Source organism: Bowmanella denitrificans (genome assembly GCF_002887595.1).
Taxonomy (GTDB): Bacteria; Pseudomonadota; Gammaproteobacteria; order Enterobacterales; family Alteromonadaceae; genus Bowmanella; species Bowmanella denitrificans.
Genome location: NZ_PEBU01000013.1, coordinates 1 through 57671, shown reverse-complemented (window position 1 = coordinate 57671; position 57671 = coordinate 1). Strand labels below are relative to the sequence as shown.

Genomic DNA, 57671 nt, shown 5'->3' with positions numbered 1-57671 from the left:
GGCATGTGCCGATTCCCCGATTACGATGACATCGCAACCGGCTGATTGTGCAGATAAAATGCCGTTTGGCGAATCTTCAAATGCCAGGCACCTGGCTGGATTGACGCCGAGTTTTTCTGCCGCCAGCAAAAAATGCTGCGGATGCGGCTTGCCCTGTTCAACCTGGTCACCAGTAATCAGCACCTCAGGGACCGGCAAATTGGCCGCATTCAGACGAGCCAAAGCGACTGACCTGTTGCTTGAGGTGGCGATCCCCCATGGCATATTCAGAGCAGACACGCGTTGCAACCATTCGCTGGCACCTGAGATCGGTACAACCCCCGTTGTCACTCTGGCTTCCTCAGCAAACAACCAGCCGTCCTCTTCGTCCGCATCTAAATGCGGCGCTAACTGATCCAGAAAATCCCGTACCCTGGATCCGTGGCACATAGTCAGTACTTGCTCCAAATCTAATTGGTGGCGTTGGCACCAAGTATGGAATACCTCGCGAATGGCGGTTGATGAGTCCAGCAACGTACCGTCCATATCGAAAATGACCGCCTGATAACGATCCAGCTCCAGAGAAAAACTGTCCATCGGCTCTCCTTTAATAAAAAACCGTGAGTTTGCACAGAACTGCCCGTTTCAGACCAAGAAAAAGCAAAAACAGGCAACAACAAGCAAAATATACCCTTGCTCATGCAGGATGTTCAAGTAAAATCGGCAAAAACATGCATAAACAGGAAATATCATGCTATTGGCCGAACGCCAGTCTCTGATCCTTAAAGAACTGAATCATAAGGGCCGGGTTTATGCTGCTGATCTCGCCCAACAATTAGGGGTATCGGAAGATACGGTGCGCCGTGATCTTAATCAGTTGGGAGAGCGACAGATGCTGCGCCGGGTGCATGGCGGTGCTCTGCCCATGCAACTGGATGTGCCGGACTATGCCGATCGGCTGGAAGTTAAACACCCGGCCAAACAAAAGCGTGCCAATGCTGCGCTGGCTTTTATTCAGCCACGCCAGACAATATTGCTGAACTCCGGCGAAACCTGCCTGTATCTGGCAAAAGCGATTCCCAGAGATATGCCGCTGACCGTAGTCAGCGCTTGCCCTCTGATCGCTTGCGAGCTGGTGCACCATGAAAAGGTCGAAGTGATTCTGCTGGGCGGCACCTTTTTTAAACCAGCGCTGCGCTGCGTGGGCACCGCTGCCACAAATACCCTGCGCAAGATGCGCTTTGACAGCTATTTTACCGGTGCCTGTGCACTGCACCCGGAGCGGGGCTTTTCGGCCAAGTATCTGGAGGAAGCGGAAATTATGCGCGTCTCTGTCGAGCAGGCAGACCAAACCATTGTGATGGGCGGGGTAGATCGGTTGGGGTTGATTTCCAACCACCAGGTGGCCAATGTGCGGGAACTGGATGTGCTGATCACCGACCAGGACGCTGATGCTGCTATTGTGCAGGCTTTGCAGGAGCGTAATTTACAGGTTGTGCAGGTGTAATCCTCCTTCGCCTGCCTAAGACATTATCGCCATGGCAGAATAGCCAGCAGGTCATGCATGCTGGCTTGATGCAAGCTATACCTAATCCATAGGAATAAATTTATCTTCTTTATTTTCAATTAATTAAAAATAAACCCGCGATTTTTGTCACATTGATATAGTGTCGTTCGTCATCTTGATTGAGTCCTTTTGGGGCTGTGAATCAACACTTAAACAATACAGGATATACCATGAACAAACAGGACTGGTTGGCAGAGCATTTCAACCGCCATCGCCAACATCTTCAGTCGGTGGCTTACCGGATGCTGGGCTCAAGCAATGAAGCCGAAGACGCGGTGCAGGAAGCCTGGCTCAGGCTTAATCGCAGTGACGCCGAACAGATAAACAATCTGCAGGGTTGGTTAATAACTGTTGTATCACGCATCTGTCTGGACCAGTTACGGGCACGCAAGCCAGAGGCAGACGATGCGGCGCTGGACTTGCCAATCGGCAACCAACAAGGACCGGAAACCGAGCTGCTGATTGCCGACTCACTGGGACCTGCTCTGTTACTGCTACTGGACACCCTCTCTCCCCCTGAGCGTATCGCATTTGTCCTGCATGATCTGTTTGATCTCAGCTTTGCCGATATTGCACCTATTATCGAACGTTCAGAAGCAGCCACCAGGCAACTGGCCAGCCGCGCCCGCCGCCAGGTTCAGGGCGCCAAATCACGCAGACAGGATGATACCCAGCAGCAGCATCTGGTTGCCGCTTTTCTGCAGGCATCCAGACAAGGTGACTTTCAGGCACTGCTGAGTTTGCTGCACCCGGATGCCATTCTGCGTGCGGATGCCACTGCTCTGAAAATCACTAAGGCTAATCAGGCTAAGGGTGCGCCGCAATTTGAAGCAGAGATGTCAGGGGCAACTAAGGTGGCCAATACGCTTAAAGGCAAGGCAATGGGGGCCATGCTTAGCTTGGTGGACGGCATACCAGGGGCAACCTGGGGGGCAAATGGCACAACCATGGTGGCGTTCTGCTTTAGTATCACTGACGGCAAGATCACCAGCATCGATGTGGTAATGGACAGAGTCAGACTGGATAACATGGATATCCGCCTGATTGAAGGCCCGGCAACCGAGCAAGGAGCATAAGTATGAATATTCTGTTATGGATCTTGCAAGTATTGCTGGCGGTACATACTGCCATAGGTGCACTGTGGAAATTCAGCAACCCTGCTCAGGGCATGCCGTCTTTGGCCGCCATTCCAAATGCGGCCTGGCTGGGACTGGGTGTACTTGAACTGCTATGTAGCCTGTGTCTGGTTTTACCGCTTTTATATAAACCTGGCGCCATACTAGCCCCGTTTGCTTCGCTGGTGATCGCCGCAACCATGCTGCTTTTCAGCCTGCTGCATTGGCAATCGGGTGAAGCTAACGCCGGTCCCCTGTATTACTGGCTAACCGTGGCGGTGCTGTGTGTGTTTATCAGCTATGGCCGCTTGGTTCTTGCTCCCGTTAAATAATCAGGTGCTGCCGGGCTCAGACGAGCCCGGGCTTTATGCTTAATAGCCAATTTCTGTGGCCGCCACTGTCAAGGCTGCAGCAATACGACTAAGCTGAAGCCACCAAGAGCAGACGGATAAAGACCATGACTACCAATCTGCAATGCTGGCAATGTGGCGCAGCCCTTAGCGGCTTGCTGCTGCCGTTATCACGCAGAGAAGAATGCTCAACCTGCGGGGCAGATCTGCACTGCTGCAAATGCTGTGAGTTTTTTGATAACAGGCACTGCAACGAACCGCGCGCAGAGCCGCCTAACGATAAAGAAAAGGCCAACTTCTGCGATTATTTCAAACCCACCGACGGTGCCTATCAGGGCGGTTACCGGGATAAACGTGCAGAGGCCAAAGCCAAGCTGGCGGCCTTATTTGGTGATGACAGTCAATCGCCCCCAGAAAATACCGACACCAAACCAGATTCCGAAAAAACCCCGGCTGAGCTTGCCGAAGAAAAACTCAGAAAGTTACTGGGCGATGGTTAAGGCAACATAAAAACCCACTGCACCCTGGCAAAAATGTCGATCGCCTGACATGCCCGTTCGACCAGAGGCTGAAACAACCCAAAAGGAGACGAAGATGAAGTTTATTTGTTTAGGTTATCTGGATGAGTCCATGTGGCAGGACATCAGTGACGATGAAGCCGCGCAGCTAATGGAAAAATGCTTTGCATACGATGATGTATTGCGTCGTGGCGGTCATTTTCTCGGTGGTGAGGCATTGGCCAGTGCCGGTCAGGCCGTTACCCTGCGCAAGCAAAATGGCCGGATTAAAGCAACAGACGGTCCTTATGCTGAAACCAAAGAGGTGCTGGGCGGTATCTTGCTGTTGGAAGCACGGGATATGCAGCATGCCATTGAATTGATGTCTGCGCACCCTGGCGTGGGTGTCGGCCCGTTTGAAATTCGCCCGGCCGACGAGCAAATCAACCGCCTGGTAGCGGAGCGGGATGCCCGTCACGTCAGCGGCTAATCAGATTGCGGCAGTCGCCCTATGCGGGGACTGCCGTTGTATCATTGTGCCATGAGCAAAACTGGGACGGCTTCCCTTTGTTTGTCCCAAAAATGGGACGAATCACAAACCACATCAAATTATTTCTTATATTTCAATGCATTAAACCTTGGCATAGTTCCTGATTGCTTTCTGATTTAGCCCCTTGGTCGCCCAGCATCCGGCGACCTTTAATCACAAACCGGGAAATATCAGATGGATATCGCCATTCAAAAACGCCCTGCCCTGCGTATCCGGCCTTACCTGCTGGGCCTGGGGTTGGTACTTGTAGTGAGTGTGGCTGCCAGATATTGGTGGCTGCTCGGCCAGGCTGATTATGCCGTCGCCGCTGACTCCATCGTTTTCAGTAAAGTGCAGCGCGGGAATTTTCATGTTTCGGTCAGAGGCAGCGGCGTACTGAGCCCGGAACATATACGTTGGCTGTCGGCCAATGTGGACGCCAAAGTGGAACAACTTATCGTCAAAGCGGGCCACCAGGTTAAACAAGGGGACCTGATAGCCATACTCAGCAATCCAAGACTTGAAAGACAACTGGAGGAAGCCAGTTGGGAGCTGACCGCTCTGCAAGCAGATATCAAGGCCGGTCAGGTGGCGCAAGAGTCCGCGGTGTTGGCTCAGCGAGCCAGATTGTTGAACGCAAAACTGGACTATGACAGTAGTTTGCTGAAATACAACGCCGAAACAAAACTGCTTAAACAATCCAGCGGTGCCATCTCCCAACTGACTTATGAGCGTACTAAACTGGAAACCGAGCAGTTCCGTCAGCGCCTGCAAATCAGTGAGCAGGAACTGCTGAAAATGCAGGACAACCTGATTGCCCAGGCTGCCGCCCGTCAGGCCAGATTAGAAAAAGCCCGCAAAGCACACGAACAACTGCAACAACAAGTAGACAGCCTGCAGGTACGGGCCAGTATGGACAGCATTGTGCTGGAAGTGCCGCTGGAACCAGGCAAACGCATTCTGATGGGCGAAAACCTGGCCAAACTGGCCCAGCACAATAGTTTGATTGCCGAGCTACAGGTACCTGAAATTCAGATTAAAGCTGTTACACCAGGCCAGAAGGTCACTATTGATACCCGCAACAGCACCATCCAGGGGCAGGTCATCAGGGTGGATCCTGCCGTAACAGGTGGCAAGGTACAGGTGGATGTGGCGTTGTCTGGCCCGATGCCCGATGACGCCCGCCCGGCGCTGTCGGTGGATGGCGAAATTCATATTAGCAATATCGCCGACACCCTGTTTGTTGACCGACCTTTATACGCCCAAAGTCAGAGTCAGACGACCCTGTACAAACTTAGCCAGGACCGGAACTTCGCCGAGTTAGTGCCGGTTTCCCTTGGCCAGGGCTCAATTAACCAAATCCAGATCCTGGACGGTCTGCAAGCCGGCGACCTGGTCGTCACCTCAGATCCCAGCCGTTTCAGCGGCTATCCCAAGTTTCGTATCAACTAAGCTAGAATAGCACAGCCACTAAGTGAGCGATTATGAACAACCTATTGATAAAAATAGATAATCTTAAGAAAGTGTATTACTCGGAAGAATTGGAAACCCATGCGCTGAGTGATATTTCGCTGAGCATCGCCAAGGGTGACTATGTGTCAATTTCCGGCCCTTCCGGCTGCGGTAAGTCAACCCTGCTATCGGTATTGGGCTTACTGGATACTGCCACAGCCGGTCGCTATGTGCTGGCCGGACATGACGTGTCCAACCTGCCCAATAAAGAGCGCGCCAGGATCCGTAACCAGGAAATTGGCTTTATTTTCCAGTCTTTTAACCTTATCAGCGATCTGGATGTGAAAGAAAATGTGGCCTTGCCCCTGACCTATCGGCGCGATCTGAGTAAGGCCCAGCGCAAACAATGGGTAAAAGACGCGCTGGATAAGGTGGACATGTCTCATCGTGCCAAGCATTATCCGTCGCAATTATCCGGCGGTCAGCAACAACGAGTCGCCGTTGCGCGGGCCATTGCCGGCAAACCTTCTTTATTACTGGCCGACGAACCCACAGGTAACCTGGACTCCAAAAATGCCGAGGCGGTGATGCAGTTATTAGACAAGTTGCATGCCGACGGCGCCACCATCTGTATGGTCACGCACGATCCCCGCTCAGCCAGCCAGGCCAAGCGTCGGCTGGAAGTGCTTGACGGCCGCATTGTCTCTGACAGGCTGCAGCTCAACCCGCAAAGTGAGGACAAGCACCATGTTTATGCTAAGTGATTGCCGCTATGCACTGCGTCTGCTGGCCAAAAGTCCGGGGTTTACCGCACTCACCACCCTGGTAATGGCAGCCGGTATCGGGCTGAGCCTGTACTTATTTTCCTTTATCAACACTATGGTGTTTAAAGACTTGCCGTTTACCGACGGTGACAGCCTGGTACAAATCAGCCAGTCCCGGCATGGCGCGCTGGAAGGTAACCCGCTGAATTACCAAGACTATCAGATGTTGCGAGAAGCCGTTCAGGGTTTGGACGAGATGGGTGCCTATCGCAATGTGACGGTCAATTTGTCAGGACGCGACGGTGCAGTGCGTTACAGCGGAGTCAGAGCCGAGCCGAATATTTTTCAGCTTACCCGCACTCAGCCGCTGATGGGCCGCACCTTCAACCAGGCGGAAAATCTGCCTGGTGCAGAACCTGTGGTAGTGATTGGCTATGACCTTTGGAAAAGCCAGTTTGCCGGGGCCAGCGATATACTGGAACGACAGGTTAAAATCGATGGTGTCAGCCACCGCATCCTGGGCGTGATGCCGCAGGATTACCTGTTCCCGAATGTGGCGGAGCTCTGGTTACCCCTCAATGAATCTCCCGCCGCGGTGTCACGTCAGCAAGCAGGGCGGGTCTACGGACTGGCGCATATTAAATCTGGCTACAGCACCACCGAGGTGAATCAGCAATTGGCCCTGCTGATGGAGCGGCTGGCGCAGCGCTACCCACAGACCAATAGTGGCTTGGGTGCCTATTGCCATAGTATTCCTCTGTCGGTGGCCGAAGACGGCATTGCTGTGGTTTATTCCATGCAGGTGGCGGCCGTACTAATTCTGTTTCTGGCGTCATTCAATGTTGGCAACCTGCTGTTGTCACGCGCCATCGAGCGTGGCAAGGAAACCGCCATTCGCATGGCTTTGGGGGCTCCGCGCGCCAGATTGATTAGCCAGTTACTGTGGGAAAGTATTTTAATCTGCACATTAGGTGGCATTATTGGCCTGTTGCTGCTGGCCTGGGGGCTGGAGGTCACCGAACGGGTAACCGCCAGCTTCAGCTATGGCCGCCAGGTGTTCTGGTTTAAGTTTGGTATCGATGCCTTTACCCTGAAAGTTTTCCTGCTGTTCTTAGTCTCCACCATCTTTATTACTGGATTCCTGCCCGCCTGGAAAAACTCCGGCGGCGATTTCAATCAGGTGCTGCGTGACGGAACCCGTGGGGCGCTCAGCAAGAAAACCGGGCGCCTCAACCGTGTGCTGGTGATCAGCGAAATATTTTTGTCATTGACTATCTTGATTGTTGCTGGCGTGATTGTGGTATCCCGTTACCTTGAAGAAAGGGCAGACTATGGGGTAAAAACCGACAATATTCTGATCGCCAGTGTGCTGTTGCCCTCCAGCCGGTACAGCCAAGCGCAGCAGCAGGTGACGTTATTCAACCAACTGCAATCACAATTACAACAACAAAGCGCCCTGGGGGATGTGATGATTAGCACGGCCTTACCTGGTATGCCGGCACCGGTGACGGCCATTGCGATTGACGGTAAGGAGTACCTGAGCGATCAGCAAACCAGTTTCCCCAGAGCCAATCATATTCTGGTCATGCCGGGCAGCCTGGCAAAGCTTGGGGTTGAGTTGCGCCAGGGCCGCTATTTCAGCGCCCAGGACGAAGGGCAGGATAAAGCCACCGTCATAGTCACCGACAGTTTCGTCACAGCCCACTTTGGTGACCAATCGCCTTTGGGTAAACGCATTCGAGTGGTGGACTATGATGGACAAACACCACATTGGCTGACCATTGTCGGCGTGGTGCGCCATGTCAGTCAGGACAAACCCAGTTCCGCCGATGGCCGTATGCCCAGCGTGTTCAGGCCATACAGCCAATTGCCTCAGGCACAAATGGTGTTGGCAATGCGGTTAAAATCTGATGTACACAGTGCCACCCTGGCCCTGCGTAAAACCCTGCAAAGCCTGGATCCGGAATTACCGGCCTACCGCATTGAAACCTACCAGGCGTTCCTGACCCGCAAAACAGGCCCAATGCGTTTTTTAAGCGGCGTGTTCTTATTGTTTGGCTGCGCCACGGTGTTACTGACCGCCAGCGGCATCTATGGCCTGATGTCTAATACCATACGTCAACGCACCCAGGAAATCGGCGTGAAACGGGCGCTGGGCGCCTGCGAACAGCGCATTGCCAGACAGCTTTTACTTGCCGGTGCTGCACAACTGTTGTGGGGGGGGATCCCTGGCTTAATCGTCGGCTGCGGGTTAGGCTACGGCATGTCACAGGTTATGGCTACGCCACCACAGGCGCTGTTTTTGATTGCCACCCTACTGATTCTGATAATAGGTGCAGTGGTGCTCACTGCCACCTGGCTGCCAACCAGACGAGCCCTTAGTATGGAACCGGCGGTGGCGTTACGTTATGAATAATGGTCGGCTGCCCTGGCAACAAGTTCAAGGCTGCCGACTAGCGGATTGGATAATCCATGTCTGAACACTTATTGATTGCCGACGACGACCCGGGCGTACTCTCCGCCCTGGGTCTGTTAATGAAAGCCGAAGGCTACCAAACCATCATGGCCAGTTCCCCCAAAGAAGTGCTGACCATTTTGGCGCAACGGGATGTGCAGTTGCTGCTGATGGATCTCAATTACAGCAGGGACACCACGTCAGGTGAAGAAGGTCTGGAACTGCTCCAACGCATCCGCCAACAGGACGATTGCCTGCCGATTGTTGTCATGTCGGGTTGGGGCAGCATTGATGTAGCGGTGGCAAGTATGCGACTGGGTGCCAACGACTTTATCCAAAAACCCTGGGAAAATGATCGGCTGATGGCCATAGTGCAGAATCAGTTGAAATTAGCGGGCATTCAGCGGCACAGTCAGAAATTATCCGGTCACAATCAACTGCTGCAAGCCGAACTGAGCGGCGACACGCAAATGGTGGCCGAATCTGATAGCAGTAAAGAATTGATGGCTCTGATCCAGCAGGTGGCCTTTACTGACGCCAGTATCTTGCTGACCGGTGAAAACGGCACAGGGAAAAGCCTGTATGCGCGCTATATCCACGATTTGTCCCATCGCAACCAGACTCCCCTGGTATCGGTGAATATGGGTGCGGTCACAGAAAGTCTGTTTGAAAGTGAAATGTTCGGTCACGTCAAAGGCGCTTTTACTGATGCCAAGGCCGCACGTATCGGCCGATTCGAACTGGCCGACCAGGGCACCTTGTTTCTGGATGAAATCGCCAATACGCCCTATTCTCAGCAAGGCAAATTATTGCGTGTGTTGGAAGACAGTCAGTTTGAAAAGGTTGGTTCCAGTAAAACCCAGCAAGTAAATATTCGCCTGATTTGTGCCACCAACGCTGATTTGGGTGAAGCCGTCAGACTGGGGACTTTTCGCAAAGATTTGTTGTACCGGCTAAATACCGTAGAAATTCAGATCCCACCGCTAAGGCAGCGCAAAGAGGATATTTTGCCCCTGGCGATGGCCTTTCTGGATAAGGTGGCGCGCAAGTACAACCAACCCAGATTGAGTATTGATTCAGCGGCTCAACATACCCTGCAAACCTATGCTTGGCCAGGCAATGTCAGGGAGCTACAACATATGATGGAACGCGCACATATCTTATGCCGTTCCGGTAAAATTGGCCCACAGGATCTTGGTTTGAATAACACCGCCGGGACTGCTGACAATGCCATTGCTGGCAATAACGAAGCAGACTTACGCTCTCTGGAGATCATTGAAGCGGAACTTATCCGCCAGCGCCTGGCATATTTCGATGGCAATGCCATTCGCGCCGCCGAGTCGCTGGGACTGAGCCGCAGTGCATTTTACCGCCGTCTGGAAAAATAGCGCATGCACCGCCCCTTAGCCTTTGAACTGCGACTGGTCAGACTCTGCCTGTTGGCAGCGCTGCCGGTGTTTTTATTGGCCCTGCTGGTAATGGTGCAGGCCAGGATATCCATCTGGTTGATTCTGCTGACGGCGCTGCTCGGCAGTTTGCTGATCGGCTATTGCTGCTATCAGATCTGGCAAAGTTCGCTGTTTCAGTTTCGCAGCCTGTACAACCTGTTGGATGCCATAACCCGCGGGGACTACAGCCTGCGAGCAAGAGTCGGGCACCAGCGGGGCGCCTTTGCCGAATTGGTCTTGGCGATTAATGCCCTGTCGGAACAAATGAGCAGACAGCGGCTGATTTCCGTGGAAAGTCAGTTGCTGGTGCAAACCATTATTGAACAGATTGATGTGGCGATCCTGGCCTTTACCCCAGAGGGCGATATCAGCTTTATCAATCCGGCCGCCAGGGTATTGTTGCAGGTGGACGAAGGCAGCCCAGACCCACAACTGCTGCAACAACTGCAGCCTCTGCATAACCTCAGTGACGGCAGCCATCAGGCCGTGACCTTGCCACTGCGCCAGCGCCAGGGACGTTTTAATGTACACATCCGCGCCTTTCGTGAAGCCGGTAAACCGCACAAATTACTGTTCATCACCGATGTCAGTCATATTCTGCGCCAACAGGAAAACAAAGCCTGGCAGAGCCTGGTCAGGGTCATCAGCCATGAAATCAACAACTCTCTTTCGCCTATTATGTCCATCAGCCAGACTCTGCAACGCCTGGTTGGGCAGCCAACCACAACCGTTGCTGAGCTGCAAACAGATCTGCAACATGGGCTGACACTGATTGGTGAGCGGGCCGCCGGACTGAAAGGTTTTGTCGACGGTTACAAACAGCTGGCACGCCTGCCGACGCCCAACAAACAACCCACATCCTTGCGTGAGCTACTGGACAACTGCATCGCCTTATTTGCCACACAGCCCATCAGATTGCTCAATGCAGACTCACCGCAGGTCCAACTTGACCCGGTGCAAATGCAGCAGGTGCTGATCAACCTGTTAAAGAATGCGCAGGAAGCCATGCAACAAGCAGAACAATCAGGGGAAATCTGTATTCACTGGACATGCTCAGCAGACCGGTTACACCTGCATATTTGTGACAACGGGGTCGGTATCAGCAATACGGACAACCTGTTTGTGCCCTATTACAGCACTAAGCAAGGCGGCTCGGGAATCGGCCTGGTGCTGAGCCGCCAGATTGTCGAAGCTCACGGTGGACAAATATCACTGACCAACCGACCTGAAGGATCGGGTTGCTGCGCCATAATAGAGCTGCCCTTGGCGTAATTGCCGTATGCCATTTTCGGGACGATGCTGGCCCGAATTTGGGAATTTCACCTCTAAGTGCCCTCCCATATCACCCAAAACAATCATAACAGATTGTTGTATATAGTTTTTTTACTTCTGGCACAAGGTTTGTAATAGCAATAGGCGTTTACATTCAGGACCTATTGCAAATGATTTCATTCAGCATCACCTTACATGCGCTGGCTGGCACCAGCGCCATACTGTCAGGCTTCGGGGTATTAGCTTTAGCTAAAGCCACACCGCTACATAAGAAGCTCGGGATTGTGTTTGGGCTGTCCATGTTGGCGCTCGGTCTATCTGGTGCCTGGGTAGCATGGCAACGCAGCATTATGTTATCCCTGTGTAACGGCCTGCTTATCAGCTATTTGGTGGCAACGGCCTGGCTGGCAGTTAAACCGCGCAGCAACTGGCGTCGCAATCTGGAGTTTGTGTTACTGGGCTGCGCCCTGGGGATTGTAGCAATGCTGCTGGGCTTTGCCATTGACGCGCAGCACAGCCTTGACGGCAAAAAAGACGGTTTTGGCTATCAGGCGTATTATTTCTTCGCCCTTGTCAACGTGCTGGCCGCAGGCATGGACGTGAAAATGCTGGTTGGCGGTGGCCTGTCGGCCAAAGCGGGGCTGCTACGACATATTTGGCGCATGTGTTTTGCGCTGTTTATGGCCACAGCCGCATTTTTTCTCGGTCAGGCCAAACTGTTCCCTGAATTTATGCGCCACCTCAGCGTACTGGCGATTCCGGTACTGCTGGTACTGGCAGTGTTGCTTTACTGGCTGTACAGAGTCGGTTTGGGTAAAGCCAGCTTCGACTTCATGAGGCGGGTATGAAACAGTCCAGCAAAGTCCGTTGTGCAGGGTTCCTGGCGATATTTCTGCTTAGTCAGGCAAGGCCGGATATCGCCATACCCGAGATCAAACACAAGCTGCACCGGCATCTGCAGACCCTGTGTGCCAATATCGAGTTGGATGAATTGATCCTACCCCGTCACTTCAGCAGTCATTAGTCATGCCGTTGATTAGGCCCGTCTTACCTGACGGGCCGGTTTTATCCTAAGCTATCCAGCTTATGGCAAATACGTCGCAACGTTAGTTGTTGCCAGCCTGAGCCGCCGTAGCCCTTCACCAAATCGCGGTTGGTCTGCTGCCATTCAGGGGATGTCAGAGCAGGTAGCCCCAACAGCTCCGCATACAACGGCGCGGCCACCACAAACTGGTGACGAAAAGGATACAGACAATGATCTTCAAGCGTATGCAAGGCCTGGCGCGCTTCGCGGTAATCTGCAAACCAATGATTCACCAGTGTGCCGCAAGCGCGCTCATACCAGAGCTGACCAAAATCCACCTTAGCATCACCATGCACTGCCCCGCTTAGTATCTGGTGGGCATGCTGCCAGTCACCAAATCCCAGTTGGCGGGCCAGCAGTAGCTGTACATGCTTTAGCTGCCAGTCTTCGGATGTGCGCTGCACCGTAATCCAACCAGGTGACTGACCACTACGCAGCTGTTTCAGCAATTTCTTGGCGCGAATTTTTACTTCTTCAATGGCCAGTTGCATAACCCGCCTCCTCAGATGTTGACCATAAATGGCGACGGCTGATAAATACCAGGCTTAGCACCAGAGCAACCGACAGCAGTTCGGCACCGGGAAAGGCATACCACATCATATCCAGCCCGGCCCAGCAGGCCAGTAGCACCAACATCGGCATCATAAACAGGTAGGTTTTGGCCAATGACAATACCAGCGCCAGATGCGGTTTACCCAGCGCCTGCAGGGCAGCAATGGCCACCGCGCTGATACCGGCCAAAGGTAGTGCAAGATAAAGCAAACTGGCGATATCCGTGGCCATATGTACCTGCAGCGGATTGTCGCTAAACAACCCGGCAATAGACTGCATGGCCAGCATCAACAGCAATGCCATCAGGCTCAGATAGCCAGATGTTGACAACAGCCCTACCTTAATACTCTGTTTGGCCAGACGTTTGCTGCCAGCTCCGGCGTGATAAGCGGTCAGGGTTTGACAGCTATGCGTCATGGCAATCATCGGCAAACTGATAAAAATGCTGATCCGCCCCAGCAAACCATAGGCCGCCAGCATGGCCTCGCCCTGCTCAGCCGCCAGCCTGGCAATCTGTACGGTACAGGTCAGCATCACCAGAGCCCCGCCTAAATACATCAGCGTCACTGGCAAGCCTTGCAATAAGATGCGCCGGGCCCAGCCGCGATACCAGTAAGGCCGTAATGCCTGACGTAATTCTGGCTTGCTGTTGAGTGCTCTTATCCCATACCACCAGGCCAATCCCTGGGATATTAAGGTTGCCAGCGCCGCGCCTGTGACGCCCCAATTGAGTAAAATAACCAGCAAAATATCCAGTGCAATATTCGCCAGCGCCCCCAGCAGGATAATCAAAAACAAGGTATTACTGCGGCCCAGGCCGCGATGTACATCAGCCACCACGGATAAATTAAACAGCACCACACAGCCCACCCCATTGATCATTAAATAGATCCAGGCATCGGCGTACAAGCTTTGCTCCAACCCCATCGCGGCCAGCAATAGTGGCCCAGCAAACCAGGTAGCCAGGGCCACCATGGCGGCAATTAGCCAGGCCAGAAAGCTGCCGGTACTGACAATTTGCTGGCCGTCTTGCGCACGCCCCGCCCCCAAACTGCGGCTTAGCAGCACTGATGCGCCATTGGCAAATAACGCCGCCAAAGCAACCAAGGCCACCTGCAACGGGAATACGGCCGACACGGCGGCAAAGGCCTGTTCACCGACAAACTGAGCAATAAACAAGGCGTCCACCAGGGTATGCAAACCATTAAGCAACATACCAATGGCCATAGGCACACTGAGTTTTAGAAATACCGACAGGATCGCCGGAGAAGATAGTATGTTTTGCGAAGATGCCGAACCGGCATCAGTTGTGACAGTCACAATTCAATTCTCCTAAGTTTTTATGGCGCTCCGCAAAGCCAACTTAGTTCAAATTGAACTGTTACTAATAATTGCTCAGAGTGATTTCATCTTCTGCGGACAGGCGTCTCTGCCACCTGAGGCGCATATAATAGGCCCCAGAATCCTGTTGTCAACCACGAAAACGTTCCAGTCGTGCGGCCCAATTGCCACTGTCCTGCGCGGCGCAATCCTCTTCGTTGTCCATGCGCACATTGCGGCGAATACCTTTGGGGCGAATACCGGCTTTCAGCAAACGGGTCTGAATTTCCTTACGCATTCTGGCATCCAGGCTATCGCTTAGCACTTGCTGCATCTGCGCTTTGCTCAAAAATACGCAGGTGACCACCAGGCTGTCGGGAAAGCGATTATGACTGACCGTATGGGTCAGCCAGTCAAAGCCCATATCCCAGCGTTTGAATTCCTCGCACGCCATAGTCAGGGCCTTAATCAGATTATTTTCCAGTTTGGTGGTGGTTTTGTTCATTGGCTGGGCTCACTGCTGTCGGGTAGCAACTGATTTTACCCTGAATGACCCAAAACTGAATAACTTGCTGACTGTTGGACGTTTATTTCCAGGGGCATGCGAACATCAGGATAACAGCCATTTGTACATAATATAGCTGTCCACATAACCAAGCTGGCCATGCTCATAAGCCCTGGGGATAATGCCAATAATCTCAAAGCCTAACGTCTGCCAAAGATTAATAGCGACCTTGTTAGTGGAAACCACACTATTAAACTGCATGGCTTTATAACCAAGCTCAAGCGCGATTTGCTGTGAATGTTCGCACATCTTACGGGCCACGCCCTTGCCCCTGGCCTCGGGCGCGACCATATAACCACAGTTACTGATATGACGACTGGGCCCCATAGCATTTGGCCTCAGGTAGTATGTGCCCAATACCTCACCCTCATCCACATAGGCGTAGGCCCTTTGTGGTGACAAGCACCAAAGCTGATAAGCCTGCTCCTGGGTCATATCAGGGTCAAAAGCATAGGTTTCACGGGCCTGAATAATATCGGCAAAGGTCGGCCAGAAAACTCCAAACTCTGCTTTGGTGATTGGTTTGATCATTACCTGCTTCTTATATTTTGGCCATGAATAAAACTTCAACAATATTGCCTGACTCACCGACTGAGCAAAAGTCCAGGCTTCGGATTATTGACGCGGTGCAAGCAAAAGGCCAATACCAGCGGACCCCAGCAGGCTGGCGCATAGCCGGTTAAACAAACGCCTCATACTGGGGCGGGAAAACCAGTGACGCAGGGATTGGCCAAAAAACGCATAAATGGCTATCGCGACCCACTCCAAAACCAGAAACAACGCCCCCAGAACCAGAAACTGACTTTCAACCGCCCTGCCCGAATCAATAAACTGGGGAAGAAAGGCGGTGAAAATCAATATCGCCTTAGGATTGCCGGCAGCCAGCAAAAACTCCTGCCTGGCCAGTTGCATCAGACTTTTGCCTTGCACCATGGTCTGATCAGAATTGACTGGCTCAGCTCGCCACAGCTGAAACGCCATCCATATCAGGTAAAGTCCACCGAGTATTTTTATGAAAAAAAACAAGGTTTCAGAAGCGTACAGCACGGTAGCAAGACCACTGGCGGCCAGTGCAATCATCCCCATAAACGCCACAAGACGCCCCACTCCCGCATAACAAGCAACCCTGATGCCATATTGCTTGGCATTGGCCATGGAAAGCAGGTTATTTGGGCCGGGGGCCATATTCAGTGCAAAGCACGCGGGTAAAAATAGCAGCAGGGTCATATAGGTCACGACCGAATATTCCTTATTACTGTGGTTGTCTGATTTCTAATGGCGATTGTGTAGTATGCCTGAGCAATTCTGGAAAAAAAGCCGTAAAACAGGCTTCAAACGCCGGGTAATAACGCTCAATCTCTTCCACACTGCCAAAAAATTCATTGGCGAAACGGATACGTCCGGCAATTCGGTCCAGCGCCAGCCCCACGCCTGCCAGGCTGGTATAATGGGCAAGCCAGTGTTGTTCAATCATGCTACCCACCACCCGCTGCATACGCAGCGGCATATGCTCTAAACGCTCTGCCAGGCGCTGGTAACTGGCCTGACAAAATACCTCGAATGGCTGGTTGGAATAATGCGACCAATGCCGAATCAGAAAATGATCAAACAGCACATCCAGGGCGATGCCAGCAAAACGCCTGCGTCTGGCACTGAACAGGGCTTTACAGGCTCTGACTTCGGAATGGCTATCAGTAAATCGGTCCACCTTTCGGTGATTAGCCAGCCCCGCCAATACAGGCGGCGAAAACTGTGAGGTATCCACACCCCGGCAAAAATCCCCGAGCAGATTGCCCATCTGTGAATCGGCGGTCGGTTGGGCCAGAAATAAATGCGCTAGGTAATTCATACTGCCAAGTGTAAAAGGATAGCCAACTGACGTCTATTTCTGCAGGTTTGCATATAACGATGGCCAACAACTGATGAGCCCAACAGCGATGTTCAACAGAACTATGTGCTGTCACTCAAGCTTTCCACCTGACTGGCGCAAATCCCCGGCAGTTGCGCGCCTGTGCTCTTGACATAGCAGGCGCCGACGAAGACTATCCGTTACTTTGTATCAAGTCCCATAACGAGAATAATCACAATGAAAAAGTCCCTTTTGGCCCTGGCTCTGGCCAGTAGCGCCGTGTTCGCTAATGAAGGCATGTGGATGCCCAAGCAGTTGCCAGAAATCGCCCCGCAACTGAAAGCGGCCGGTCTGGAACTGGACCCGGCTAGCCTGACTAAACTAACCGAATTCCCCATGGCCGCGGTGGTCAGTCTGGGCGGCTGTTCTGCGTCATTTGTGTCCCCGCAGGGGCTGGTTGCCACTAATCACCACTGTGCTTATGGCAGCATCGCCCACAATGCCACCGCAGAAAACGACATCCTCACCAATGGCTTTTTAGCCAGGAGCATGGATGAAGAATTGCAGGCTCGCCCCGGCAGCCGCATTTTTGTGACCAAAGCCGTGCAAGAAGTTACCGACAAAGTTATCGATGCCAGCACCGCCAAACTGAGCGGTAAAAAGCGTGTGGATGCCATTGAAGCCAACCAGAAAGCCCTGGTGGCAGAATGTGAGAAAGACGAAGGGCACCGCTGCACGGTGTCAGCATTCTACGGCAGCCTTGAGTACTACATGATCAAGCAGCTTGAAATCAAGGACGTGCGTCTGGTGCATGCGCCACCTTCCGGGGTGGGCAAATTCGGTGGCGACACCGACAACTGGATGTGGCCCCGTCATACCGGTGACTACAGCTTCTACCGTGCCTATGTCAGCCCCGAAGGTAAGTCGGCCGATTTCAGTCAGGACAATGTGCCTTATCAGCCAGATTTTCACCTGACCATTGCCAAACAAGGCGTTAAGGAAGGTGATTTTGTTATGGCTCTGGGTTACCCCGGTCGAACCAACCGCCATCGTTTACCCAGCGAAGTGGCTGAAACCTTCGAATGGAGCTACCCCACTGTCGTGCAGGATTACCGTGATGCGCTGGATATCATCGCCCGTGAAACCGCAGACAACAAAGATGCCGAGCTGAAATATGCCAGCCGTGTCGCCGGTTTGAATAACTATATGAAAAACCGCCAGGGCATGTTGGACAGTTTCGCCGACAGTGACCTGCTGGCTCGCAAGCAGGCAGAGCATGCCGAACTAACCGCCTGGGTAAACAGCAGCCGCGACAATAAGAAAGCCTATGCCAAAGACCTGGCAGCGATTGAAAAGCTGCTGGCCGAGCGCCACAGTAATGACAGAAAGGAACATCTGCTGGATGCCGCCGCGCCACGTTTGTTGGGTACTGCCCGTGCCTTGTATCGTCTGGCTCAGGAAAACACTAAACCCGACAACGAGCGTAAAGCCGGTTTCCAGGAACGCGATCTGCCTAAGTTCAAATCTTATGTGGCCGCGATGGAACGTAACTTTGACGTGAGCGTGGAAAAAGCGCTGGATCTGCATGATCTGAAAAAGTATGCCGCCCAGCCGAAAAAACTGCGCGACAGCCATTTCGACAAAGCGCTGGGCGTTAAGGATAACATGAGCGAAGCACAGCTTCAGGCGCTGATTGATAGCTGGTACGCCAACACCAGCCTGACCAGTCTGGAAAGCCGCGAGGCCCTGCTAACTGCCACACCTGAGCAATTCGCCCAGTCTGATGATGTGTTTGTTAAAGCCGCGGTGGCCCTGTACAAACAGGACCGCAAACGTGAAGCCGATGAAGAAGAACTGGCAGGTAAGATTCAGCAGGCCTATGCCAGCTATATGCGCGCCAAAATTGCCTTTATGCACAGCCAGGGCAAAGCCGTCTACCCTGATGCCAACAGTACCCTGCGTGTTACCTTCGGTAACGTCAAAGGTCGTGCACATGGTACCGAAGATGGTAACGCCTGGGCGCCTTTCACCACTTTGCGCGGTATCACGCAAAAAGCCACCGGCGAAGGCGAATTTAATGCACCACAGAAGCAGTTGGATGCCATCAATGCCAAGCAATACGGTGCGTATAAGGTGGATAGTCTGAATTCTGTGCCGGTTAATTACCTGGCCACTTTGGATATCACTGGTGGTAACTCTGGCTCTGCGGTACTGAACAGTAAAGCCGAGCTGGTTGGTCTGGCCTTTGACGGCACTTTGGATTCCATTATCTCTGACTGGGATTTCAATCCGGCCAACACCCGCTCCATCCAGGTCGATCACCGCTTTATGCTGTGGCAAATGGAACTGGACGGTGCCGACAACCTGCTAAAAGAAATGGGCGTTAAATAACAACAAGGGGAGCTCAAGCTCCCCTTTTGCTGAATATGTAACCACAGAGGCACAGAGAACATGGACGATTTAAAAATATCAACTGATAGGAATTCCTCAATCCTCAAATGCTAAGCTGCAGTTATAACCTCTGTGTTCTCTGTGTCTCTGTGGTTGATTAATATCTCTCAAAGTCAAGACCGAGTAAGAAGCTATCAGCCGTGGCGCATCAGCCAGGCATAGGCAGTGGTAAAGGCAGCTTCCTGGAATTGCTTCAGACCGGTTTCGGCAAAGTCCACCGACACAGGATTATGCTTCAGTGATTCTTTCATGTCGGTACTGCTGAATACCACCACATCCACACCATCAATCAACTCAATGGCCGCTTCCAGCTTAAATCCAATAGCCCCACCGGCAAACTTGCCCTTCAGTGGGCGCTGGCGAATAATCACTTTCTCCACCTTATAATCCTGCAGCAGTTTGGCAAAAGTTGCCTGAAACTGGCGCAGCCCCTCGGCACTGTTGTCACTCAACGCCAATTTACGTGCACGGCAATCCGGGATCTGAAACAAACCACTTTTTAACGACAACAGACTGATATTGGCTTCATTACTTTTCAGCTCTACGCCACAAACTCTCATGCTTCACTCCCGAATTCGGCAAAAGCGCGATTATAGCCTAATACCGGTATGCAACGCCTGTTTATATCTTTACCAATAAATGGAATACCCTTAAGCCTGTGACTGGGGGTCGCTCAGCGCAGCAGAATTTGCCATAGTAGCGGCACCTGGTATTCAAAGAGCCTGACATTATGTTAAGAAAAGCGCTGGCCCTGACGTTAGCCGCCATGCTAAGCCACCCGGCAGCTGCCGGCTTAAACGCAACCGAAGCCAAACTAGTTGCCCATATAGACCAAACCAATCAACAGGCGCTGGGACTGCTGGAACAGGTGGTCAACATTAACAGCGGCACCATGAACTTTGCCGGGGTTAAACAAGTAGCACATGTGCTTATTCCAGAATTTGAAAAGCTCGGCATGCAGGCGCGTTTTGAAGACGGTGCCAGCTTTAACCGGGCCGGTCATCTGATTGCCGAGCTGCACGGTGGTAACGGTCCAAAAATGCTGCTGATTGGCCATCTGGATACGGTATTCGAACCCGACAGTCCCTTTCAACGCTTTGAAAAACTCGATGACAATCGCGCCAGAGGACCGGGCATTGCCGATATGAAAGGTGGCAATATTATTATTCTGCAAGCGCTCAAGGCACTTAAAGCCGCTGGCGAGCTGGCCAATATGAACATTCTGGTGGTCATGACTGGCGATGAGGAACTGAGTGGCAGACCACTTGCCCTGTCAAAGCAAGCACTGGTGGATGGTGCCCAATGGGCAGATATTGCGCTTGGGTTTGAAAATGGTGATGGCAACCCTAAAACCGCCAACATCTCGCGTCGTGGCTCGGTGGACTGGCAACTGACCGTAAAAGGCATCCCCTCTCACTCTTCGCAGATTTTTCAGGATCGCATCGGCGCAGGTGCTATTTATGAAACCGCACGTATCCTTAACAGTTTTTATGAAGAGCTGCGTAGTGAACCCTTGCTGACCTTTAACCCTGGCAGAATCATGGGTGGTACCACAGTCAATCATGACCCACTCAGCAACAGCGGCAGCACTTTTGGTAAGAACAACGTCGTCGCAGAACATACCATTGTCACAGGGGATATTCGGGCTGTGTCATTGGAGCAGCTACAGCGGGTGCAGGAAAAAATGCGGGCAATAGTCGCCCGCAGCCTGCCCCAGACCAGTGGAGATATCGTGTTCGGCGAAGGTTACCCGCCCATGGGGCCAAGTGATGGCAATCGTAAACTGCTCAGCCTTTACAGTCAGGTTAGTGTCGATCTGGGGCTAGGCATGGTAGAGGCGGTAAACCCTTTGAATGCTGGCGCAGCCGATGTGTCTTTTACTGCCGCCTTTGTGGATATGGCCATCGACGGGCTGGGTATGAGCGGCACGGCCGGTCACACCGTGGAAGAAACGGGCCGGCTGGATTCACTGCCCAAACAAGCCAAACGCGCCGCCCTGCTGATGTACCGTTTAAAATATCAGTAGCGGGGCTATGAAGCGGGCCTGTATAAAAATCCTGGCCCGCCCTATCCATCTATTTTGCGGTTAACCACTGTGCCGGCTGAAGTGCTCGGCCGGTCAGACGAATCTCGGCAATATCACCAAAAAATGGATTGGCGTAGTCGCCGTCGCTGCTGCTTGCGCCGATCAACCACTGCCCGCCAGGCATCAACAAAGCGCCGGGCTGTTCAATCTCGGCGGTACGCATCACTCTGGCACCATTCACATACAGGGTGTTGTATTTGCCGTCGTTCACCACTGCCACGTGATACCAGTGCTGTTTGTTCAGTGACCAGGACCAGTTTGAGCGCGATGCCTGATTAGCCGATAACGACAGCCACTGCAGTTCCATCAGGCTGGATACTGCCAGTAGCATAGGTGGATCGCTTCCCTGACAGTCCAGTTGGTGAAAGGTACAAACCTGACTGTGACTGGCTTGCTGGGCAAAAATCGCCGACCAGCTGTGTTTATCGGCGTGCCAATCCTGCGGGAAACGCACGATGGCTTCCAGCGTAAATTCTGCGATGTTGCCAGACAAACCATTCAGTGCAGATCTAGCCTGTAAAAACACGCCTTTGTCCTGCCTTTGCGCCCCATCCCCTTTAAAGCGCAGTGCCCCACCAGCATGGCCAAAAGGCGGCTTTTCGGCGCTTTGCTCAATCCAGTCAGCCTGCTCTGATTTAGCGGTATTTAACCGCGCCAGCGCCATATGCTGACCACGGCCGGACAAATCAGCAAACAGCATATCGCCGTTTGCAGCGGTTAGCTGATGCTCCTCGTCAAAGATCCAATAGCCCAATGTAGCGTCGATATTGCCCGGAAAACGGCCAAGGCTGGACAGGTTAAAGTCATGCAGGCGCGCATCCAGATCCATGGCAATGCTGAATTCCCAGCGGCTTAGTTCGTCATGTTCCTGCCGCTCGGCAACAGTGATACTTTCTACCCAGGGCGAGAAAGAGCGGAAATTCAGCGCCTGATTGGCAAAGTCAAACTGCACCAGTTGCAGCATGCCGTTGCCTCCCCAGAAATGGGACTGGTAATCCACCAGCAGCATAATCACATCGCGGCCATAGGCATTTTTGCTGCGCTTGACCGCTTCACCATGATGATGGCCGTTAAAGGTCATAAAAATCTGATCGTTGTTGTTAATCAGTTTGTCCCACAGATAGGCCCCATGCTCAGTAAAAAAGGCCTCGCCGTCGGCATCCACATTCAGTAACTGGTGCGTGGTCAGGATCACCGGTACATCCGGGTGCTCATCCAACACCTGCTGAGCCCAGCGCAGTGTCAGCTCGGACACCCGCCAGTCCAGGGCCAACACCATAAAACGCTGGTGGTTGGCTTCAAACAGGTGGTAGCGGTTAAAACCGGAGCTGTCATAACCGGCTAAGGTTGCATCAGTTGTCGCCAGACGCTGGGGAGAAAAATACTGAATAAAGGGTTCCTGGCCAGGATTACGCTGCACATCCTGATTGTCATTTATACCGCCCTGCACATAAGCCAGCACATCATGATTACCAGCCAGCACCGAATAGGGCGTGTCGGGATTTTGCTCCAGAATCGCCAGGGCCTGGCGGGCTGCCAGCCATTCACTGTCGTGATGGGGCAAATCAACCACATCGCCCAGATGCATGGTGAAACGAATATTCTGCCTGGCATAATTCTGCGCAATCCAGCTTGTCTGGGCGCGGAATCGCTCGGGTGAATAGCGGCTGTATTTCTGGGTATCCGGGATCACCGCCAGGGTGAAGGATTGGCTATTGGCCGCGACTTCGGCTTTTTTGCTGCTGGTTAAACCGGACTGGCAGGCGGTCAGCCAGCTCAAGCAAATAAGGCTGACCAGACTCAGTAGCCAGCGGGAGTGGATGGGTGTCATTTTAAATCCTGTATGGGCAGGGCAAACAAAAACAGCCCCAGCTCAAACAAGCAGGGGCTGGCGGTTAAACAGGCTTAGAAGCTGTAGTTCAAACCAACATAGAAGCGCCGTCCGGCATAGCTGGAATGATATAAGCGGGCCTTGCTGTCATCCCCCAGGTAGCTTTTGGACTCAGACTCGGTCAGGTTGATCACCGCCGCCTGCAGGCTGATGGCATCACTTAGGTTGTAAGAAGCATTCAAATCAATCTGATCATAAGCGTCCTGTATTTCATCCAGGCCGTTGACCTTACCCAGCACCACATCGCCACGTTTGTTGTAGGAAGCCCGCACGCTGAACAAGTCACTTTCATAGAAGGCTGAAAAGTTGTACTGATATTCAGCACTGCCTACCAGGACCGACTGACCAATCTTCTCGCCGTTAAAACTAACATCCGCCTGATTGGTATCGTTGTAGGTGTAGTTGCCGTACAAACCAAAGCCGCTGGCAAAATTATGCTGGAAGAACAGCTCCACCCCTTTTGACTTGGCATCGGAACCATTGGCCCAGGTGCTGTATGGACTGATGCTGATATTGCCGGCTTCCACTACCCCTGGCTCACCGTCAAAATAACGGGAATAAGTGATTTGCATGGGCACAATAAAGTTATCAATGTCTTTATGGAACAGCGCCATCCCCACGGCAGAACCTTCGCCATAGTAGTATTCCACCGACATATCTAATTGTACGGATTCGAACGAGTCCAGATTCTTGTTACCGCCACGCCCTTCAAAGCCTTCGCGTTCGCCGAATTCGGCACGGTCGTCGGCCCATTCCTGACTGGTATATGCCAGGGCTTCTTCGCGCCCAAGTTCAAAGTAGTCCGGTCTGGCAATGGTTTTAGCCGCAGCAAAACGTACCACCAAATCATCAGTGGCATCCCAGACCAGATTCATGCTGGGTAGCAGATGGGTTTCGGTGTTTTCCACACTGACAGGTTTGATCACCTCGTATTCGCGCTCGTCTTCCGGGATCTCTTCGCCGGTGGCATCGTCGTAATAATCCAGAAAGTACTCGTTGATTTCGTTGGATAAGGTGGTGCGCTGGGTACGCACATAACGCAGCCCTAAATTACCGCGCAGGCTGTTATGCTCAAAATCCGCCTGTACATAGGCTGCGCTGATCTGCTCTGCTACGCTGTAATCATAAATTTTCTTTTCCCAGTAGTAGTCCTGGTAGTGGCTGCTGACAATATCCCGGTACCTGTCCCAGTTAATGGTCGGCATCAGGTTAATGTTAAAGCCGCCAATAATGTTGTCTTCGGGTTTGTCATTAATCACATCTTTGAAGTCTGGTACGCCTGGGCCATCCGGATCGTTGTCGTAGGTATCGCCCTCCTGCAGTTTGGCCGCTTGCTCAGCACTTAGCCCCGGCGTCCACCACAGGGTATCACCGGTAAAACGTTCCAGCTCGGTGTCCCGGTATTTCAACCCGCTGCGCAAACGGTTGACTGGCCCCCACTGCACGTCAAAATCCAGGTCGAGCTGCGCATAGCTTTCCTCCAGAATACTCTGCTCCCAGCCTGAATTAATGGAGCCACGGTCCGGTGTGCCGCCCAGACCATTTTTAATATTGGTCAGGGTATCCGGGTCCAGGTACATGCTCACAGTGCCGTCAGCCAGCGACCAACCGGCGGTTTGCGAGGCATTGTTGTAGTTATATAAGGTATCGCCATTGGCGTCGGTCAACACATTGCCATTGGCATCCCTGCGAGCTTCTGACCTGTGGCTCTTATAAGCCACTTTCCAGTCTTCGGTGGGGCCACCTTCGGCTTTGGTATTCCCCGCCACGAAGCGCGCAGAGAAACTATCGCCCAGGTAGTTAACATTCACATCATAGGTATCTGAGGTATTTTCAATACGCTGGTAGGTGCCGCGATACCAGGGAAATTCCAGCGCGACTTCATTGCCACCTGCTGTGGCAGAAAAATCAGCGCCGGTAATAATGGAATCGGTGTCGTCCACTGTCATGCCCAGCAAGCGGTCAGGGCGGTAATGCCATTCCGGCATATCCACATAGGACATGGTGCGATTCTGCCCTAACGTGAAGCCGAAGTAGTTTACCCCGACTTCGATTCTGTCGGTGGGGCGCCACTGTGTGCTTACCTGAATACCTTCACGTTCGCGGTCTTCTTTGGCCACGCCTGTACGAATGCCACGTGGCAACCAGTAGCCCTCGTACTGACGACCACTGGCATCGGTTACGGTGTCCCAGTAATAGGCATCATTGACCGACTTGCCATTAGCATCCACGGCTTGAGCCGTACCATTGTCCCTGTCCGCAGGATCGGCGGTATACATGGAATAGTACATATCACCACTTAAGGTGCGATTGGTTCTGTCCTGCCTGGTATAACCGGCCAGAATACCAAAGGTTTCAGCGGTGTTTTTCCAGGAATAAAGGCCGGCAAACTGCGGCTCGTATTTTTCCGTGACATCGGCATAAGTGGTTTCGAGGTTGATAATCCCGGCGTTGGCGTCCATTTCCAGTGGCTTGCGGGAATGCAGAATCACCGAACCACCCACACCACCTTCGTCCAGGCGCGCTTCAGGGGTCTTAAACACTTCAACCCGGCCAATCATGGCGGATGGCAATAACTTGTAATCAAAAGAGCGGGACGGTTTGCCCGGAGAAGAAGCAATAAAATTACCATTGAGCTGGGTCAGGGTCAGGTCGGAGTCAAGACCGCGAATACTGACCGATTCCCCTTCACCGCCATTGCGCTGAATGATGACGCCGGGCACGCGCTGTAGCGAGTCGGCAATATTTTTATCCGGGAATTTACCTATGTCTTCAGCCGTAATGGCTTCGACCACGGCACTGGCCATACGCTTTACCGCCAGACTTTCGGCCATACTGGCTCGAATGCCCCGCACTTCCACCACTTCCATGCCATTTTCTACCGACTGATAGGCGCTATCTTGCTGAGCCACAGCTTGCGAACAGGCCGTTGCCACCGACAGACACAACAGAGACTTCACGAAATGGCACTGCAGACCACTGGCGGTCTGGCGTTGTTTTGTTTGATACATACAAGCTTCCTACTGGTTTAGAGAATGTGTGAGTTTCTAAAAGCGCGCCTAACGCCTGGTGAAACGTCCTTATCCGATTTATGGGTAGTTATTCGATGTCTGGCCGCACTGGACCGGGTAGAATACGGTCTGCGTAGTCGGTAAACACACCGTCTACCCCAACGATGTCAAACAGCAGTTGCTGCAGGACGGAAAACGGCATGCCCTGCGGAGTATCGTTGTAATTCAGGGTATAAGGGTGGATCTGCAACCCGGCTTGTTTCAGCCACTTTGCAAAATCGCTGGGCTGGCGGTTATCCAGGTGATAAAGCTGCCTGTGCCAGGGGCCGACACCGTCAACAACTTGCGCCATTGCCGCCACCCCGGCTTTACTTTGCAAATAGGCAAAGTCGCTTTCGGCGTCGGCCCATTCCACGGCACCGATAAGTTGCACTAACTGCGTCTTCAAACCTAACTGGCGCAAGCGTTTCACTTCTGCAAAATCAAAACATTGCACTATTACTTTGGCACTGGCCTGGTTAAGTTGATGGCGTTCTAGTGCGGCCAGGAACAAGCGGCTAATGTCTTTGCCTTGCTGGCGATGCAAAGCAGGCTTTTTGATTTCAGGATACAAACCCACTTGCATGTCCCTGGCCCGGTTCAGATAACGAATCAGGCGTATCTGCTCATCGAAACTGCTGATTCTGGCATGCAGAGGTGCCAGCGCAGCGGTATTACCGTCCATTCGCTTTAGCAGATGCGGGCGGGGCGTTAATGACAGGGATTGCAATTCATCCAGGGTAAAATCCAGCGCATAATAATGTCCATCGGCACGCACCCGCTCGGGAAAACGCCGGGCGATATCGGTGGTGTGCTCCAGATAAGGGTCGTGCAGCACCACAAGTTGATCGTCACGGGTAACAAACAGGTCCTGCTCGATATAATCCACGCCCATGCCATGGGCCAGGATCACGCCTTCCAGACTGTGCTCGGGTAAGTATCCCGACACCCCGCGATGGGCAATCACCAAAGGCTCAGCCTGCAACGGGCTGACGGCAATCAGTGCCAACAAGATGAAAAGACCCGCTATACGGCGGACGAAAACGCCACCCCACACCGGTTGTTGATATCTGCCTGTCCCGCTATTTTTCATCACCGCCTCCTGCACTCCCTAAGTGGACCAACATTGTCACTGGCCATTCGCACACGCAATTGGTACGTTCCAAAAACAATTAGAGAGTAAGCCCGGCGCATGACGATTTAATTAAAGAAATATTAAATTGGTACGTACCAGGGAATATTTTATTTTTAATTGAGATTAAAAATACGCCATGCTAAGAATAATGATTCCCAGGTGAATAAGATGATGAACACGAGCGAGAAGCAATGAGTGATATGGCCAGATATGCCTATGCGACAATCAGAGAAACCATTGCTGAGCAGATCCAAACCGGGCAGCTGACAGAAGGTCAACAGCTTGCTTCAGAAAGGGAACTGTGTGATCTGTACCAGATAGCCCGCTCCACGCTACGACAGGCCTTGTCACAACTTGAAAACATGGGGGTAATTTACCGGCGCAACCGACTGGGCTGGTTCGTCTGTCCACGCAAATTGCGTTACGACCCGATGCGACATGTGTCTTTTCTGCACTACACGGTTGCCCAGGGGTTTGAACCAAGCACCAGGGTGCTGTCCCAAAACAAAGGCAAGGCCGATGCCCGAATTAGCCAAGTCATGGCACTGGATGGTCGTAGCACCGTAACCGAATTGACCCGATTGCGCTCAGTGGACGGGCGCCCGGTTGTGGTAGAAAGGATATTCTTCAATAACCGCCACTTTATCGGCCTGGAAAAGCAGGATCTGTCCCTGTCTATCAATGCCATGCTGAAGAATCAATATGGCCACAGCCAGTTAACCTTTGCGATTCAGATTGAATCCTGCTGCCTGTTTAATCCCCATGCTGCCTACTTAGGGGTAAACGACGGCGCATTGGGGCTTAGGGTGCTGCGCACCATTTACAGTGAAAAAGGTGAGATCATCGAATTTGACGAGGAATTGTGGCGACACGATGCGCTGATGGTAGAAAACCAAACCCACATCAGCCTGACATCCCAGGACAGATAAACAACAACCTTGCTGTGCCGCTTCATTCAGCGCTGCCAGCGGTGTACCGTCCAGCCCTTGGCGCTGGCGATATCCAGCAATACGGGATTAGGGTTGACCACCTGTGGCTGGCAACTTAGTTGCAGCAGTGGTACATCATTGATGGAGTCTGAATAGACAGTGTGCAAATGCTGGCTGGCCGCTTCGAGCTGCTGTGCCTTGAACCATTGTCTGAGCCGGATGACCTTGCCTTCTCCCAGGCTGTAAGGCAGCAACGCCTTGCCACTAAAACGCCCCTCCAGCAGCTCCAACTCAATACCAATGCAGTGCTCAACCTGCAAATAATCGCAGATCGCTTTAACCAGAATGGCCGGACTGGCCGAAATCACCAAAGTATGGTCCCCTTGTTGCAAATGCACTTGCAACCTGGCGAGGGCCTGCTTGAAAAACCTCGGCTCAATCACCTCACTAACAAAGCGTGCCAGCATAGGGGCCAACTGGCAGGGACTGGCTCCCAATAAAGGCCTGGCCCAGTGCTGCATATAAAGTTGCATATCCAGAGCACCGCGATAGTAGTCATCCATCATTGCACTGCAATTCAGCAAAGCCGTCTGCGCACCAGGCCAGTTCTGCTCACACAGAAATTCCAACCATAGCTGAGCACTGTCTCCCTCAAGCAGGGTGTCATCTAAATCAAAAACCGTCACCTTTGTCATTCGCATGTCATGTCACTTTGCTATCAATCTTCAGCAAGCACCAAACTGGTACATACCAGAGTGTAAACATATGCATATTACAACAATGAGTAAGTCCAAAGGAATTTTGCGCCAATGGCTCTCGAAACAGCCATCCTGGCTGTTTTGCGCCTATGCGATTATGGCCGCTTTTTCCACTTATGCCTGTATGTATGCATTTAGAAAACCTGTCAGTGTTGCTCTGTTTGCAGATGCCAGTTACTGGGGGGTATCCCTTAAGGTGCTGTATCTGTCGTCACAAATGTTGGGGTATGCACTATCCAAAGTGGTGGGCATTAAATTTATTGCCGAACTTAAACAACAGGGCCGCGCAGCAGGCATCTGCAAACTAATCGGCCTGGCCGCCCTGGCTTTATTGGGCTTTGCTCTGGTGCCTCCACCTTACAATATTCCCTTTATGTTTTTAAACGGCCTGCCGCTTGGCATGGTATGGGGGTTTGTATTCAGTTATCTGGAAGGGCGGCGGGTCACAGAAGTACTGGCCGCCGGTCTTTGCACCAGTTTTATCGTGGCGTCTGGGGTGGTGAAATCGGTGGGCAGTTATCTGATGTTGCATATGGCCATCAGTGAGCACTGGATGCCCCTGGCGACTGCCCTCCTGTTTGTGCCGTTACTGGTGTCGTCGGTATGGTTGCTGGATCAATTACCATCGCCCAATCAGGATGATATTGCCGCACGGCGGGCGCGGGTACCAATGGACAAAGCCGCCAGACTGGATTACTTGCAACACTATGGCTGGGGGTTAGCCATGCTGACCCTGGCCTATGTATTGTTGAGTCTGTTTCGCGATCTGAGAGACAACTTTGTTGCCGATATTTGGGCTGATGTAGGTATCAGCGGTTCGCCGCTGATTTATACCCTCACCGAAGTACCAGTGGCTTTGATGATTTTGTCGGTTATTGCCATGATGATGCTGATAAAGAGCAACCACCGGGCTTTGGCCGTCAACCATCTGTGCATTGGCTTTGGCTGCTTGATAACGGCAGCAGCTTCCTGGCTTTACTGGCAGCATCTGATCTCCCCCGTGATCTGGATGGTATCCATAGGCATGGGGTTATATCTGGCTTATGTGCCCTTTAACAGTGTGCTGTTCGAACGTTTGCTGGCCTGTACTGACAAACCTGGCAACGCAGGTTTTCTCATTTACATCGCCGATGCCTGTGGTTATGTTGGCAGTGTTGCGTTGATGCTAAGCGCCAGTTGGTTATCCGCCGATATAAACTGGGTAGGGCTGATTAAAAATGCCGGATTCTGGGTCGGCATCATTGGCATGCTCACCACCTGGCTGTCGTGGCGCTATTTTTCTACCAGACTAACGCCAACAACGCGTTCTGACTCCGCTTACTTGTCAGCACCTGCCACCAACTCCTCAACCAGTTAGCTTTACAGATGCTGTCAGTTATATTTACACGTGAAGTGTCTTCCGATTAGACTAAAACACCTAAGGTATTGAATAAAAAGAAAATGGTAGATTGGCGCAAATATTGCCTGAGCAGCCATGCCGATACATCCCCGTACCATGGAGTAGTTAATGATCAGGAATATCTTAAAAACTTGTGTAGTCGCCATCAGCTTAGGTATTTGTAGTATTGCCAATGCCAGCTTAATCACTATTACCTTTGATATTACCAACTATAACGATGAACTGGGTACCTTCAGCGGTATTGACAGTAATTCGGATCAGCTTTTGCAGTGGAGCGAGCTGAGCAGCTTTTATTGGACCAGCCAGCATTACGGTCACAAAGTCACCTTAGCGGATTTAACCCTGTTTGGTGATTTTGATTTGCAAAACAATAAGTGGCTGGCTAATGCCAAGATGCCACAGGTTTCGACTGCCGATGCTTATTTCGCCTGGAACAACAATGGTAATGCTGTTAGAACATCCTGGGCCAGTATGCGTATTGTCTCAACCAATGGAAATCAAACCAGTATTCCGGAGCCTTCCAGCCTGGTTATTCTGGGCCTGGGCTTACTAGCCTTGTCTTCGCGCAAATATCTGCGCCGTTAATGGCAAAAGGCTGAGGTGCTTGCCTCAGCCTTTACCCAAATCACTCAGCCGGTTTTCGCTGATATTGAAAGACTCCACCACCCTGTTTTAATACGAATCCGCTAAACTGCGGTTCGTCAGTTGCGTCAAACGACATACGTATACCGGCCTGTTCAAAAACAAACTCCCGTTCATTGACAGCCGTCAGTGGAAAGGCGCCCTGGCCACTGGCCTGGGCAAACAACTGCTTGTCTTGCACAAACACCTTAATCTCCAGCGGCAACTGACTGGACACGTAATTGCCAACAAAGCGCTGTAAATCCATATCTTTAGTGTCTATGGCGGTAGCAAACTCGGGGGGACGGACCGGCATATCAAAACAGGCGCTGAGCATCGCAATCAGCACATCATTAAAAGAATAATTCACCCCATTGGACAACGCCGTAATGGCCAACCCCTTTTCCGGCAAATAAGCTGACATCGATACAAAGCCGTCTATGCCGCCGCTATGGCCAAGCAACTGATATTGATTAAATGGTATGGGGGAAAGCGCAAAACCATAGTCTGGCTGCATTTTTTGCATCTTTTTAAGGGAGTCAGCTGACACAAGCTTAGCGCTGAACAATGCCTGAAAAAATTGATTCAACTCGCTGGCCGTAGACACCAGAGCGCCAGCCCCGAATGGCACACTCATATCGGTCTCTGTGGCACGCTGCCAGTCCCCCTGCCATTGATAGGACAATGCCTGATTTTGCTCTGGCGTAATCTTGCCACCATAGCCGGTGCGCTTTAGCGCCAGCGGCTCAACAATCTGCTTGTTGAGCACCTCTGCATAGGATTTACCACTGGCTTTTTCAATAATCAGGCTCAGCAGGTAATAGTTGGTATTGGAATAATCCTGTTTTTCATCCGGATCGAAATTGGGGGGCAAGGCCAGAAATCTGTCCAACATCTGCTGGTGACTCTGGGGGCTTTGCATATACTGGCTGTAATCCTGGGCGTCAGTAAAATTGAACAGCCCCGAACGATGGGTCAGCAACTGTTGGATGGTGATCTTGTCACTGTTTGGGAAGTCCGGGAAATATTGGCCAAGGGTCCAGTCCAATTGTAATTTCCCCTGCTCCACCAATTGCATCACCATTACCGCCGTAAAGGTTTTACTAATTGAACCGATGCGCAGTTGGGTATCGGCATTCAGCGTCTGCTGGCTTTCCAGTGCCGCATAGCCCTGCTGATTGGTGTAAATGGGTTTACCTTTTTCGCTGAGCGCCACACTTAACATCATTCTATTGTGCTGCCCCAGCGTGGCCAGATAGTTATCCAGTTGCTGTTTACTTCGAGCGGATAGATCCGCCATCACCGGCAGGCTGAAGCTCAATGCTGCAAGTAATCCAATTATTTTCAAGCGCATGGTCAATTCCCTTAGTATTGCAATAAGATATCTTTCATACATACAGCTGACCAGCCAGAAATTGTTCAAATTTTGTATCACCGCATGTTGAAAACCCGCTTAACGACAAAAAGCCGCTATTGGCCACACAGATTGAGTAATGTTGTTAAAAACCGGTAAAGTTTGAGTATTCAGGCAACAAAGCCCCAGGACCAAAATGAAACGTATCTTAGCCATTCTGGCTTCTCTCACTTTTGCCAGTAGTCTGGCTGCTAAACCCGTCTATGAAAAACAGGAGCCGCCGCGTCGGCTCAACGCATTACAAAGTGCAAAAGCCGAGGCTAACTACCAGAAATACTGCTCGCTGTGCCACGGTGCTGACCGACAAGGCTATGCCAATGACCATGCGCCTTCATTGCGCAGCAAGAGCTTATTTGAATCCGGGGTGCCGCATGCGATTTTGCGCCCTTTGTCATATGGGCGCGAAGGTACGGCCATGGCAGGTTATCTGGACGAAGTGGGCGGCCCCATGGATCTGGATGAAGTCTGGGATCTCACCTACTGGCTGTTCTGGCAATCCGGCGCCGAGCGGGTCAGGTTAAGTGAAAACCCGGTTGCAGGGGATATCAGCAAAGGTGAAGCGGTGTTTAAACAGCATTGTACCAGTTGCCATGGCGAGCAAGGCGAAGGAGTCAACGCCCCGGCGCTGGCTAATCCGTCGGCACTGGCACACAACAAGGATGAGTTTATTCGCTACGCCATTGTCAATGGTCGTGATGGTACGCCGATGAAGTCCTTTTACGGCATTTTGTCCGACCGGGATATTGATAATGTCACCGCGTTTTTGCGTAGCAAAGCCCGTCATCAGAGTCAGAACAGCGTGCCGCTGCGCGCATTGCCGACGCCGGATCAATATATAGTGAATCCACAAGGTGCTGACCCACAATTTACCCTGACAGACGACATGTATGTGTCGTCTGCTGATTTACACCAGGCGCTGCAAGACAAAAAACGCATGATTCTGCTGGATACCCGGGTGCCATCGGTCTGGCAGCGTGCCCATATTGAAGGGGCCATCCCTTTCCCTTATTACAGCGATCTGGATGACAAACTGGCCGGCCTGCCCAAAGATGTGCAAATTGTCGGTTACTGCTCCTGCCCCAGAGCCGCCACCGAGCATGTGATCCGGCAATTGCGCGACAAAGGCTACAGCAAAACCGCCGTCCTCTGGGAAGGCATTTTTGGCTGGATGAATCTGGGCTACCCGGTGACCCGGGCAGATGGCATTATTGATGAGGCGGATGCTGCAACGCATTAAGCGTCGCAGCATTGTGAATTAATTAGCCAGTTCCACCAATGCTGCCGTGTACATTCTAAGGTTCAGTACAAATTGCTCCCGGGTGATAAATTCATGTTCTGAATGCCCGGTGTACTCCTTACCGGGCATGGCGGGGCCGAAGCCCACCGCATTGGGGAACAATCTGGAGTTGCTGGCGCCGCCGATGGACACCGGTTGGGCATCCTCTATACCCGAATAATGCGAGAATACCCCCAGTAATTTTTCTACATGCGGCGCATCAGTCAGAACAAAAGGATCGTCAATTCGGTAGTGGCGACCTTCCAACCGGACAGCACTGCGCTTCTGCCAGCTATCCAGAGCCGAATCGATTTCCTGTTCCAGTTGCTGAGCACTTTTGCCTTTTGGGCGGCGGATATTGATGCTCAGTTGTATGCCCTTATCCACTTGTTTCAGTACGGTAGGCGATACCGTCATAGGCCCCATAAAGTCGTCGGCATAGGCAATACTGCCAAACTGCTGGCCATACAGGCCAGTACCTAATTGGTCATTGATAAAATTCACCAGCGAACCTGCCGCATTGGAAGGCCAGTGCTGTGATGACAAGGCATCGGCCAGATGAGCAATAGCATTGACCCCATTTTCCGGTTTGGATGAGTGGGCAGACTTGCCCAAGGCAGTCACAATCAAGTTGTTATCACGCCAATCATAGTCGTACTGCATGCCCTGCTGGGCAGCTGTCTTTTGCTTTATACCTTCCAACAAGGCTTTGGATGCGTTCGCAATCACCGCTTTAGCATCTTCAGGGATCTGGCTGGCAAAAAAGCCACCTTCAAAGTGCTTAATATAGGGCTGTGTGGTATTCAAAGCCCGGTTGGGGAATGTCATGCTGAGAATGCCAAAACCTTTTTCTGCTGTTACCACCGGATATTGTGTATCGATAGTGATATTCAGCTCAGGCAGTGTATGGGTTTTAATAAATTCCTGTAGTGGTCCCCAGTCTGATTCCTCGGCCATATAGACATAAAGTTCAATCCGTTTGCGCAGGGAAATCTGCTTGTCCTTAATGGCTTTCATGGCAAATAGAGCCGTAGAGATTGGCCCTTTATCGTCTTCGGTTCCCCGACCAAGCAATTTACCCGGCTCACTGGTCATATCCAGTTCAAACGGGGATTTCGCCCACTTATCAGGATTGACTGGCTGTACATCACCGTGGGTGATCAAGCCAATTTTTTCCGGGCCTTGCCCCAATCCAATCACCACCACATAGCCATAATCCTGATAATCCAGGCCCAATGCAGCCGCCTGGCCGATCAGATCCTGTTTAAACGCCCTGTGTACAGGATTATCGGGTGAGGGTATACCCTCCACTGCTACGGTATTATGCCTGACCAGACTGGCAAGGCTGTCTATCATGGCTTGTTCATAGGTTTGCACCGCATATTCGGCGGCAGATTGTGCCAATTCGCCCGGTGTCTTAGCCAACAACACAGGGGAAAACAACAAGGCACTTAAGGCAACAGCTTTCAACATAAGTCACTCCTGATTAGGGAGCGAGAATCTAGCAACAGGCGGTTTACAAAACCAACGCTTAAATCTTAAGTGTCAGGTAAGCAATACTTATGCTGTCAGCTTGACATCACTTTGCGATAGGCAAATAGAGCGTGTTGACCTTTTGAGTATGATTTTGCAGCAGTTTGTGGGCCATTTATACAAGGCAGAGCGAACGTGGTGTAGTGATTCTACATGAGTGAGTAATAACGCCGTAGAAAGGGCCCACTAGGCCTGCAGCCCGGCGTTGTGATTAGAAGGGACTGGATATGAACAAAATCTATACCCAGAAGGTCAACAGGCTCTAACGCCCCGGGCAAAGCCAGGGCGTTTCAGATCAGCAGCGACAGTCCTTAGAACTTATAAGACATGCCCACAATAAAGTTGCGGCCACTGGTGGTGTACGACTGGGTGCGATTATCCTGGAACTGACGAATACGCTCATCGGTAAGGTTGTTGCCTTCTACCGTCAACTGCAACGCCTCAGACAGGTTATAAAAGGCTTTGAAATCCAGGAAACTGGTGTCGTCATAGCCTTCCACCACGTTCTGGCTTTCACCTTCACCGGCAATAAAATCGTCCCGGTAAGCATGGGACAAGCGCACGCCCCAGATATCCGTCTCGTAATACACCGTGATGTTATAAGCCAATTCCGATAAACCCGGTGGCGTGACCTCAAAGGCCTGACCTTCGTTAAACAGGGTGGTTTCACCATCGGCCAGGGTCAGGTTGGCGGCAAAACCAAGGTTTTGCCAGGCACCGGGCAAAAAGGTCATATCCGCCTGCAAGGCCAGCTCCACACCATGGACAGTGGCGCCATCGCCGTTAATCGGCTGATTCACAGTGAACTCGGTTTGCGCATTCACCCTGGGATCAAATTCCAAAAACGCCAAGGGATAACCGGTTTGTGCATAGGGCATGGTCACCGACTGCTCGACGATAAAGGAGTCCATATCCTTATAAAAAACGCCCAGCGCAAAACGCAGATCCTCGCTGTAGTATTCCAGCGAGCTGTCGAACGAGTCGGCCACAAAGCGCTGTAAATTAGGGTTACCAGCGGCAATACGCGTATCGGCTACCCCTACCTGACCGGCTGCACGCAATTGATTCAAAGCCGGGCGGGAAATATTGCGGTTGGCACCAAAGCGCAGCACCCACTCATCGCTCAGGTCCATGGCGATATTCAGGCTGGGCAGAAAGTCGTCATAGGATTTGTTGAACGTCACATACTCTAATCCCTCACCGGTATTCACTTCTCCACTTGAGGTTTGGTCCGTTTCGTACCAGCGCACACCGATATTACCGCGTACATCCATACCGGCTAACTCGCGGAAGAAGTTGTACTTGGCATAAACCGCCAAAGTGTCTTCGGCCAGTTGATATACCGTACCGGGGCGGTTAAAAGAGGCGTCCAGGTCACGGGAAATGCGTCCGGTTGCTTCCACCCGCTCAAAGGTCGCCTGGTTATTGGCAATGGCATAAGGGCGCAGAATAGGGATTTCGGTTAGCTGAAATACCGCCTCGGGCGCGGTAGGATCGTTTTCCCAGTCCACCCGGTTACGCCGTTCATAGCCAGAAGACTGGTACTGTTTAAACTGCAAACCGAAGTCCAGTGACTCGCTGTTGTCAAACGCCCAGCTCCAGTCGGTTTGCGCTATGTCATAGCCATTTTCAATACGATCTTCACGCACGTCGGTGCGCATTAATGACCACTGGCTGGCATCGGTAATATCAAAGTCATAGGTATTTTGCCCGTGAGCAGCGTTACGCCAGTCAACCGAGAAGGCATGACCTTCAGCCTCGGCAAACACTTTGTCGTGAATGGGCTGGTCGAAATCCGAATCAGACGTACCCAGTAATAAGGTCGCCCGCAGATGGTCGGTCAGGTCGAACTCGCCCAGCAAAGACAGCTGATAGAAAGCGGTCTCCCCATAACTGACCTTAGACTCGGTGCGCAAATCCAGGTTTTCAAACGAGGCATACATCAAATCATCACCGACAATAGCGCCATCAACCAGCAGCTGGCCCGCATTCACATCGCCGGTAAAGGCATTCGTACCCGCGGTGGAGAGCTGGTTCTCAATGCGGTCATTTGACAATTTGCCATACAGGCCATCCAGTGACCATTTGGTTGTTGCTGATGGTTGCCATTGCAGGGACGCGGTAATGCCTAAACGTTCCCGGTCGTTATGCCAGGAGGCAATATTATTGGCCCTGGGCACAAATACCCGGTCAGCGCCGCTGGCATTGATTAAGCGCTCGGCGACCGCATTATCCACTGAGGAGGCGACGTTGTCGGCGCCAAAATTGGCCTGACGCCAGGACCAGACATGGTAGCCCTTTTCGATGGTTTCCACCTGGGAATAGGCCACCGACACTAACGCACCGAAGTCGCCCCAGGTATTGGACAGCAGACCCGCAAAACGGGGGCCGGTGCTGCTATTTAAGTCATTGTAAATGGCTTTGGTCGACACCGCACCGCGAAACCCCGCATAGTCAAAAGGACGGGCGGTATGCAGGTCAACCGTGCCGGCCAGTCCCCCTTCGTCCAGGCTGGCATCATAGGACTTATGCACATCGATGCGGTTAAACAGTTCCGAGGCAAACACACTGAAATCAAAGTCGCGGGTGCGCGATGCGCTACCGCGCTGGTCAATGCCTGAGTCTGTGGTAAACAGCGCTTCCAGGCCATTAACCCGGGTACGGGTAAAGTTAGGACCAAGACCCCGTAAGGAAATTTGACGGCCTTCACCCGAGTCGCGGGAAATGATGACACCGGAGATGCGCTGCAGCGATTCGGCCAGGTTTAAATCGGGGAAATTGGCGATATCCTCAGCCAGAATCGTTTCGGTAACAGTGTCGGCCTGCTGTTTCATGGCCGCACTCTCTTTAAGGCTGGAGCGATAGCCTTTTACGACAATCTGTTCAATCGCGTTAGCACCAGCTGGGGCCTGCTCAGCCATAACCTGTGCCGACAGGGTTAAAGCACTGGCCACACCAATGGCAACTTTGTGAATACGGATACGGGAGTTCATAGCGGGTTCCTCAAAATAACGGCTCTTGTGGTAAATGGCGCTGTTATGCGGCCTTGTTGATGCATCAGCCACAAGACAAACGACCCTTACCCGCTTTTCAGTAAAAGGCGTATCTTCATAAAAGTTTCATAAATTAAAGATCTGCTGACACCCCACCAACACGGCCCGGCGACCTTTACAGGCTGAGGCTTATCCCGAACTGGAAGGTGCGCCCCGATTGGGTGTGCACTAAAGGCCGATTGGCCACAGGGGACGCAAACAGGTCGATGGGTTCATTGGTGAGATTTAAGGCTTCAAAGCTCAGCTTGAGTCGCTCGGTGAGGCGATAAAAGGCCGCCGCATCGACAAATTGCGTGGCATTTACGCCGCTAAACATATTGATATTGTCGGGTTGGGTAAAATAGCGATCTCTGTAGGTGGTGGACAGCCTGATACCGCCAATCGCGTTTTCCAGATACAAGGTCAGGTTATAAGTATGGCGGGACAGCGCCAGCAGCGGCGCTCGCACTTGTTGGCCATTGATTTGGTAATGCGTGTCTCCGCTGGCGTAGGTGTAATTGGCCAGCAAACCAAAACCCGGCGTCCACTCATAACGGCTGGACAACTCCGCCCCTTGAATAAAGCCGCCCTGGCCATTCACTGGCTGAGATAAAGCAAAAAGCTGACCTTGACGGTCTTCAGTGAGCAGGCTGTCAGGCAGGTTTAACTCGTCAAAGCTCACCAGACGAGTCTGACTGACGATGTAGGAGTCTAAATCCTTGTAATACAGCACCAGACCAAGGAAGTTCTGCTCAGCAAAATAATATTCGGCACCCAGATCCCAGGATGTGGCAATAAACGGCGTCAGATTGGGGTTACCATTATCGACCCGATTATCGGCAATGCTGACATCGGTGGTGGCACGCAGGTCGCTCAACCCCGGACGGGACAGGTTGCGTCCGGCTGCCAACCTTAAGGTCAGGCTGTCATTCAAATCCCAGGCAAGGTTGAAGGCTGGCAACCACTGGTGATAGTGATTGCTGAACGAAACCGGGGTAAAGCTTCCTCCCTGCGTCTGAGCCAGCGCTTCGCCGCGGCTTAGCACCTGGCTATCCAGATACCGCAGGCCCAGATTGCCGCGCAGATCCCGGTAGCTAAAATCCAGTTGTGCAAACAGCGCGGTGTTTTGCTCTTGCACGTCAAAGGCAGTTCCCGGCCGATTGGATGCCTCGTCCAACTCACGGGAAAATGCGCCGCCCGACACCCGCCCAATCAGTCCCTCAGACAGCAGCAGGTCAAAGCTTTGTCCGACATCGGCCACCTGATACCGGGGGTGTTGCGGATGAGCCAGAGTACTGGCCACGAACGGCAATGCCAGAGCGTTCAGGCCCCTCACATCATCCCTGCGCTCAAAGCCTTCAGAGAGAAAATCCTTATATTGCAGGCCCAGTTGTAAACTTAGTTGCTGATTCAAGCGCAATTGGCCGTTCAGTTCGCCGGTATAAAAGCGATTTCTGATCTCGTCCTCACGTACATCGGCACGATGCAACTGCCAAATGTCCGCACGGCGCAAATCCTCGCCGTAGCGATTCACCGGCAAGCGACGATCCTCACCATAGTCAAAGCTGAAAGGCTGATGTGGCGCTTGCAGGAAAATCTTGTCATGCACCGGACTGCTAAATTGTGACTCAGAGAGACTGCCCAGCCAGGACCACTGCCAACGTTCATTGGCTTGATAGTGACTTTTTAAGGTGGCATTGATAAAGCGGGTCTGAACCACAGAATATTTTGCTTCGCTGCGAATATCGGCCTGCGCAAAGGCAGCAAATCGCACGGTATTATGGGCATCAGATTGCAGCGCCAGCAGGCCTTGCGGATCCTGGTTGGCCAGATTGTATTCCTTATCAACGCTTTGCAGTTGCGCGAACAACAGATCAGCATCCACTGACCAAAGCGGTGTGACACGCCACTGCCAGGCACTGGTTAATCCCAGTCGCTGCTGTACCCGGTTGGCCAGCGTGTACGAAGCCACGGTGGGGCCAACCAAATCAGCGGGCTGCTGGCTTGGCGTGTTGGCAGGAATTGAGGCATCCAATTTATGGGAAAAGGTCCGCCATCCCCAATCGCGATGGCCGGTCTCACTGCTGTCCGTTTCGCTGTATGCCACAGCCAGCAACGCACCGAGGTTGGCATATTGGCGGGAAAAAAGCGCAGAAAGACGCGGTGAATAGGCTTGAGAAAGGTCGTTATAGGCACCTTTAACTGAAAAGGTTGCCTGCTCCTGTTCATAATCAAAAGGTTTGGGCGTCACCAGGTCGATGGTACCGGCTATGCCACCTTCATCCTGACTGGCGGCATAGGTTTTATCCACCTGGATCAAGCGAAACAACTCAGCGGCAAAAATATTAAAATCGAAATTACGTGTGCGCCCGGCCGAGCCCCTGTGATCAAACACCGAGTTAAAGGTGGCCAGCGATTCCACCCCATTGACCTGCACCCGCACAAAGTTAGGGCCTAAACCACGCAGTCCTAATTGGCGGGTTTCACCGTTATCGCGCTCAGCCACCATACCGGGTAAGCGCTGCAAGGCATCGCCTAAATTCAGCTCAGGGAAATCACTGATATCTTCGGCAAACACCGCATCGCTGACCAGCGCGCTGGCCCTCTTTTTTGCCTGGGATGCGCTAAGACTATCGCGATAACCACGTACCACCAGGGTTTCCAGCACTTTTGTGGCGCTTTGTGTCGTTTGCATGGCCGGGGCCTGAACTTTATCCGGCCGCGCAGCCTCAGCAACCAGCAAGATCATCTTGTCCTGCAATAGCCCTTTAACTCCGCTGCCGGTCAACAGCAAGCTCAAGGCCTCATTCAGCGAGTACTCGCCGTTAAGCGGTGTGGACTGAATATCGGGCAGAATGTCGCTGGATGCCAGTAAGGAATAATCGGATTGTTCGGCCAGTTGGCGCAGGGCGTCGCCCAAAGGTAAGGCAGGGATCGTCAGCGCATAACTTATGGCCGTTTGAGTGGCTGATGTTTTGGCCGGGCAAAGCAGCGTCCCTAACAACAGCCCTATGGCTACACTGCCTCTTATCACCGCTTATCCACGCTCCACTTGCCAACACAGGCATGCACGCTACCGCGAAAATATGACAGAAATAAAAACCTTCGATATTTTTACCTTAGCGACTCAGCATTATGCGCTGCTCGCTACGCGACGCCTTAAGTTGATGGGTAACTGCCAAGCCCTGAATCAGCCCCTCAGCATCACTAATGGCAAAGCTTGCGGTAACCGGCAGCGCACCCAGCCTGGCATCGGCCAGTAAGATAGGTACCTGACGATAACGGTTGATATCGGCCAGCACCTCTCGAAGGGGCGCATGGGCAAAAATCAGCCGGCCTTCGCGCCACTTTAGTTCTTGTTCTATATCAAAGGGCTGCACCGCAGAAAATTGCCCCTGGGTATCAAAACTGACTCGTTCACCCTCGCGCAATGAGGTCAGCATGTTGCTGTTATGGGTACGGGCCACCACGTCCACCAGACCCTCGTCCACCGAGATGCGAATCGCTTCGGCTTTTCTGACCTCAAAGGCGGTCCCTACAGCCCACACCTGTAGGTTATCCACCGACACCACAAAAGGCCTGGCTCGATCTTTAGCTACGGCAAAATGGGCCGCGCCTTCTAACAACTTGATACTGCGTTTTTCGTCACTAAGCTGCACCGATACCGATGAGCGCCCGCTTAAGGTCACAACAGAACCGTCCAGCAGCCGCACCTGGCTATTGCCCTGATAATCGGAAGCATAGTATTGAATGTCAGCACCATGGCCACGCCACAGCCAGCCCAACAAAACAGCCAAGGCCAGAATGGAAAACGCCCCCGCCGATAAACCATATGGCATCCCCCAGCAGGAAAAAGCTTGTTTGGCCCGTTGCCACCAACCTTGCCGGGCGATATCTGTTACCGCTTGCCCCTGAGCTTCGGCACAAAACACCAATTCATCCGTTATACCCGTGTTTTGCCAAAGTCTGGCCGCCCGCTCAAAAGCCTGCTGATGGCTGGCGTGCTGACCCAGCCAGGCCTTGAGAGCCAGCTCATCGTCCCGGCTAAATTGACCTGATTGCAGTTGTACCACCCACTCTAATGCCTGGATGTCGGCCTGACTGTCCCGGGTAGGAAATTGCTTATCTGCCATGCTGAGCTCCGTTGGTGTGAACATCCTGCTGGCTGGCCTGATGCAAAATGGCCAGGGCTGCCACCAATTGCCTGGATACATCCGCTATGCTGCAATCCAGGGCTTGTGCAATCTGCGCGTAAGTTTCACCTTTGATCCGACTGCGCACTAATATCTGCCGCTGCTTTTCCGATAACAACCGCATTGCCTTGCCTACCGCACCAAGCTCGTCGCGCCTGGCCCAAATGTTCTCAGGGCCTAGTTCATCCAGCCCCTCATCATCAGTAGACATCTGTTCGGCCATAAATTGATTGATACGCTTGACCCGGCCGATCGCATTCAACGTATGGTTGACTGCCATTTTATACAGATAGGCCTTGGGGTTTTCGATCAGCGCGCTGTGCGCTTCTGTGCCGGCCTCTAAACTTTCACCAAATTTAGTAAACACATCCTGTACCACATCTTCCGGCTCCGGCGGGCCAGAACCGTAATTGCGTTGCAGATACTTACGAATATTGCCGGCATGTTCCCGATACAAGCTGTGCAGATAGGTATTGCCCCTGCTTTTGCTTGAGCTTTGCCTGGCGGGAAGGGAATAGTCCCCAATGGGATCAACTTTCGACGATAACGACATACTTCGAACTTGCTACCTTGCGTTTAGTACAAGACAAATAACCCCGGCCGGTTTTTCACAAAAGTCGCAAAATCTTTAAAAAACTTCAGATTCAGCGCAAACCAGCGCTGTGATCACGCCTATTGAGCGCTGACATAGTCGGTGCTGAGTATGAATTTTTTATGAAATGCGGCCCGGCGCTGGAAAAAGTGGCGCCCTGGTTTGTTTTGGCAATGTGCCTGCGCTGTAAGTCATTCCAGGCAGGTAGGTGCTGGCCAGCGAGATTGGGCCGGGCCAGAGCTCACTTATATAAACTCTTAACCCCAAAAAGGATAACGCCATGCGAACCCGATTAACTCAAATTGCCGCGCTGTTACTACTCAGCAGCGGCCCGGTTTTGGCCACCAGCGATGCTTATGTTCAGCCCCGTCTTAACACCAACATCGCTGATGCACTGAACACCCTGGGCCAAAGCTGCCAGAACTTCACGCTGGACACCGAAAGCGATCATGCCTTTGAAATCAGTGACCACCATCAATCTATGACCCTGAGCCACCGCTTCAGCAATGGCAGTGCACTGGCTTTTGTCAGCCATTCGGAAACCGGCAATGGTGATTATGGGCAAATCATGGCGTTTCGCGTGTCGGCCAGCCAGTTCACAAATGGCTCAGATCTGATTGGCAAAGACCAGACGCTGCCCATGACGGAAAAACTGTTTATCACCGAACAGCATCCATCCGGCATCGCCTGGTTACCGGCGCCACAACAAAGCGGCCGTGACAGGGGTTATCTGATTATCGCCTCAGAAAATGAAAACAAGGTACGCATTCGTCAATTCAGCCAGGAAGGCGATGAGGGCGAAATTGCTACACTAGCAAACCATCCGCTAGGCCAGATCACCGATGTGTGGCTGGCGCAGGAAGGGGGTAACAACTGGCTGATCCTACACAATATGAACGCCGGTACCGGTGCTGCTTACAAAGCTAATACTGCCGATTTGTTCCAATACGGTACCAGTGCCGAGGGCGAGCTGGACATCAACGCCTTTACGCTGGTCAATCAATATCAATCGCCTGCCAACACAGGTTGCGGCAAAAGTGTTGGCCAGAACGCCCAATTGGTTAAAGACAGCACCAATAACTGGTATGTGGTGCATACCTACACCGGGGAGAATATCTGTGGCGCCAATTCCGGCAACAATATTGTGAAGGCGTATCGCGCCTACTTTAACGCCGATGGCACCTTTAGCCTGGCCACTAGCACCACACCTTATGCACAAACCACGGTGGGCAGCTCAAGCCTGCCCGATGGTCGCGGTGCCGATGGTGCTGCCGGATTCAGGGTCAGTGAAGATGGCAGATTGGTCGCTTATTACGGCGGCCAATACGCCTATATGTCCTGGTTTGACTGGAAGACTGCAGTAAAGGAATGCCGCTCCGCCGCTCGTTAAATCGTCATCTTTAGTGTGATACAAAGGCCTAAACTCAGGCGGCAGGGACGCTGCCAGGATGAGGCCCAATAACCTGCCAACAACATTGCTATTTAGGATAGCAAATGTATAAACAAGCCTTTTATCCCGGCCTGCTGGCTCTGCTTGCCAAGGCCGCCCTGATGATCAGCTCGCCTGCATGGGCCGATACCCCAGCCTTTACCCTGGCGGTGATCGCCGATTGCCAATATGCCGACAAAGGCAATAAAGGCGAGCGCCTGTATCGCAGTTGCCCTGACAAACTGCAACAGGCAGTGCAGGACATTAACCGCCAGCAGACCAAAGGCACTCTGCATCTGGGGGATTTTATCGACCAGGACTTTGACAGCTATGCGCGGCTTAAAGCGATCACAGCAAACAGCAAGATGCCTTTCTACCATGTGCTGGGCAATCATGAATTTGATGTGGCAGAGCAATACAAAGGACTGATCACTCAAACCCTGGATATGCCAGACCGCTACTACCAATTTGATATTGGCCAATGGCGCTTTATCACCCTGGACGGCAATGATGTCAGTCACCACGGCTGGCCATCAGACAGTGCCAGACATCAGCAAAACCTGGCACTGATAGCTAAGCAGTATGCTCTGGGGGCCACCTGGAACGGTGCCATAGGTGAAGACCAGCTAAACTGGCTGGATGGGCAATTGCAACAGGCCACCGACGAGCAGAAGAAGGTGGTGTTGTTATGCCATTTCCCCTTGTATCCCGCCGACCCGCATCAGCTTTGGAATCATCAACAAGTGATGGCAGTGATCAGCCGCTACCCGGTGGTAAAGACCTGGTTTAACGGTCATAACCATAAAGGCGATTACGGGCGACACAATGGCATCCATTTTGTTACTTTCCACGCCATGCTGGATACCCCACAAACCGCCTATAGTCTGGTGGAATTCACCGATAACGCCATCCATATCAAAGGCAAAGGCCGTCAACCCGACCTGCAACTCAGGCTGGATTAAACGAAATCCCACAAGTAGTTGGAAAGTACCAGCCTATGGCCTTAACTCGACAATATCCTGTTGCACATCGCTAAGCTCAGCAATCAGCAAGCGACTGCCCTGGCTGTCATCCACATACAACGAGGTGGTGGTCAGGGGAGAACGGCTCAGTTCCTGTAAGGTCGACATGGGGTAACGTACCAACTGGTTGGTCTTATCCACCGCCAGAATCTGACCATGATGCCAGACAAAGCGTTTTTTAATTTGACTTAACACTTGCCTGGGCTCTTCTGCATCATCGCGGCCATGCAACCACAGCTGGCCATTGTTGTACAAGCTGAGCAACCGGCCGCTATCGTCAAGTTGCGCCCAGCTACTATCTGGCACATGCCATTGCTGCCAGTGCTGTTTATGTGGATCCCAGGCAACAATGCGCTGTTGCCATGCAACCTGTGTGGAAAACAAGATTTCGCCCTGCTCACTCCACTGATAAAGCTGCATAGCCGCAAAAGGTGCGGGCAGCACGTCGACACCGCCGCTGAGATCCAGCAACAGCAGGCGGTCGGTATGATTAACCAATAACTGTTGGCCAGACGGAGACCAGGTCAGACCGGCAATCGAACCTTGCGTAAACTGGCTAAGCTGCCAGACGCGCCGCTCGTCCATCAGCCATACCTGTTGCTGACCCGAGCGGTTGGAGACAAAGGCGATCAGTTCGCCCTTAGGCTGAAAGCGGGCATCTGTGTCGGCGAAAGTGGAATCCCACTTTTCAGGAAAGGTGCGCATCTGCTCACCTGCAGCCGACAGATTATGCAGATAAAAGCCCCAGTCCCGCATACCATAAGCTGCCAGTAATGTGTTCTGATGCGGCGCATACACCAATGAATAGATAGCCTTGGCAGCCAGGGGGCCAATTGTGGTTATACGGCCACTGAAGCTCACTTCAAACTGATGCTGGCTGTTATACACCAATAACTTCGGCTGACTGGGATGAAAACTCAATTCGAGCAGCTCAAACTGCGATAAGGGCAGCGGAAAGTGTAGTACCACTGATGACAGCACCTCACCGCTGCTATTAAGCAAGGTGAGCTGGTCTTTACCATCAGCCGTTTTTCCCAGTAACGCCAGGGTATCTAATCCAGTCGAATAGGCCAGGTTGTATAACCGCTGGTCTGTTGGTGCATACAAGGGCTGCGCAAGATTATCGCGTACATGGTAGGTAATCAGTTGCCATTGCCCATTATGTGGTTTTTTCAGCAAGGCAATCTTACCGTTATTCATCCATTGCGGCCCGTATAGCCTACCGTCATCACAACTTATGCGGGTTTGCGCATTCTGGTTACCGGCCAGCGCCGCAGTGATATCCAGGGTTTTCAATTCCCAGCACTCGGGTACATCAGGTTTGCCACAGATACTTTTACCCACAAAAGCCAGCCGGTCGCCGCCAGGGGCAAAGCTATGTTGCTGAAAAAAGCCCGCTTCGTGAGTTAAGCGTGTTTCCAACTGACTGTGTAAGTCTTTGCTCCACAAATGGTTGTCACATTGCCCCAAAAAGCGGTGAAACACCATGTAGCGGCCATCAGGCGAATAGCTGGCGAAGCTTTCCTTGCCGCTGGAGGTCGTCAGGTAGTGCAGTTTATTGTAGGACTGCACGTTATCGGCGCTGAGGTAAAAACCGGCCATGATCAAGCTCAGCAAGACGACAGCCGCTACCACCATATGAGGTATAGATAAACCCTGGCGGTTGCCAGAAGAAACATCAGAACCAAGATCGGTGCCGGGCAGCTCGGCCCTGACTTCCAGGCTATAACCTTGTTTAGCATGGGTTTTAATGATGCGTTGCTCACGACTGTTATCGCCCAATGCTTTGCGCAGTTGGGCGATACAGCGCTGCAAAGTATTGGCTGTCACAACAGTGCCGGGCCAAACCCGCTGCAGCAAGGCCTCTACCGTTACAACCTGGCCCTGTGCGTCAATCAGCGCGGCCAAGACCGCCATGGCCTTGGGCTGCATGGTTTGCCTCTGCCCGGCCAGGATAATCTGATTGCGGGTCAGATCAATTTGGGCCTGCCCGAGAAGAAATTGTTTGCTCATAAATCGTTATTGTTATGGTCCTGCACCTTTGAATAGTAACACAGGCACAGGCCATAACAGCCGCAGATTAATGCGCAGCGCTGCCAGACAAATAAATTTAACTTGTTGAATAATAAAGGCATCAGTGAAAAATCAGGGATAAATCACGGGGCACCCATGGCAATCGCCCGAGCCTATTTTAGGGTGGCATGGATTCATAACCCGAAATAAGGTGTGCGAAAAGATGTACAAGCTTTGCCCTTTGTTTGCCCTGCTGTGGGCAGTGTTGTTTTCCTGCTGGACCCATGCCAATACCATGCTGCAGGACAAGATCAGCCTGACTATCGAGTCCAGTCACTTAAAGCGCAGTATGCGCGCCGATATTTATCTGCCGCTAGACTATCATCTGGATGCTGATTTTATCCGCTATCCGGTTATCTATACCCTGGATACCTGGACCCTGGCCGATCTGGTCGTAGGCGTCACCCGCCATCTGGGCACCACAGCGGCCATGCCTAAATCCATTGTCGTGGCAGTGCATAGCGATGACGGTATTTCGATTTCCCCGCAACTTTATAAAAGTCAAAGCGGTTTGCCTGGCGCAGCGGATGACAAAACCTTCTGGGGGCAGGATGCAGACGCGTTTCACGCCTATCTGGCACAGGAATTATTGCCACAGGTAGACCAACAGGTGCGCAGTAATGACTTTCGCTTGCTGATAGGCATGTCGCCCACCGCCGCGTTTGCAGCGCATAGCCTGATTAAAGATCCCAACTTGTTTGACGGCCACTTCCTGTTTGCGGCAGCGAGCGTGGTTGGCATGGGCTATCACCCCAACAGCAGTTTGATTGACAGCCTGTTCGAGCAACTGGTCAAGCGTCCGGCGCACAAGGGCTATCTGTACGTTGCTTCTGCTACCACAGATGCAACGGAAGCTCCTACTCAGCCCGACACTTTAAAAACGCTTAGCACCCGGCTGGCGCCATTTCCCGCTTACCAAGTGCGCGCCGAACAAATTACTAATTTCGGGCACTACCCTATGGTCGCTCAAGCGTTACTGTCGGCCCTGGATTTGGTTTTTCCCCGCCAGGATTTTGATATTGGCCTGAACTTTAATGCATTTCGCGAAAACAGCGAGGCAGGAAGCATGCTGAAGCAAATAGACAACTACTATGCCTACTTAAGCGAATTGGTTAGCTTCAGGGTTTGGCCGAATGCCGATATTCCCCGCAACAGCGATAGTTTGCGGGCGGCAGCCATGATGCTGCGCCGGGCTGGGCGATACGATGAAGCCCTGGCACTGGGTAAGCGCTGGGTGCAATTGCAGCCCAGCTCAGCCAAAGCCCTGGCCGCTCTGGCACAGACCTACCAGGCCGCCGGGCAACCGAACCAGGCTAAACCTTTGCTGACCAAAGCCATTTCGCTGGCAATCAGCAGCAACGACCCGTTACTTACCCATTATCAACAAATGGCCAAGCAGTTAGGTATGGTCAGCGAAGCCCATAACGCCGATGTGGCATCTCCCCCCAAATAACAACCATGTATGAGGAACTGAATATGAATAAGCATGATCAGCTTAAACACTGCAAGGGGCGCACAATCTGGGTACTGAAGTTCAATATAGAAGGCTTAATTCAACATATGCGGCGCTACCTGGATTAGTGCCTGCAACAAACAGCACGATATACGGCAACTCCCTTTGATAAAACAGGAAAACCTATGCGTTACTTTCTCTTGCTACTGACATTATTGGTAAGCCAAGCAACTTATGCAGAGCCTGCCGGCCAACCGGGTTTAAGCCCACAACAGCAGCATATACTCAAGCTGACCCAAGACGTTCTGAACGCTCAGCGTACCGCCTACAGCAATCTATCTTCTTTGGCAGCTATTGATGCCCTGTTTGCCTTGTACACGGATGACTATATTTATCAGCACGAAGGTTACGGAGGCATCTATTCCAGGCAGACCCTTTACAACAACTCGGTCAGCTTCTTTAAGCAAGGCCGTTATCAGGACGATGAACCCGACAGTTATAGGCTGATCCACATTATCCCGGGTAAACAGGCAGCGGCGGTGCAACGTGCCTATCATAGTGACAGCGGCACAGAGCTACGCCTGACCCTGTTCGCATTTAAGGGTGACAAGGTCAGTCGTATTGTTGAGTATTGGTAAAACAGGCATTTCAGTTCCAGTCTGTACATCAAACCCTGTATATCAGCCTGACGCCCCTTAATGCCCATCCACCATAAAAGGAATATTGGCGGTGGCGACTTTCCCTGTGGCATTTTCCACATAGGCAAACAAGCGATAGGGGCCAGGCGTTTGCGGGGCCGCGAATGCCATCTGGCCTGGCTGTTCAGTTGGGGTGACGGTCAGTACCACTGCTTGCGGCCGGGCTTCCGGATCACCACCGGCTTTAATATCGGTACTTTCGGGTAGTACTTCCCAGCGAATAGATGCACTATCTTCACTGCCGGGCTGATAAGTCAGCTGCACGTTAACCGCTTGCCCGGCTTTTACATGCACACTTTGTCCGGCAGTTTGGCCGTTTAAGCTAAAGCCACTAATGGAAGGGGCACGACTAAGTGGCCATTGCCCTGTCCATAAGTAGGTCAGACTATCCACCACTTCATTGGCTTTGCCCGCCTCGGTAAATACCCCATACCAGGTGGGCGTGGTTTCCTGTTTCTGCCCCCATAAAAAGGCGTAAGAACCCAGTGCCCGTTCAGGCGCGGCAGCAATACCCTGCTGGTAGCGATGTCGATACACCTGGGCTTTTTCGGTGCTGCTTTGCTCTATGGGCACCCCCCAATCGGTTTTCGGCACTTCCCAGTGACCAGTCGGGCCCCATTCGGTGACCACATAGGCGCCTTGGTAACCAATGCTATCTAAATGTGCGGGCAGATTTTCCAGCCCACCATAGATATTAATACTGAGGTAATCGATACTGGGGACCCGCTGGGCGATCAGCTCAGCTTTGCTTTTGTCTATACCGGCAGTGACGGTCGTCACCAAATGATTAGGATCCAATTCCTGGATCATGGCGGCGATGTCTTCTACCGCATACCATACATTGGTATTGGTATAGAACAGGTCAACTTCATTGCCGATACCCCAGGCCAGCAGTGCCGGATGGTCTTTATATTTCAGTACCAGTTGACGCACCCGCTCTTTTTGCTCAGCAACCGCCTGTTGGTCATTGTAATCAAAGCCATGGCGCTCTTTGCCCAGGCGCAGGCCCAGCATCACGGTCAAACCATTTTGCTGGGCGCTGTTTAGTACCGCTTCAGCATTGTCGGTACTCCAGGTACGCACCGAATTACCGCCACTTTGTGCCAGCAAAGCCGGGCTATGACTGCCCCCTGCCCCTTTAATAAAATAAGGTTCACCGCCACGCAATATACGCCACTGGCCATCTTGTTGAACCAGTTCGGCCGGGACGGCTTTCATCTTAGCCGGTGCCGAACCGGTACTGACCTGTTGTTGCCGGCTGTCACAAGCCAACAGACAGGTTAATAGCAACAGGGTAGTTCCCATACGGGCAGTGAATGTAACAGGCATATGCTGCGGGTCCCCAGATCAAATGATAGCGCTTACATACTCTAAGTTTTCATTTGTTGTTCTGGCAAGACTTAATTATCGGTTTGTGTCTAGCTACCTTTCAGGGCTGTATAGTCACTCTTTGCAGATTTTTGAGTACCTTCCCTTCAAACTCCTTTAGATACAGCTCCCAGACAAGGTCGTTATCGGTGTCCAGGGTCACAAACCAGTGCTGTCGGTTATGTTCGGCGCGGGCCAGGTTTTTACCTTTGCCAGCCAGCCCTTTTTGCTGATGACCTACAGCAAGCTTGAGGGTTTGGCTGTCGGCCAGGTACAGCAGATCATGCCGCTTTGCTGTGATAAAAGGCGCGGCCTGAAACCAGGTACCAAATTGCAAGCCTTGCATATCTAGCGCAAATTCCGTTGTCTGGGTGGCACTGTCAGTCTGTTTGAATTGTCCATCATCGGTTTGCAGATACATGTGGATCTGCATGTCCAACCCACCACCACTGATAACCGAAAAGAGACTGCCCATCCCCAGTTCAGTGGCCAATGTATAAGCTTCGGCTTTACCATCGCCGCTAAAATCTGCAAAGCCGACGTCCACCAGCTCACCGGTGACTTTGATACGCCCTTGTGCTGTTGCACGAAAAGACAATAGAGCGTTTTCGTTATGCTGCCCCGGGTAAACCAACAGATGCTGTGATGTATCCTTATCAATATTGGTTTGATACAAGATCAAATCAGGTACGCTGTCGCCGTTTATGTCGGTCAGAGCGGCAAATCGCAACCGCTCTTCTTGCTGTTGAACATAATCAGCCACGCTGGCAATACTATGCAGCGTAAAGGTGCTATCAGCATTTGCCGGTGTGGTTTCCATCAACAGAGCCCACACTTTGTCGGCATAAACAAACAACAAATCACGCCGGCCATCACCCTTTGTATCAGCCTGCACAAAGGCATAAGGCAGCGACAAACTGACCGACGGGCTTTCAAAGCTCAGCGCCGTAAAGTGACTGTGCCGGGGTAACGCCACAGACTGTAAATGAAAGCCGCCATTGCCTTGCTGAATGGCCAATACCAGGCCCTGGGCATCAGGCAGCAACATATCACTCAAACCGTCATGGTTAAGGTCAAACACAAAATCGATATGTTGCATGGCTGCCAGTGCGTCCTGCATTTGCCGTCCCTGGTACAGGTGATTAAGTTGAATCAGACGTTGCGGCAGCAAAGACGCGGCATTTGTCAGCACATCAATGCCCTGCTCCGTGACAAACACAGGTAAGGTTCGCCCGGCGATATTGGCCATCGCCATGGCGTGTATGCCATGTGTTTTAACATTCAGGCTGCCCAGCGCAGCATAGCCCTCCTTGGTTTGGCGCATCAGCACCAATTCATCTTGCTGGGGCACCAATAGCATCGGGTTATCGCCTGTTTGCGACCAGATTTGCGGCCGGGCGGCCGCCAGCAGGTCTGCCTGAGCACCAAAGTTTGCGATGGCCGTAACCAGGGCGATTGAGCGAAATAATCTCATGTTTATCTCCTACTGCTGTGTCAGCAACTGGCGCACGGATTGCTGTAACTGGCGCCTGGCCATCAGGATCCCACCGGTGGCAATGCCCAGCGCCATAGAAATGGCTTCCAGGGTCAGCCGCCAGCCATTGGCCTGATAAGGCAGGCCCAGTTCATGGGTATAAAATGCCTGCATACACAAATACACACTGGCCATGGCAGCAAACGTCGGTAGCAAGGTGATCACTGCCCATTCGTACACCACAACGCGAACTTGTTCGCCCTTGCCCAGACCAAAACTCAGCAGCAGGGCATTGCGCACTTTGTCTTGCTCCAGATGAACCTGAATGGCGGCGGCCATCAGCAGATTACTTAACAAGGCAATAAACAGGCTGAGCCCCAGCACCATGCCCAGCAATACATTCAGGTAAAAACGGGTCTGACCAAGCAGCGACTCCACCGCAATCAGCCGCATACCAGGATGGGATTGCCATAGCTGGCCAAGCTCAGCCAACGCCTGCTCTGGCAGGTCAACATCCCCCATATACCAGACCTTGCTGCCAGCAATAGGGGCCTGTGCCTGGCCCACAAACCAGAAGGTCACCGGACTGCCACCACGCACATAGCTATGCACTGCCACAACCTGCAACTGAATCTGGCGGCTGTCCAATTGCATGCTGAGGATGTCACCCAGATTGAGCTGTAAGTCTTCAAAAACCTCGGCTTCCACTGTTACCGGCCAGTATTCGCTTTGTAGCTGTGCTGTATCAGGCCAGGTGCCCTGCTCAATACGATTATTAGTGGCTAATTGAGTTCGCCAGTGCAGCCTGATGGGTCTGGCCATTCGTGCCAGAGTTTCACTGGGTTGCAAACCTGAGTCTGCTAAGGCAGCGTTATTGATATGGGTAAGTTGGGCGTACTGAAAAGCAAAAAAGGGATTCAGACTACCGTTGTGCAGACCGACAAAGGCTTCCAGCGCCTGTTTTTGCCTGTCATCCACCTGGCTGACAATCACATTGCCCTGCTCCCGGAAACTAAGCTGTTCAAGCACATCAGTAACATCCTGACTGATACGGACACAGAGCAATAACAAGGTTAAGCTCAGGCCCAGTGCAATAATTTGTGCGCCTTTGACCACAATACGTTTTTGCATCAGGTACAAAGTAAAGCCGAATAACGTCGCCCGGCTCGTCAGCCCCCATCGTCCCATACTCAACACCGCCCAGGTCAGCAACATTAGAAACCCCAGACACAGGGCCAATGTGCCCAGTATCATGGTTGTCAGCGTCCAGTTGTCTGAATACCACCAGACCAGTGCGGCCACCGCACACAATGGCAATCCCCAACTAATCATGCTTAAACCGGTCGGTCTGTGTGCTTGTCTGAGCAAAGTACTGATGGGGGTTGTTATGACGTTTAACCAGGCGCCCAGACTCAGGCAGACAAAGATCGCAGCTCCCAGCAACACTGCGTTTAATACCCCGTTGATCTGCCAGTCAAGACTGATAGCAATATCAAACTGCGCCAGCACAATAACCGTCAACTCGGCGCTTAAAATGGCCAAAAGCAACGCCGGTAACAGGCTGATGAACAACATGTACAGACTGCCGCACAGCGCCACCAGCCAGGTATCGCTGCGTGGCATACCGTTAGCCACACATAAGGTGGTGAAATGTGTGATTGGCAATAAGGTACTTTGATGGCTCAGTGCCAGGGTAATAGCAGCAATCACCACCAGCAACACCGTGATCAGGCCCATAAATTTTTCTACCCGTTGCCAGGCACTGGCCAGCGGATGGTTACCCAGTGCTTTGCTGGTCAGGGTTAAATCACTGTGCGGGGCCAGGATGGGTTGAATAGTTTGCAGTTGCGACTCAGTGTGTGCCAGCAGATAGCGATAGGTTTTCACTTCTAACACTTGCTCAGTAGCCACAACATTCAGGCTGTGCTGATGCACCATCGCTCGCATGTCGGTGGAATGCCCTTCCAGCAGCCGGTCTGGCTCGCCGATCAGTAATGCGGAAAAACGCAGTCTGGCCTGCCCCAGAATCAGCACATCCCCGAGTTGAATGGATAAAGCTGCAGCCACACGTGGTTCCAGCCAGATGTGCCCTGGCGCCGGTCCATGTGCTGTGGGCAAGGCCACTAAAGAGGCACTTTGACTGATATGTACTTGTCCCTGCAGTGGGTAGTGGTCATCCACCGCCTTAAGTTGCACAAACTCAGCATTAACCTGTCCACTGCCGTGCTCCGTCTGGTGTGTGAGGGTAAGTCGATAAACCCGTGTTTCGCTGAGTTGCTCAACCCTGGCTTTTAACTGATTCAAGGCATCATCTGGTAGCGGGCGATAGCCCTGCACTACTGAGTCAGCGCCCAGTAACTGCTGTAAATTCTGCTGCAGAAAATGCTGCGCACCGCTGCCCAGCAAAGTGATAAAACTCAAGTAGAAAAACAGCAGGGACAAGGTCAGCAGTTGGATCAAATTGGTGCGCTGCTTAGTCTGTAACCACAAGTAGCGCAGGGTCAGCGCTATAACGGCGCACTTTGTTGGCAAAGCCGGGGGGACTATTGACATAGGCTTAACCTGCCATGCTGAAGGTGGTACACCGCATCCAACTGCCGCGCCAATGCCTGATTGTGCGTAATCAACATTAAACTGGTATTGGCTGCCCGGCAGCAGGTCAGCATCAAACGGCTTACGTCCGTGGCGGTTTGCTCATCCAGATTACCTGTGGGTTCATCGGCAAACACAATGCCTGGCTCGGTGACAAAGGCGCGGGCAATGGCGACCCGCTGCTGCTCACCGCCACTGAGCTTACTGACAGCAAAGCCATGGCGCTTATTCAACCCTACCTTATCCAGCCAGTCAGCAGCCCTGGCCAGGGCGTGACGATCACCACGTAATTTCAGCGGTAACGCCACGTTGTTGATGGCATCCAGTTCGGGCAGCAAATGAAACTGCTGAAAAACAAAACCGCTATGTCGCGACAGCTGTGACAGCGGCAAAGGCTGACCATTTAAGCTAAGCTCAAGCTGCCCGTGCTGAACCGGCTCCAGGCCGGCCAGCAAGCTCAGCAAGGTGGTTTTGCCACTGCCCGACGCCCCTACTATCGCCACTTGCTGCCCTTCAGGCACCTGCAAGTCCAGCTTGTCCAGCAAGCTAAGGGGCTGATTCTTTGACACGGCAATTTGATGGGTTAAGTCACGCAGTACCAGTCCGACCGTCATAATGCATTCCATCTGTAAAAGCATGGCAGTCAGGCTAGCGACAGGTTTGTGAAACCTATGTGAAAGTATTCCGCTTGTACTATGGCAAAAACCGGGGACAGAACAGCAAGCTTTACAAAAACTTAATGCCCTGTTTAAAACGCAGTCTGGCGGCCAGGTAGGGGGAAGTGAACGTCACACACAACACCAGCGTCCACAGATTACCGTCTTTAAAAGTATAAGGTTCACTCAGTCGTGCCCAGCTATGGCCCTGAATCACCGCGCCCAATATAAATTCAAAGGCTAAGGTCAGCACCAGCCACAATGCACCAATCCGCCAGTAATGGCTGGTCGCTAACCTGCCAAACCAGGGCAGCGCCAGATAGGTCATAGCAAAAATACACAGGCATAGCAGCAGGCCACTCATGATAAAAGCCGCGGTTTTCACCAGCACAATCAACAGCACCGATTCACGCAATATGCCGTTGGCAATGGCCAGCAACAGAATCATCAGCCAGATCAGTAAAGCTTTACCAAAGAGCGCCATATTCAAGATAGATTCCCCGGTCTGAGCCTGCCAATACAGCGAACTGCAATAAGTGCCATTGATGCCATTGATGCCATTGATGCCATTGATGCCATTGATGCCATTGATGCCATTGATGCCATTGATGCCAGAGTTTAGCAGCAACTCTTTGACACTTACCCTTTAAATTAAAATTTTCGTGTCAAAAAACTGACAATTTTAAAAAAAATGTATTAGTCAACCTATTAGAGAAGGTTTTATTAATGTTGGAATAAGGCTTGCAAAAGGATTGCTTGGTACATTCAACCCATTAATTAAAGGACCTATGTAATGAAAAAATACGTTGTTGCAATTTTACTGAGTTCTCTGCTTGCCACTGGATTTGCGAATGCTAGCACTATTGGCAAAAGCACGGACACTGCGAGTCAGCAATTTTGGAAACCTGGCTCTGTTAGAGTATAAGATTAGGTGGGGATTTTCCCCACCAATTCATCTAAAGGCGGACTTAAAAAAGGAAATCAGGTTGCTTCCAATCTTTTTTGATTGCCAAGGTTAATTCGACAAAATAAATCAAGCCTACAATCTGATACAGAACTGTATAGATGATTAGTGAATAGGCGTGCCCTCTCGCTTCTTCGGTATCAGCAATTGAGCCAGAATTAGGTATACCCATTAGAATGGTATACCCAACCATATATATAAAATAGATCACTTCAAGAGCAACATACCACTTCACGACTTTATTCATGCGAAATTCAAAGTGAGTAGGCATTGTAGACTTTATCAAAAAGCTGGCAATACTTGGCGCAATATGTTGCAGCTTCCAAGCCAACCAACGTCTCAGGATCTGCCTTTTTTTAAAAAGTTGGGCACAAATCAGCATCGAAAAAACGCCGACAGGAATCTTGAAATACAATCCTAGTTGAAGTTCGCTTACTAAAACATGTAGACCAAAAAACATTACATTGAACAAGCAAACCATCAGGCCATAGTCTATGACTGTTGCTCGGTTGCACACACCACGAAAATAGAAGCTAGCCCATAGCAACGAGAAAATCAGCAAATTAAAGAATACTATTTGCTCTAGGAGAAAGACATCAATCTCCTCTTTCATAATACTGGAAAGAAACTGCAGTAACAGGTCATCGTCCTGCAAGCCGAACAAGAAAACGGTTGCAGTAACGACAAAGACAATATGGTACAACCCCCAGGGCAAGAGCATGAATGCTCATTTTTCGAGCACTTCGCCCATACCGGCCACTAACACCCTCTCTAAATAGTCTGT

General features: G+C 52.0%; 47 protein-coding genes (1 of these 47 running past the window's edge). 22 read left to right on the top strand and 25 right to left on the bottom strand.

The features are described from left to right. Positions 1-576 carry the 5' portion of an HAD family hydrolase gene (locus CSR04_RS20265; protein WP_102798163.1) on the bottom strand. The gene continues 69 nt to the left of window position 1, outside the view, so 576 of the gene's 645 nt are visible here — the first part of the coding sequence; it begins with the start codon at positions 574-576; its stop codon lies beyond the left edge, outside the window. Between the two features lie 154 nt (positions 577-730). Between CSR04_RS20265 and CSR04_RS20260 the strand changes: the two genes are divergently transcribed. The 12 genes from CSR04_RS20260 to CSR04_RS20205 all read left to right on the top strand — a co-directional run bounded on the left by CSR04_RS20260 (position 731) and on the right by CSR04_RS20205 (position 12452). Beyond that, a complete protein-coding gene (locus CSR04_RS20260; RefSeq protein WP_102798162.1) occupies positions 731-1486 on the top strand; it encodes a DeoR/GlpR family DNA-binding transcription regulator in 756 nt (251 codons plus the stop codon). Between the two features lie 230 nt (positions 1487-1716). After that, positions 1717-2622, top strand: a complete 906-nt coding sequence (locus CSR04_RS20255) for a sigma-70 family RNA polymerase sigma factor (RefSeq protein ID WP_102798161.1) — start codon at positions 1717-1719, stop codon at positions 2620-2622. Positions 2623-2624: 2 nt separating this feature from the next. Continuing rightward, positions 2625-2993, top strand: coding sequence for a DoxX family protein (locus tag CSR04_RS20250; protein ID WP_102798160.1), 369 nt, complete (start codon positions 2625-2627; stop codon positions 2991-2993). A gap of 125 nt (positions 2994-3118) precedes the next feature. Continuing rightward, the gene (locus CSR04_RS20245; protein WP_172449442.1) at positions 3119-3511 is read left to right on the top strand and encodes a hypothetical protein; all 393 of its coding nucleotides are present in this window, start codon (positions 3119-3121) and stop codon (positions 3509-3511) included. Between the two features lie 94 nt (positions 3512-3605). Then, the gene (locus CSR04_RS20240; RefSeq protein ID WP_102798159.1) at positions 3606-3998 is read left to right on the top strand and encodes a YciI family protein; all 393 of its coding nucleotides are present in this window, start codon (positions 3606-3608) and stop codon (positions 3996-3998) included. Between the two features lie 234 nt (positions 3999-4232). After that, positions 4233-5489 (top strand): efflux RND transporter periplasmic adaptor subunit, encoded by a 1257-nt coding sequence (locus tag CSR04_RS20235; protein WP_102798158.1) that lies wholly within the window; start codon positions 4233-4235, stop codon positions 5487-5489. 32 nt (positions 5490-5521) lie between these two features. Further along, a complete protein-coding gene (locus tag CSR04_RS20230; protein WP_102798157.1) occupies positions 5522-6253 on the top strand; it encodes an ABC transporter ATP-binding protein in 732 nt (243 codons plus the stop codon). Further along, complete coding sequence (locus CSR04_RS20225; protein WP_102798156.1) at positions 6237-8669, top strand: ABC transporter permease; 2433 nt, start codon at positions 6237-6239, stop codon at positions 8667-8669. Before CSR04_RS20230 ends, CSR04_RS20225 begins: the two co-directional genes overlap by 17 nt. Positions 8670-8725: 56 nt before the next feature. Next, positions 8726-10096, top strand: coding sequence for a sigma-54-dependent transcriptional regulator (locus tag CSR04_RS20220; protein WP_102798155.1), 1371 nt, complete (start codon positions 8726-8728; stop codon positions 10094-10096). A gap of 3 nt (positions 10097-10099) precedes the next feature. Continuing rightward, complete coding sequence (locus tag CSR04_RS20215; protein WP_102798154.1) at positions 10100-11428, top strand: sensor histidine kinase; 1329 nt, start codon at positions 10100-10102, stop codon at positions 11426-11428. Positions 11429-11598: 170 nt separating this feature from the next. After that, positions 11599-12276: a hypothetical protein gene (locus tag CSR04_RS20210; RefSeq protein WP_102798153.1), complete on the top strand. Its 678-nt coding sequence runs from the start codon at positions 11599-11601 to the stop codon at positions 12274-12276. After that, positions 12273-12452, top strand: a complete 180-nt coding sequence (locus CSR04_RS20205) for a hypothetical protein (protein WP_102798152.1) — start codon at positions 12273-12275, stop codon at positions 12450-12452. Before CSR04_RS20210 ends, CSR04_RS20205 begins: the two co-directional genes overlap by 4 nt. 41 nt (positions 12453-12493) lie before the next feature. Here CSR04_RS20205 and CSR04_RS20200 read toward each other — a convergent pair whose 3' ends face one another. From CSR04_RS20200 to CSR04_RS20175, 6 genes are all read right to left on the bottom strand, one after another. Further along, a complete protein-coding gene (locus CSR04_RS20200) occupies positions 12494-13003 on the bottom strand; it encodes a hypothetical protein (protein WP_102798151.1) in 510 nt (169 codons plus the stop codon). Further along, positions 12987-14384, bottom strand: coding sequence for an MATE family efflux transporter (locus tag CSR04_RS20195; protein WP_146027214.1), 1398 nt, complete (start codon positions 14382-14384; stop codon positions 12987-12989). Before CSR04_RS20195 ends, CSR04_RS20200 begins: the two co-directional genes overlap by 17 nt. A gap of 151 nt (positions 14385-14535) precedes the next feature. Then, a complete protein-coding gene (locus CSR04_RS20190; RefSeq protein WP_102798149.1) occupies positions 14536-14889 on the bottom strand; it encodes a Fis family transcriptional regulator in 354 nt (117 codons plus the stop codon). A gap of 105 nt (positions 14890-14994) precedes the next feature. After that, complete coding sequence (locus tag CSR04_RS20185) at positions 14995-15480, bottom strand: GNAT family N-acetyltransferase (RefSeq protein WP_102798236.1); 486 nt, start codon at positions 15478-15480, stop codon at positions 14995-14997. 84 nt (positions 15481-15564) lie between these two features. Continuing rightward, positions 15565-16176: a LysE family translocator gene (locus CSR04_RS20180; RefSeq protein WP_245921793.1), complete on the bottom strand. Its 612-nt coding sequence runs from the start codon at positions 16174-16176 to the stop codon at positions 15565-15567. Between the two features lie 25 nt (positions 16177-16201). Next, on the bottom strand, positions 16202-16798 hold the full coding sequence (locus tag CSR04_RS20175; RefSeq protein ID WP_102798147.1) for an acyl carrier protein phosphodiesterase: 597 nt from the start codon (positions 16796-16798) through the stop codon (positions 16202-16204). Between the two features lie 237 nt (positions 16799-17035). On the opposite strand from CSR04_RS20175, the gene CSR04_RS20170 reads away from it, so the two are divergent. Further along, positions 17036-19189: a S46 family peptidase gene (locus CSR04_RS20170; RefSeq protein WP_102798146.1), complete on the top strand. Its 2154-nt coding sequence runs from the start codon at positions 17036-17038 to the stop codon at positions 19187-19189. Positions 19190-19383: 194 nt separating this feature from the next. Here CSR04_RS20170 and CSR04_RS20165 read toward each other — a convergent pair whose 3' ends face one another. Beyond that, on the bottom strand, positions 19384-19809 hold the full coding sequence (locus CSR04_RS20165; RefSeq protein ID WP_102798145.1) for a DUF3010 family protein: 426 nt from the start codon (positions 19807-19809) through the stop codon (positions 19384-19386). Positions 19810-19979: 170 nt separating this feature from the next. Here CSR04_RS20165 and CSR04_RS20160 point away from each other — a divergent pair, with 170 nt between their 5' ends. Beyond that, entirely contained in the window at positions 19980-21275 is a 1296-nt protein-coding gene (locus CSR04_RS20160; protein WP_102798144.1) for a M20/M25/M40 family metallo-hydrolase, read from the top strand. A gap of 49 nt (positions 21276-21324) precedes the next feature. Here CSR04_RS20160 and CSR04_RS20155 read toward each other — a convergent pair whose 3' ends face one another. The 3 genes from CSR04_RS20155 to glpQ all read right to left on the bottom strand — a co-directional run bounded on the left by CSR04_RS20155 (position 21325) and on the right by glpQ (position 27369). Then, positions 21325-23166 carry a LamG-like jellyroll fold domain-containing protein gene (locus CSR04_RS20155; protein WP_102798143.1) on the bottom strand — a complete coding sequence of 614 codons (1842 nt, stop codon included), beginning with the start codon at positions 23164-23166 and terminating at the stop codon, positions 21325-21327. A gap of 74 nt (positions 23167-23240) precedes the next feature. After that, positions 23241-26237 (bottom strand): TonB-dependent receptor, encoded by a 2997-nt coding sequence (locus CSR04_RS20150; RefSeq protein ID WP_102798142.1) that lies wholly within the window; start codon positions 26235-26237, stop codon positions 23241-23243. An 88-nt stretch (positions 26238-26325) separates the two neighbouring features. Continuing rightward, positions 26326-27369, bottom strand: a complete 1044-nt coding sequence (glpQ, locus tag CSR04_RS20145) for a glycerophosphodiester phosphodiesterase (protein ID WP_102798141.1) — start codon at positions 27367-27369, stop codon at positions 26326-26328. Positions 27370-27602: 233 nt separating this feature from the next. Between glpQ and CSR04_RS20140 the strand changes: the two genes are divergently transcribed. Further along, entirely contained in the window at positions 27603-28340 is a 738-nt protein-coding gene (locus CSR04_RS20140) for a UTRA domain-containing protein (protein WP_102798140.1), read from the top strand. Positions 28341-28366: 26 nt separating this feature from the next. On the opposite strand, the gene CSR04_RS20135 is transcribed toward CSR04_RS20140, so the two are convergent. Then, entirely contained in the window at positions 28367-29041 is a 675-nt protein-coding gene (locus CSR04_RS20135) for an HAD family hydrolase (RefSeq protein WP_102798139.1), read from the bottom strand. Between the two features lie 79 nt (positions 29042-29120). Here CSR04_RS20135 and CSR04_RS20130 point away from each other — a divergent pair, with 79 nt between their 5' ends. Together CSR04_RS20130 and CSR04_RS20125 are read left to right on the top strand one after the other, a co-directional pair. After that, positions 29121-30455, top strand: a complete 1335-nt coding sequence (locus CSR04_RS20130) for a DUF5690 family protein (RefSeq protein ID WP_102798138.1) — start codon at positions 29121-29123, stop codon at positions 30453-30455. A gap of 150 nt (positions 30456-30605) precedes the next feature. Beyond that, positions 30606-31082: a PEP-CTERM sorting domain-containing protein gene (locus CSR04_RS20125; protein ID WP_102798137.1), complete on the top strand. Its 477-nt coding sequence runs from the start codon at positions 30606-30608 to the stop codon at positions 31080-31082. 40 nt (positions 31083-31122) lie between these two features. Here the strand turns inward: CSR04_RS20125 and CSR04_RS20120 are convergent, their stop codons facing one another. Next, positions 31123-32472, bottom strand: a complete 1350-nt coding sequence (locus CSR04_RS20120) for a serine hydrolase domain-containing protein (protein ID WP_172449441.1) — start codon at positions 32470-32472, stop codon at positions 31123-31125. A 196-nt stretch (positions 32473-32668) separates the two neighbouring features. Here CSR04_RS20120 and CSR04_RS20115 point away from each other — a divergent pair, with 196 nt between their 5' ends. Next, positions 32669-33769 (top strand): c-type cytochrome, encoded by a 1101-nt coding sequence (locus CSR04_RS20115; protein ID WP_102798135.1) that lies wholly within the window; start codon positions 32669-32671, stop codon positions 33767-33769. Positions 33770-33787: 18 nt separating this feature from the next. Here CSR04_RS20115 and CSR04_RS20110 read toward each other — a convergent pair whose 3' ends face one another. From CSR04_RS20110 to CSR04_RS20090, 5 genes are all read right to left on the bottom strand, one after another. After that, positions 33788-35281, bottom strand: a complete 1494-nt coding sequence (locus tag CSR04_RS20110) for a dipeptidase (protein WP_102798134.1) — start codon at positions 35279-35281, stop codon at positions 33788-33790. Between the two features lie 371 nt (positions 35282-35652). Next, a complete protein-coding gene (locus tag CSR04_RS20105) occupies positions 35653-38334 on the bottom strand; it encodes a TonB-dependent receptor (protein ID WP_102798133.1) in 2682 nt (893 codons plus the stop codon). A 175-nt stretch (positions 38335-38509) separates the two neighbouring features. Continuing rightward, complete coding sequence (locus CSR04_RS20100) at positions 38510-41407, bottom strand: TonB-dependent receptor (protein ID WP_102798132.1); 2898 nt, start codon at positions 41405-41407, stop codon at positions 38510-38512. Positions 41408-41492: 85 nt separating this feature from the next. Beyond that, positions 41493-42506 (bottom strand): FecR family protein, encoded by a 1014-nt coding sequence (locus tag CSR04_RS20095; protein ID WP_172449440.1) that lies wholly within the window; start codon positions 42504-42506, stop codon positions 41493-41495. Then, on the bottom strand, positions 42496-43119 hold the full coding sequence (locus CSR04_RS20090) for an RNA polymerase sigma factor (RefSeq protein WP_102798130.1): 624 nt from the start codon (positions 43117-43119) through the stop codon (positions 42496-42498). Before CSR04_RS20090 ends, CSR04_RS20095 begins: the two co-directional genes overlap by 11 nt. 319 nt (positions 43120-43438) lie before the next feature. Between CSR04_RS20090 and CSR04_RS20085 the strand changes: the two genes are divergently transcribed. Both CSR04_RS20085 and CSR04_RS20080 read left to right on the top strand, forming a co-directional pair. Continuing rightward, positions 43439-44548: a hypothetical protein gene (locus tag CSR04_RS20085; RefSeq protein ID WP_102798129.1), complete on the top strand. Its 1110-nt coding sequence runs from the start codon at positions 43439-43441 to the stop codon at positions 44546-44548. 104 nt (positions 44549-44652) lie between these two features. Continuing rightward, positions 44653-45549, top strand: coding sequence for a metallophosphoesterase (locus CSR04_RS20080; protein WP_102798128.1), 897 nt, complete (start codon positions 44653-44655; stop codon positions 45547-45549). Positions 45550-45582: 33 nt separating this feature from the next. On the opposite strand, the gene CSR04_RS20075 is transcribed toward CSR04_RS20080, so the two are convergent. Further along, positions 45583-47622, bottom strand: a complete 2040-nt coding sequence (locus tag CSR04_RS20075; RefSeq protein WP_102798127.1) for a winged helix-turn-helix domain-containing protein — start codon at positions 47620-47622, stop codon at positions 45583-45585. Between the two features lie 223 nt (positions 47623-47845). Here CSR04_RS20075 and CSR04_RS20070 point away from each other — a divergent pair, with 223 nt between their 5' ends. Together CSR04_RS20070 and CSR04_RS20065 are read left to right on the top strand one after the other, a co-directional pair. Further along, positions 47846-49135, top strand: a complete 1290-nt coding sequence (locus CSR04_RS20070) for an alpha/beta hydrolase-fold protein (RefSeq protein WP_102798126.1) — start codon at positions 47846-47848, stop codon at positions 49133-49135. Between the two features lie 185 nt (positions 49136-49320). After that, a complete protein-coding gene (locus tag CSR04_RS20065) occupies positions 49321-49773 on the top strand; it encodes a hypothetical protein (RefSeq protein WP_102798125.1) in 453 nt (150 codons plus the stop codon). A gap of 57 nt (positions 49774-49830) precedes the next feature. Here the strand turns inward: CSR04_RS20065 and CSR04_RS20060 are convergent, their stop codons facing one another. The 6 genes from CSR04_RS20060 to CSR04_RS20035 all read right to left on the bottom strand — a co-directional run bounded on the left by CSR04_RS20060 (position 49831) and on the right by CSR04_RS20035 (position 57608). Continuing rightward, positions 49831-51162, bottom strand: a complete 1332-nt coding sequence (locus tag CSR04_RS20060; protein ID WP_146027212.1) for a glycoside hydrolase family 2 TIM barrel-domain containing protein — start codon at positions 51160-51162, stop codon at positions 49831-49833. A 100-nt stretch (positions 51163-51262) separates the two neighbouring features. Then, positions 51263-52675, bottom strand: a complete 1413-nt coding sequence (locus CSR04_RS20055) for a hypothetical protein (protein ID WP_102798123.1) — start codon at positions 52673-52675, stop codon at positions 51263-51265. A 9-nt stretch (positions 52676-52684) separates the two neighbouring features. After that, a complete protein-coding gene (locus tag CSR04_RS20050; RefSeq protein WP_102798122.1) occupies positions 52685-55228 on the bottom strand; it encodes an ABC transporter permease in 2544 nt (847 codons plus the stop codon). Beyond that, entirely contained in the window at positions 55219-55881 is a 663-nt protein-coding gene (locus CSR04_RS20045) for an ABC transporter ATP-binding protein (protein ID WP_102798121.1), read from the bottom strand. Before CSR04_RS20045 ends, CSR04_RS20050 begins: the two co-directional genes overlap by 10 nt. Before the next feature lie 112 nt (positions 55882-55993). After that, positions 55994-56551, bottom strand: coding sequence for a hypothetical protein (locus tag CSR04_RS20040; RefSeq protein ID WP_216362606.1), 558 nt, complete (start codon positions 56549-56551; stop codon positions 55994-55996). A gap of 340 nt (positions 56552-56891) precedes the next feature. Beyond that, positions 56892-57608, bottom strand: coding sequence for a hypothetical protein (locus tag CSR04_RS20035; RefSeq protein WP_102798119.1), 717 nt, complete (start codon positions 57606-57608; stop codon positions 56892-56894). Positions 57609-57671: the final 63 nt, after the last annotated feature.

Bases quoted from the DNA above. Each gene is read 5' to 3' on its own strand.
- CSR04_RS20260 (WP_102798162.1), top strand. From the start codon at position 731: ATGCTATTGGCCGAACGCCAGTCTCTGATCCTTAAAGAACTGAATCAT.
- CSR04_RS20255 (WP_102798161.1), top strand. From the start codon at position 1,717: ATGAACAAACAGGACTGGTTGGCAGAGCATTTCAACCGCCATCGCCAA.
- CSR04_RS20250 (WP_102798160.1), top strand. From the start codon at position 2,625: ATGAATATTCTGTTATGGATCTTGCAAGTATTGCTGGCGGTACATACT.
- CSR04_RS20245 (WP_172449442.1), top strand. From the start codon at position 3,119: ATGACTACCAATCTGCAATGCTGGCAATGTGGCGCAGCCCTTAGCGGC.
- CSR04_RS20240 (WP_102798159.1), top strand. From the start codon at position 3,606: ATGAAGTTTATTTGTTTAGGTTATCTGGATGAGTCCATGTGGCAGGAC.
- CSR04_RS20235 (WP_102798158.1), top strand. From the start codon at position 4,233: ATGGATATCGCCATTCAAAAACGCCCTGCCCTGCGTATCCGGCCTTAC.
- CSR04_RS20230 (WP_102798157.1), top strand. From the start codon at position 5,522: ATGAACAACCTATTGATAAAAATAGATAATCTTAAGAAAGTGTATTAC.
- CSR04_RS20225 (WP_102798156.1), top strand. From the start codon at position 6,237: ATGTTTATGCTAAGTGATTGCCGCTATGCACTGCGTCTGCTGGCCAAA.
- CSR04_RS20220 (WP_102798155.1), top strand. From the start codon at position 8,726: ATGTCTGAACACTTATTGATTGCCGACGACGACCCGGGCGTACTCTCC.
- CSR04_RS20215 (WP_102798154.1), top strand. From the start codon at position 10,100: ATGCACCGCCCCTTAGCCTTTGAACTGCGACTGGTCAGACTCTGCCTG.
- CSR04_RS20210 (WP_102798153.1), top strand. From the start codon at position 11,599: ATGATTTCATTCAGCATCACCTTACATGCGCTGGCTGGCACCAGCGCC.
- CSR04_RS20205 (WP_102798152.1), top strand. From the start codon at position 12,273: ATGAAACAGTCCAGCAAAGTCCGTTGTGCAGGGTTCCTGGCGATATTT.
- CSR04_RS20200 (WP_102798151.1), bottom strand. From the start codon at position 13,003: ATGCAACTGGCCATTGAAGAAGTAAAAATTCGCGCCAAGAAATTGCTG.
- CSR04_RS20190 (WP_102798149.1), bottom strand. From the start codon at position 14,889: ATGAACAAAACCACCACCAAACTGGAAAATAATCTGATTAAGGCCCTG.
- CSR04_RS20185 (WP_102798236.1), bottom strand. From the start codon at position 15,480: ATGATCAAACCAATCACCAAAGCAGAGTTTGGAGTTTTCTGGCCGACC.
- CSR04_RS20180 (WP_245921793.1), bottom strand. From the start codon at position 16,176: ATGACCCTGCTGCTATTTTTACCCGCGTGCTTTGCACTGAATATGGCC.
- CSR04_RS20175 (WP_102798147.1), bottom strand. From the start codon at position 16,798: ATGAATTACCTAGCGCATTTATTTCTGGCCCAACCGACCGCCGATTCA.
- CSR04_RS20170 (WP_102798146.1), top strand. From the start codon at position 17,036: ATGAAAAAGTCCCTTTTGGCCCTGGCTCTGGCCAGTAGCGCCGTGTTC.
- CSR04_RS20165 (WP_102798145.1), bottom strand. From the start codon at position 19,809: ATGAGAGTTTGTGGCGTAGAGCTGAAAAGTAATGAAGCCAATATCAGT.
- CSR04_RS20160 (WP_102798144.1), top strand. From the start codon at position 19,980: ATGTTAAGAAAAGCGCTGGCCCTGACGTTAGCCGCCATGCTAAGCCAC.
- CSR04_RS20155 (WP_102798143.1), bottom strand. From the start codon at position 23,166: ATGACACCCATCCACTCCCGCTGGCTACTGAGTCTGGTCAGCCTTATT.
- CSR04_RS20150 (WP_102798142.1), bottom strand. From the start codon at position 26,237: ATGTATCAAACAAAACAACGCCAGACCGCCAGTGGTCTGCAGTGCCAT.
- glpQ (WP_102798141.1), bottom strand. From the start codon at position 27,369: ATGAAAAATAGCGGGACAGGCAGATATCAACAACCGGTGTGGGGTGGC.
- CSR04_RS20140 (WP_102798140.1), top strand. From the start codon at position 27,603: ATGAGTGATATGGCCAGATATGCCTATGCGACAATCAGAGAAACCATT.
- CSR04_RS20135 (WP_102798139.1), bottom strand. From the start codon at position 29,041: ATGCGAATGACAAAGGTGACGGTTTTTGATTTAGATGACACCCTGCTT.
- CSR04_RS20130 (WP_102798138.1), top strand. From the start codon at position 29,121: ATGAGTAAGTCCAAAGGAATTTTGCGCCAATGGCTCTCGAAACAGCCA.
- CSR04_RS20125 (WP_102798137.1), top strand. From the start codon at position 30,606: ATGATCAGGAATATCTTAAAAACTTGTGTAGTCGCCATCAGCTTAGGT.
- CSR04_RS20120 (WP_172449441.1), bottom strand. From the start codon at position 32,472: ATGCGCTTGAAAATAATTGGATTACTTGCAGCATTGAGCTTCAGCCTG.
- CSR04_RS20115 (WP_102798135.1), top strand. From the start codon at position 32,669: ATGAAACGTATCTTAGCCATTCTGGCTTCTCTCACTTTTGCCAGTAGT.
- CSR04_RS20110 (WP_102798134.1), bottom strand. From the start codon at position 35,281: ATGTTGAAAGCTGTTGCCTTAAGTGCCTTGTTGTTTTCCCCTGTGTTG.
- CSR04_RS20105 (WP_102798133.1), bottom strand. From the start codon at position 38,334: ATGAACTCCCGTATCCGTATTCACAAAGTTGCCATTGGTGTGGCCAGT.
- CSR04_RS20095 (WP_172449440.1), bottom strand. From the start codon at position 42,506: ATGGCAGATAAGCAATTTCCTACCCGGGACAGTCAGGCCGACATCCAG.
- CSR04_RS20090 (WP_102798130.1), bottom strand. From the start codon at position 43,119: ATGTCGTTATCGTCGAAAGTTGATCCCATTGGGGACTATTCCCTTCCC.
- CSR04_RS20085 (WP_102798129.1), top strand. From the start codon at position 43,439: ATGCGAACCCGATTAACTCAAATTGCCGCGCTGTTACTACTCAGCAGC.
- CSR04_RS20080 (WP_102798128.1), top strand. From the start codon at position 44,653: ATGTATAAACAAGCCTTTTATCCCGGCCTGCTGGCTCTGCTTGCCAAG.
- CSR04_RS20075 (WP_102798127.1), bottom strand. From the start codon at position 47,622: ATGAGCAAACAATTTCTTCTCGGGCAGGCCCAAATTGATCTGACCCGC.
- CSR04_RS20070 (WP_102798126.1), top strand. From the start codon at position 47,846: ATGTACAAGCTTTGCCCTTTGTTTGCCCTGCTGTGGGCAGTGTTGTTT.
- CSR04_RS20065 (WP_102798125.1), top strand. From the start codon at position 49,321: ATGCGTTACTTTCTCTTGCTACTGACATTATTGGTAAGCCAAGCAACT.
- CSR04_RS20060 (WP_146027212.1), bottom strand. From the start codon at position 51,162: ATGCCTGTTACATTCACTGCCCGTATGGGAACTACCCTGTTGCTATTA.
- CSR04_RS20055 (WP_102798123.1), bottom strand. From the start codon at position 52,675: ATGAGATTATTTCGCTCAATCGCCCTGGTTACGGCCATCGCAAACTTT.
- CSR04_RS20050 (WP_102798122.1), bottom strand. From the start codon at position 55,228: ATGTCAATAGTCCCCCCGGCTTTGCCAACAAAGTGCGCCGTTATAGCG.
- CSR04_RS20045 (WP_102798121.1), bottom strand. From the start codon at position 55,881: ATGACGGTCGGACTGGTACTGCGTGACTTAACCCATCAAATTGCCGTG.
- CSR04_RS20035 (WP_102798119.1), bottom strand. From the start codon at position 57,608: ATGCTCTTGCCCTGGGGGTTGTACCATATTGTCTTTGTCGTTACTGCA.